The following is a 56,766-nucleotide window of genomic DNA, read 5'->3' as shown; positions in this document are numbered from 1 at the left end:
ACCAGATCGTGATGCTGCCGCTGCAGCATGGCGTCGATTCCTTTGCCTTTTTGCCGGCCGCCCTCAAGGAATGGCCAGAAGGCACGCCCCATAGCTGGGGCTGGATGCTCGACAAGCGTCTGCATGGCCGGGTCGCGATCATGAGCGAACCCGTGCTGGGCATGATCGAGGCAGCCCTTGCCGTGGAGGCTTCCGAGGGGATGAGCTTTGCCGATGTCGGCAATCTCTCCATCGAGGAGATCGACATCGTCGCGGACATCCTGCTGCGCAAAAAGAAACTGGGTCACTTCAAGACTATCTGGAACAACCACTACGAGGCTGCCCGTTCCATGCACCGCGGGGCCGTGCTGCAATCGATGTTCTCGCCCGCCCTTGCCACCCTGCGCAGCCAGGGCGTGCCGGTGGTTTCGGCCGTGCCGCAGGAGGGCTTTCGCGGCTGGCATGTGGATCTGTGCATTTCGGCAGCCGCGCAAGGCGAGCAGCTGGAAGCGGCCTATGCCTATCTCAACTGGTGGATGAACGGCAAAGGCGGCGCCATCACCACCCGCCAGGGCTATTACTTCGTGCTGCCCGATCTGGTGCGGCCCCATCTGAGCGGGCCGGAATGGGATTACTGGTATGCCGGCAAGCCGGCCGAGACCGTGCTGACCAATCCGGCGGGAGAGCCCAGCATCGCACCCGGCGACCTCCGGGAAGGCGGCTCGTATCTTGAACGCATGGCGCGGGTGCGGGTCTGGAACGCCTTTATGGACGAGCACACCTATCTGGTGCGCCGCTGGCGGGAGTTTCTGGAGGCATAAAAAAGAGGCAACAGCCGGCCCTGGGTGCCGAACTGCCGCCTCAGATTCCGGGGGCCAGCACGAATGCTGGCCCCGGGTCGGGAACGCTTTGGGCGCTAGGCCGAGCGCAGCTGCTCGGTGCGCGCCCCATCCACGGCATTGCCGGAGATGGCGACGCCGTAATGCTGTTCGGCGGCCTCGGCAGAAACCAGCCCTTCCAACACGTCGAACAACACCGCCTGCGGATCGCGCTCGAAGGGATTGCCGTAACCGCCGCCGCTGGGGCCGCGCGAGATCAAGTGATCGCCGGCCTTGATCTTGTGATAGGGCACCTTGGAAACGAGGTCGGTTTCGCCGCCCGCCTGGTGGATCAGCTTGAGCGAAGCGGTATAGCCGTCCTCGCCGCCCTCATAACCCCAGGGCCGGTATTTGTGGCCATCCCCTTCCACCGAAAATGCGCCATCGGCGAGGAAGGTGAACTCGCGCACCGTGCCAATGCCGCCACGGGTGCGGCCGGCAGCGGTGGCGTCGTTGCGCAGCTCATAGCGATCAACCCGGATCGGCAGATGCGACTCGATATCTTCAATCGGATTGTTGCGGGTGTTCGCAAAGAGCGTATCCACCGCGTCCATGCCATCCGAGCCATATCGGCCGCCGTAGCTGCCTTCCAAAATCTCCATATGAACCCACTGCTTGCCGTCTTCCATGCCCGAAAAGGCGACCACGCGCAGATTGCCAATGCCGGCCGATACCTGTTGGGGCACGGCTTGGGCCAGCGCCTTCATCACGGTGTCGGCCAAGGCATTGCCGGGGCAAAAACGGGCGATCACCGGAGCTGGGAAAATCGGATTGGCGAGGGTGCCGCGGGGGGCGACAATGGTGATGGGGCGGGTGAGGCCCTCGTTCTGCGGAATGCTGCCATAGGTGACGCTGTCCAGAAGGATGGAGCGGAGCGTCAGCCAGATGGAAATATCCACGGTTCCGACCAGCGGCATGTTGATGGGCTTGTCGGGTAGTTGCGGTGCGGTACCGGTGAGATCAACGGTGATGCTGTCGCCCCGCACCTTGAGCGTGACGGCTATGGGCAGGTCCTTGCGCGAGGGATCGGCGTCGTCAAGGAAGCCATCGATGAAGGTTTTGGCGGAATAGTCTCCGTCTGGCAGCGCGGCGATGGCCGAGCGCATCAGCCGCTCGGAATAATCGAGCAGGTCCTCAAAGGCGTCCATGACGGTCTTGAGGCTGTATTTGTTGACGAGGTCGAGGAACCGTTCGGCGCCGATCTGCGCCGTTTGCACCTGGGCTTCCATGTCCCCGACAACGAGGGCGGAAGCACGGATATTGTCGCGCAGGATCGACCAGACAGCTTCATTGCGCTTGCCGGCATCCACCACCTTGATGGCCTTGAACTGCAGGCCCTCGGCATAAGTATCGACGGCATCCACAATGCCGGTGCTGCCCGGAGTTAGCGCGCCGATATCGAGATGGTGCGCTGTGGTGACCGAAAAGCCGATCAGCTGTTCGCCCAGAAACACCGGGACAGCAAAGCCGACATCGGGGCCGTGGCTGGCGCCGCCATAGGGATCGTTGTGCATGATGACGTCGCCCGGGCGCAGCGTTTCACCCCGTGCTTCCATCTGCTTGAGAATGCCGCGCACATAGCCCGGGATCGGGCCTGACTGCAGGGGGGTCGACATCTTGCATTCGCACATCTGCCGGCCGGTGGCGTCGGTCAGCGCGGTGCCGAAATCTTCACTCTCGCGGATAATGGAGGAATAGCTCATCCGCATGAGCTTGTGACCCATTTCGATGGCGATGTTCTCGAGCGCGCCCTGGATCACGGCGCCGGTGACAGGATCAACGCGGGTGGGTGCGGCCACGAGAGTTTCGGTGAGGTTCTGGCTCATTTGGCCTCTCCCAGGGTGATGATGATGCTGCCTGAAGCCTCCACAACGGCGCTGGTCGCGGGCGGCATGACGGTGGTGGAATCTTTTTGCAGGATAATGGCGGGACCTTCGAAAGCCTGGCCGACCGGCAAGGCGGTGCGCCGATAAACTGGCGTGTCAAAGGTCTTGAGCTCGCCTCCAACACGGAAAACGCTTGGCACGGTGCGCACCAGCGCTTCCTCGAGGCTGCCGCTGGCGGGGGCGCGCAGCTTGTCGATCTTGGGCATGCGGCCAATGCCGCTCACCCGCAGATTGACGATCTCAATGGGGCTTGCCTTGAACGCGTGCCCATATTCTGCCGCATGGGCGCGGTGGAAGGCTTCAAAGGTCTCGTTGAGCCCTGCTTCGGTGATGGCGCCAGCCGGGAAGGCGATCTTGAGTTCATAGCCCTGCCCCACATAGCGCAGGTCACCAATGCGCTGGAACGACACGTCTTCGCTGGTGATCTTGTCGGCGACGAACTGTGCCGAGAGCTCAGCTTCCATAGCGGAGATATCGCTGTTGATGCGCTCGAGATCGACCGCGCCCGAGACCTGGAACTGCGTGCGCGTCAGGTCATATTTGAGGTCGGTCGTCAGCAGGCCCATGGCCGAGGTGATGCCGGGGAATGGCGGCACGATCACTTCGGGGATGTCGAGCATGCGCGCCACTTCCACGCCATGCAGCGGGCCGGCGCCGCCAAAGGCGACCAGCGCGAAGCTGCGGGGGTCGATGCCCTTTTGCACGGTGCGCGAGCGGATGGCATTGGCCATATTGGAATTGATGATGGTGAGGATGCCTTCGGCCGTCTCGTTGATCGACATGCCCAGGCGCTCGGAAAGCTCGCCTACCACTTTGCGCGAGGCCGCTTCATCGAGCGTCATGCCACCGCCAAGGAAATCCTGCGCGGCAAGGCGACCCAGCACCAGATTGGCGTCGGTCACGGTGGGCTCGGTGCCGCCCCGTCCATAGGCTGCGGGACCCGGCACGGCGCCAGCCGATTGCGGACCGACACGGAAGGCGCCGCCCCGATCGATATGGGCGATGGAGCCACCACCCGCACCAATGGTGTGGATGTCGATCATCGGGGTCAGCAGCGGAAAACCGGCAATGGAGGTGGAGCGCGCATCGGTTTCCGAGAACACGCCATCGACGATAATGCCGATATCGGCGCTGGTGCCACCGATATCGAAGGTGATCAGGCGATCATGGCTGGTGAGATCGCCGATCCACTTGCCCCCCAGCACACCGGCGGCAAGGCCGGACAGCAGGGTCAGGGTTGGCTTTTCCACCACCATCTTGGGGGTGGCGACCCCGCCATTGGAAGCCATGATGCGCAGATCTCCCTGCACACCGATGGCGCGCAGCGCCTTGTCGAGATTGTCGATATAGCGGTCGACCTTGGGGCCGATAAAGGCGGCGAGCGCAGCGGTGGTGAAGCGCTCGAACTCGCGGAACTGGGGGGAGATGAACGACGAAGTGGTGACAAACGCCCCAGGCATCACCTCTTCGACGATGGCCTTGGCTTCCAGCTCATGGGCGGGATTGAGATAGGAAAACAGGAAGCAGATCGCGACCGATTCGACGCCCTCCGCCTTTAGCTCCTGGGCCGCACGGCGCACGCCCTCACGATCCAGCGGCTCCAGCTCGGCGCCGGTCGGGGGCACCAGGCGCCCACCGACGGTCTTGCGATGCTGCCGGCGCACCAGCGGGCGGTGCTGCCAGGGCAGTTCCTGGATAATGGAATAATGCTCCACGCGCTGGTGGCGCCCGATATGGATGATGTCGCGAAAGCCTTCATTGGTGATGAGGCCGGCCTTAGCGCCCTTGTTTTCCAACACCGAATTGGTGGCGGTGGTGGTGCCATGGAACACATAGTCGATACTGGAAGGCTCGACATTGTTCGCCGCACAAAGCTCGGTAATCCCCGTCATCACGCCGCGCGAGGGGTCGTCAGGCGTGGTGGAGACCTTGTGGATGGCGATGTCTCCGCTGGTCATGTCGCAATAAACCAGGTCGGTAAAGGTGCCGCCGACATCGACGCCGATCGTTTTCATCATATTCTCCGGAAGGCTATTCGTCCTTAGCGTTACGGTACTGTGGATGCATAGTCCATAATCTCTTGGTTGATTTTGCACCGCTGATCAGAAGCCGCCCAACTCTCGGAAAGACAGCACTGGCGCCTGGCAGAACACGCAGAACTTTGCTCGCCGCGAAGGCAATCGGTGCCGCATTGTTGTTCAGCGGGCGCAACACTTGGGCGAGCTGCTAATTTTCAGCGGCAACCGAACCAAAAACACCGGAAACGCAGTTGACGAGCGCCGCGAAAGCGGTTGTCAATCATGGACTATGTATACCCGTGGCGACATGTTGCGGGCGTCTTGGAGAAGGGGACGTGAGGATCATGGCAACAACAACGAGATTAGTGGCGGCCACGCTGGCGCTTGGCTTGCTTTCGGCGGGAGCGACGCAGGCGCAGGACGCCCTGGCAGCAGCGCAGGCGGACCTGGACAAATATACCGGTGTTCCCACGTTCACCGCGCCCGGCGAGCCTTTCGACGCCAAGGCCTGCATGGCCGAAAAGAGCATCCTGTCGGTGCCCGCTTCGAGCGCCGTTCCCTTCGTTGCCACCATTGCCGAAGCCATGGGCGAAATCGCCAAGGAAATCGGCTTTGAATACCAGATCTGGGAAAACCAGGGCCAGCCGACCCAGTGGGTGCAGGGCATCGAATATGGGGTCACCAACCAGTTCGACCTCATCGATCTCCTGGCCGGGGCCGATCCTCGCGTGCTCACGACGCAGATCAAGGCGGCCCGCGATGCTGGCGCCATCGTCACCGCATCCCACCTCACGGGCTTCGAGCAGGAAGTGCCCGGCGGGCTCACTGCCTCCATCCCGATCGACTACAAGCAGGCCGGCAAGCTGCTGGCTGAATGGGCCATCACCAAGACCCAGGGCAAGGCCAATGCGCTGGTGCTGATCACCAATGAAGTGCTGTCCACCGAGTCCATGATGGCGGGCATCGAGGAGGTCTTTGCTGCCCATCCCGAGAGCAAATTCACAACGGTGAATGTGTCGATCCCCGATTGGGCCAGCAAGATCCAGTCCAATGTGCAGTCTGCGATCATCGCCGACCCGACCATCAACTATATCCTGCCCATCTATGACGGCATGAACCAGTTCGTGGTACCGGCCCTGACCATCACCGGCGCCACCGACCGGGTGAAGATCGCGACCTTCAACGGCACGCCTTTCGTGCTCGACATGATCCAGAACGGCCAAGTCGAGATGGATATTGGCGAGAACCTCGACTGGATCGCCTATGGCATGCTCGACGCCCAGATGCGCCTTGTTTGCGGCCTCGATCCCGTTACGGACCCTAAGATCCCGCTGGTGATCTTTGACGCCAACAATGCCGCCAGCGCCGGAACACCCGCCGAAGTCTCCAAGGGCTATGGCGACGCCTATGTGCAAGGCTACAAGGAGCTCTGGCAGCTTTGACGCTTCCTCTTACTGCCCCAGCCGGCTCGCCCCAGGGCGGCCCGGCCAGCGCGCTGCGGGTTGAGGCCCTGTCCAAGCATTTCGGCACGACGCGCGTGTTGTCCGACGTGACGCTTGAAATCGCGCCCGGCGAAGTGCACGGGCTGTTGGGCCAGAACGGCTCGGGCAAATCGACCTTCATCAAGATCCTGGCGGGCTTTCACACCCCTGACCAGGGCGCGCGTCTGTTGGTGGGCGGCCAGGAGGTGCCCCTTCCCTTGCCGCCGGGCGAATTTCGCAAGCTCGGCATTGCCTTTGTGCATCAGCATCTGGGCCTCATCGCCTCCATGTCCGTGCTGGAAAATCTGCTGATCGGGGAGCACGCCACAGAGCCACGCTGGCGCATCAACTGGAGCGCTCAGGCACGCCGCGCCAGGGAATTGTTCGCGCGCTTCGGCCTCGCCCTCGACCCTTATGCCGAGGTGGAGAGCCTCAGTTCGGTTGAGCGGGCGCTGCTCGCCATCGTGCGCGCCTTTGATCAGCTCGAGCAAGCCAAGGGCACGCTTACCAAGCTCTTGATCCTTGACGAGCCGACGCCCTTTCTGCCGGCCAAAGATGTCGGCAAGCTGTTTGACCTGGTGCGCGCCATCGTGGCGCAAGGCGCGAGCGTGATCTTTGTTTCGCACGATATCGACGAGGTCAGCGAGATCACCGATCGCATCAGCGTGCTGCGCGATGGGCAGCTGGCCGGCTCCCTCATCACCAAATCCGCCAGCAAGGCCCAGATCGTTGAACTCATCATCGGCCGCTCGGTTGATCTGGCCACTATGCGCCCGCCTGAGCGTGAGTTTGGTTCCGAAGTCGCGATCATTGCGGGCCTGCGAGGCGGCGCGGTCGAGGATTTCTCCTTGCGCGTGCGGGGCGGAGAAGTGGTGGGGATCACCGGGTTGATCGGCTCGGGCTATGACGATGTGGTTAGCCTGTGCTTTGGCGCCACCCGGGCGGACGCGGGATTCCTGACGCTTGAGGGCACCGAGAGCGACTTGAGCCAAGCCACGCCGCACCAGTCGGTGCGCAATGGCATTGCCTTTATCCCCGGTGACCGGCTTGCGGCCGGCGTGGTGCCCACACTCAGCGTCACCGACAACGCGACCCTGCCCATCCTGCGACGCTTTGGAGGCGGCTGGTTGCTCTCGCGCAGCGCCATGCGCGCCGAAGCGGCGCGCCTCAACGCCGCCTTTGACGTGCGCCCGGCCGATCCCGAGGCGCTGATGAGCGCCCTGTCGGGCGGCAACCAGCAGAAGGTGGTGCTGGCGAAGTGGTTCCAGCTGCAGCCCAAGCTGGTGCTGCTGGACGAGCCGACGCAGGGCGTCGATATCGGGGCGCGCGAACAGGTGTTCGGCGAAATCCGCCGCATGGCTGACGCTGGTGCAGCGATCATCTGCGCCAGCTCGGATCATGAGCAATTGGCCGCGATCTGCAATCGGGTGGTCGTGCTGGGCCGAGGCCGCCAGGTGGCGGAACTCGAAGGCGCCGCCATCTCCAAATCGGCCATTGCCGAAAGCTGTTACATTACCGAAGAGACTGGAGCCAAGCTGTCATGACCCAAATCAATGCGGCTCAAGGCACAACCCGGAACTGGAACTGGGTAGTGTGGGGCGAGCGCTATGGCCTCGTTCTGGCCTGGGTGGCGGTGATCATCGTCTTTAGCCTATTGCGGCCGACGACCTTTTTCAGCTGGGCCAATTTCTCCACCATCTTCGGCTCGCAAGCGGTCCTGGTCGTCATGACGCTGGGCCTGATCGTGCCGTTGACGGCCGGCGACTACGATCTTTCCATCGCGGGCAATCTGACGCTCAGTGCCATGGTGATCGCGGTCCTCAATGTTTACTTCGACTGGCCCATCGTGGCGGCAGTGCTGGCGGCGGTAGCCACCGGTCTCGTGATCGGGGCGGTGAACGCCTTTCTCGTCCTTTATTTCCGCATCAACTCGCTGATCGTGACCCTGGGCATGGGCACGTTCCTCCATGGCATCACGCTGTGGATCTCGAACTCCAACACCATCAGCGGCATCGATTTTGCCATCACCAATGCGGTTATTGTCACCCGCTTGTTCGGCATTCCCATGGCCTTCTATTACGCGCTGATCGTTGCGGCGATCATCTGGTATATCTTCACCTTCACCGCCGCCGGTCAGCGCCTGCTGTTTGTGGGCCGCGGGCGTGAAGTCGCCCGGCTCTCGGGCATTCGCGTTGATCAGGTTCGCGCGGTCACTTTCCTGGTTTCGGGAGCTCTGGGCGGCCTGGCCGGCGTGCTGTTTGTCGGCTCGCTGGGCGCGGCTGACCCCAATTCGGGCCTCACTTACCTCCTGCCTGCCTTTGCCGCGGCATTCCTGGGTGCTACCAGCATCACGCCCGGTCGCTTCAACCCCATCGGCTCGGTGATCGCCGTTTATTTTCTCGTCACCGGCATCACGGGCCTGTCGATCTTGGGCATCAGCACTTTTGTGCAGGATCTGTTTTATGGCGGCGCCCTGGTCATCGCGGTTTGCCTGTCTCAACTCGTCCGCGGCCGCCAGGAGCGTTTGTCTTGACCCCCATCACCATCGACCCCGCGCTGGTTGAAGCCATGATCATGGAAATGGGAGCCATTGGCGCCCATAGCGGCACCGGCGTGTGGCGCACCGTTTATTCGCCCGAATGGGTGGCGGCCAATGACCTCTTTGCCCGCTGGGCCGCGGAAGCCGGCCTCAGCGTCAGCCGCGACGCGGTGGGCAATGTCTGGGGCAAGCTCGAGGGCAGCCAGGGCGGACGATCCATCGTTTCGGGCTCGCACATCGACACCCAATGTCCGGGCGGGCGCTATGACGGCACGCTGGGAGCCCTGAGCGCCCTCATCGCCCTGCGGGCACTCAAGGCGCAATACGGCCAGCCCAAGCGGACACTGGAAGCCGTTTCGTTATGCGAAGAGGAAGGCAGCCGCTTTCCCACCGCCAATTTCTGGGGTTCGCGCGCCATCACCGGCGCCATCCAGCAAGGCGACGCCGACAACACCCATGACTTCGATGGCATGAGCATTGCCGATGCCATGCGCGCAGTGGGCCTTGATCCCAGCCGGATCGCCACGGCGCAGCGGGACGATATCGAGAGCTTTGTGGAACTCCATATCGAGCAGGGCCCGATCCTCGAACATGCCGACCTGCCGGTGGCCATCGTTGATGCCATCACCGGCCTGCGGCACTACCGGGTGACGTTGCGGGGCGAGCAGAACCATGCCGGCGCCTTCCCCATGGATCTGCGCCGTGATCCCATGGCCGGTTTCCTTGAAATCGGCAGTGGCGTGATCAACACCGCCCACCGGCTCGGACGCCCTGCCGTGACCACGATCGGCCGAGTGGAGGTCAATCCCAATGGCGCCGCCGTGGTGCCGCGTGAAATCCGCTTCACCATCGATGTGCGCCACCCCCACCCCGCCAAAGGCGAGGAGCTTTACCGCCTCCATGAGCAATTGATGCTGGAAGTAGCCGCACGGCGCGGGCTCGAGATCGAATGGGATATCGGCACTGAAAAGGCGCCTTGCCTCAGCGACCCAGACCTTGTGGCCACCTTCCGCCAGGCAGCGGCAGATCAGGGCGTGCCCACCCTGACCATGGCGAGCGGCGCCGGGCACGACACCCAGCAAATGGCCAAGATCGCCAAAACCGTGATGATCTTTGTGCGCTCCGAAAAAGGGCGCAGCCACACGCCTGAGGAATTTTCAACCATCGCCGACATTGTCGCGGGCATCCAGGTGCTGGCCGCCGGGCTATATACAATTGCTTACTGATCGTGGGATTTCGCCCATCGCCAAGAGCTGACGAGGCGCCGGATGGCAGCTTGTGCTGGTGGGCCCCAGGTCGCCTTCCCGCCGGGTCGACCGTGAACACCATCATCGCCGATAATCAGGCACACGAGAGCCTTGCCGAGTGCCCAACCGCGGGCACGGCGCAGGGTTGCTGCGTCAATTGCCGGGCGATAGCTGTCCCAGAAGCGACTGATTGCGCCATCAGGCAGCAGCAGCCACGCGGCACCCAGGTCGCAGGCAGGATCGCCTGCACACATGTCCCCAAAGTCAACGACGCCGCAAAAATCACCCCCTCTGGTCAGCAGATTGGCCGGGTGTAGGTCCGCATGAAGCCACATGGCTTGGCCCGTCCACGCAGGGGCGGTCACGGCGTCAGCCCAGATGTCCCGCAGATCATCCGGATCGGCGATCAGCCGACGATCGGTTGCGTCTTTCAGGAACCGGGCAACTCCTTCGCTGGATGTGGCCAGGGATCCGCCTCTGCCGTGTCGCCCGATTGGTGCAGCAGGAGGCGCGGGGTGGTGAAGCGCTGCCAGGAAAGCCGCAAGGCTTTCTGCGGCTTGAAGGCCAAGAGTCGCAGGGGCGCGGTCCGCAGGCTCGCCAGGAACCCAGGTCGTCACGATCCATGTGCGCGGGAACAGCTCGGAAGGTTGCCCAAGTCTTTTGGGAACAGGTATCGGCAGCGGAAGACGCGGGGCCATGGCAGGCAAGAAAGCGTACTCCTTGAGGAGGAGTTCATCCGCATCTTGGGTCGACCAGGGCAAACGAACTGCGAGGTTGTCCCCCAGCCGCCACATCTGATTGTCCCAACCCAAAGCCCCCAAAACCAGCGGCAACTCGGCCAAGTCCGGGTGCTGTTCGCCAAGCAGCTTCGCGATCAGGTCCGCGTCGAGTGCCGCCTTGGTATCGCTCATTCGGTCGCCCTTGTTGGATGATGCTCGCCGCGCCAAGTGGTGCCGCTGCTGGTAGGCAGCAGACCAAACAGCACAAATTGTGGCCACGCCGGGGACGCGCCAAGCAGGCGGCCGAGATGTCTGCCCTTTTCCTCCTGTTTCACCCTCGACAGCTGAAATGGCGTCGTAGCGTTCGGGGCAGTGAGTGCGCCCCAGTCGGTCGTTCTCTGCGGGGTATACGGTTTGGACGCTGCCCCAGCCGGTTGCCAGCCGATCGACCCCGCTCGCCCGAGTGCCGTGTTCAATGGAGGACCCGCTGCAAGCGGTCAAAATGTATTGACCCCGTTGATGCAACGGGAAGGAAGGTCGGGGATTGCTCCAACCAGGTGGTCGTTGCCGGTCGCCCGGAAAACGCCGCCTTCCTGCAGTTATCACAATGGGAGTTCTCGATGCCTCGCCTTTCCCTTTTGCTTGTCGGGACCGTACTCTCCACGGCGGCACTGATGCCCCCTGTATTGGCGCAAGCGCCCACCGTGCAGACGCAAGCCCCAAATGCGCCTGATCAGGAGCCGGCCTTCGCCCAGCAGACGCGAGCACCACTGCCGGAAAACCCCGCTGCTGTTGAAACGGAAGTGGTGGCAAGTGATCTGCCGCAACTTTGGGCGCTGGAATTTCTTCCGGACAACCGCATGTTGGTGACGGCCAAAGCCGGGGCGCTGCACATCATCAGCGAAGATGGCGAAGTGAGCGCGCCGGTCGAGGGTGTTCCCGCTGTCGACAGCGAAGGACAGGGGGGGCTGCTCGATGTGGCGCTGGCGCCGGACTTCGAGAGCTCGGGCCTGATTTTCTTTTCGTTCTCCGAACCGCGCGAGGGCGGCAATGGCACATCCGTGGCCAAAGCCCGACTGGTGATGAACGATGATGGCGGCGCCAGCCTCGAGGATATGGAGGTGATCTTCCAGCAGATGCCCACCTATGACGGCACCAAGCACTTCGGCTCTCGCCTCGTGTTCGGCACGGATGGATCCTTGTTTGTTACCGTGGGCGAGCGTTCCGACGTGGAGCCGCGGGTGCAGGCACAGGATCTGGGCTCTGGCTTGGGCAAGATCTTCCGCATCGACCAGAATGGCGATCCGCTTCCCGACAATCCTTTTGTGGATGTGGAGGGCGCCCTGCCCGAGATTTGGAGCCTTGGGCACCGCAACATGCAGTCGGCGGCGCTGGACGGGCAAGGCCGTTTATGGGCAGTGGAACATGGGCCCAAGGGCGGTGACGAACTCAATCGTCCCGAGCCTGGCACCAATTATGGCTGGCCTGAAGTCACCTACGGGATCGACTATAGTGGCAAGCCGATCGGTGAGGGCATTACCCAGGACGCTGAAACCACCCAGCCGGTCTATTATTGGGATCCGGTGATCGCCCCATCAGGCATGGCCTATTACGAGGGGGATGAATTCCCGCAATGGCAGGGTGCGTTTCTGGTCGGTGGGCTGGTGGCGCAATCCATTGTTGTCCTGCACCTCAACGACAAAGATCAGGTCGAAACCGAGGAATGGGTGCCGCTCCAAGCCCGGGTGCGAGATGTCAAGGTCGGGCCCGACGGCGCGGTCTATGCGGTAACCGAAGATGCCGAACGGGGCACCTCCGAGATCGTCCGCATCACCAACGCGTCGTAAGCTCGACCGGAGCTTGCATTGGCGCGGCCTGATAAACCCGAGGTGCCGGCATTTCCTTTGCGGCCGGCACCTCGAGAACCGCGCTCTTGCCGGCCGCCAGCCCTCTACTCTGCGCCCGTTTCGGTTGTGCGCGCTCATTTGAGGGCTGTCTCAAGACCTGCCCGGTCGGCCGACGCATAGTCGGAATCGAATCGCCAAGCAGCTCGCCGAACGCCGTGATGCGAGATGAGAGAATTCACCCTCGAGCTTATCCTGCAGCTAGCCGCTCCCGAGAGCTTTGGGCACTTACGAACACTGCGGTATCGGCATGGCGTTTCGGACAACCATCAAACGCGTGCAAACCCGAGGAACCGGGCCGTGTCTGGATCGATGGGCACGCCGTTCGACCTACGGGTTTCCGCCTCTCGCCATTCCCGGTCGCCCGGAGCCATGACGGGGCCACCGCCGGATCGGGCAGCGGCGCTGCGCAGGGAGGCCAGATAGCTGCCGATGGCGAGACCGAACAACTCGGCACCAACAAACTTGCTGGGATCAATGACCATCACGAAGTGCCCCATATTGCGCGGCTCGTGGATGTTGTCGGTGTCGTACATGGGAATAAAATCGGGATCGAGGGTCGTTCCGGTCAAAAGCGCTGAAAACAGGGTAGCGACTCCGGCAAGCCCCGCACCTTTGTAGCCATATTCCTCGCCCCCGAGCGGCAGCAGCATTTGAGCCTGGTGCGGATCGCGCGTGGCGCCCCCCTCAGTATCGGCGGCCACCCCCGCAGGCAGTTGGGCTCCCAGCGAGCGGTGCAGCAGCACCCGGTTCATGGGGATTGATGAGGTCGCCATGTCAAGCAGCCATGGGCGGCTATTGGGAACGGGTGCGGCGAAGGCAAGGGGATTGGTGCCGTGAAAGCGCTGCGCTCCGTCAAACAGCGCGACCATGGCATCGGTATTGGTCGTGGCAAAGGTGACAAAGCCCTGCTCGGCACCAGCAACGGCATAGGCACCGGCGGCCCCCAGATGGGAGGAGTGCTCGATGCCCACTGCCGCGATGCCGCTTTCCCCGGCAATCTCGATCCCCACCTGTACGGCCTGGTAGGCGGCGTAATGGCCGAGCCCATCGTCGGCATCAACCATGGCGCTGGCCGCCGCAGTGCGCCGCACACTGATCTGAGGGTTCTTGTTGATGCGTCCACCAGCCATCATCTTGCAATAATGCTCGGCGAGCCGCACGCCATGGCTATCCACGCCAACCATGGAGGCGTGCATCAGGGCGCGCAGGGCGGCCTCGGCCGAGGCCGGGCTCGCGCCTGCCTCAATCAGTGCTGCCAGCACCCGCTGTTCGAGTTCCTTGGCGGGGACCCGAATTTGATTGTCGCTCTGCATTGTCTACTCACATGGTTACGCCACCATCGGCGATATAAACCGCGCCGGTGGTGTAGGCTGATTCATCGGAAGCAAGGTGCACGGCAAGCGCTGCGATTTCTTCAGGGCGCCCCAAGCGGCCCAGCGGCTGTCGGGCGACAAAGGCGGCACGGGCCGCTTCATAGTCGCCGGTGGCGCGGGCCCGCTCGTTAAGCGAGGGGCTATCGGTGGTGCCTGGGGCGATCAGATTTGCGCGGATGCCGCGGCCGACAAAGTCGGCGGCAAGGCCCTTGGTCAGGCCCACCAACGCCGCCTTGCTGGCCCCATAGGCAAAGCGGTTGGGCGTGCCTTTGATGGCGCCTGCAATCGAGCCCACATTGATGATGTTGCCGCGTCCGCGCTGCAGCATGGCGGGCAACAATGCCTTGATCAGGCGAAAAGGCGCGGTGACATTGACATCGAGCGATGCTGTCCATTCTTCCTCATCGCAATCCAGGATGGTGCCGGCATGAACATAGCCGGCGACATTAACCAGCACATCGATGGCGCCCACGTCGCGGGCGAACTCGGCGATCCCCGCGCTGTCGGTCACATCGAGCAGCCGCGTGGCAATGGGCGCGGGCAGCTCAAAGGGCGAGCGGCTGGTCGCCAGAACAGCCGCACCCTCCTGGGCAAAGGCAATGGCGATGGCGCGGCCGATGCCGGCTCCCGCCCCGGTAACCACGGCCGATTTGCCGGCCAGACGCGTCGCGCTCAATCGACAGCCCCCGACTGAAAGGCAGTGCCTTCGCCAATCACCTGCAGATAGGCCATCTTGGTTTCCTCGATATGGGTGGCGAGCAGCTCGCGCAGCCCCGCGATGTCTCGCCGCCGCACTAGCTCCAGCATTCTGCGGTGCTCGGCCACGGAGCGGGAATTGAGATCGGCAATATTGGACAGGCGTGAGCGTAGCGCCTGGATGCGAAAGCCGATCTGGCTGAACGCCTCCCCCAGAAACGGATTGCCACACAGCTCGATGAAGGCCTGGTGGAAGCGCCCGTCCAGCTTTTGGTAGGCCACGGTGTCATTGCGGTCATAGGCCTGCTGCATCTCGTCCATCAGGCTTGTCATGGTAGCGAGCAGCGCTTCGTGGTTGTGCTCAATGGCGAGGCCACACGCGGCAAGCTCGAGAATGCTGCGCAACTCGCTGATCTGGACCACCTGCTCAGCCTCGATGCGGAATACATAAGTGCCTTTTTGGGGCAGCACCTCGACCAGCCCTTCAAGACGCAGCTGCTGCAAGGCCTCGCGAACCGGGGTCTTGGACATGCCCAGATCGGCGGCCAGCGCGTTTTCGGATAAGGACGCGCCCAATTGGATGCGGTTGTCGATGATCCGATTGCGCAACTCGTCGACCACCAGTTCTTTGAGCGATCTTGGCCGTTCGATCTTCATGTAAGCCCCCTCAGCTGCCCTGGCGATCAGACAATTGTTGCCGTGAGCACCCAATTGTCCGAGCCAGGGGCTCGCTTTGGTCTCACCCGAAGATGAGGTTGGGAACAAACAGCACGATCTCTGGAACAAAGATCAGCAGCATAGTGACCAAGCAAATCGCCAGCAGCAATGGCCAACCTTCCCTGACATAGTCTTTCACCGAGACTTTGAGGATCGAGCAGACGGTGTACATCGCGGCGCCTACCGGTGGGGTGAAGTTGCCCAGCGTTGCGGCAATAACAAAGACGATGCCGAAATGGACGGGGTCGCCGCCCAGCTTGGTCACAACGGGCAGCACGATGGGCGTCATCATGATGATGAGCACAGTGGCATCGATGAAGCAGCCGGCGACGATCACCAGCAGGACGATCAGCACCATCACCATCTGCACGTTGTCGGTGACGCTGCCCAGGCCGGAGGCCACCAGTTCGGGCAGCCGCTCAAAAACGATCCCGTAGCCAAAAATGGCCGAAAGGCTGATCAGGAACATCACCGAGCCGACATCGCCCAGGCTCGTTTCCAGGGCTTCGAGAAAGCTCTTCACCTTCATCTGGCGATACACGAAAAAGCCGATGAACACGGCGTAGACCACCGCAAAGGCACCGATCTCGGATGGCGTGAAGATGCCGGCCCGAAGGCCCAACAGCAGGATAACGGGGAACAGCAAGGCCCAGATGCCCCCGCGGAACGCCGTCGTGGTCTCCTTGAGCGTTGGCCGCGTGCTCCTTTCAGGCGGATAGCCGCGCTTGGTAGCGGTGATCCAGACCGACAGGCTCATGGCGAGCCCGAGCAAGACCGCGGGAATGATGCCGCCGGCAAACAGCCGGCCGATGGAAACCGAGCCGATGGTTCCGAACAGGATCATGCCGATGCCGGGCGGAATGATGGGCGTAAGGAGCGAGGAAAACGACAGCACCCCGGCCGCAAAGCCCTTGCTCATGCCGCGGTCGATCATCTGCTGGCCGAGAATCCGCGACTGCATGGCGGCATCGGCGATGGCCGAGCCCGAAACGCCCCCCATCAGCGCGGACAGCACAATCGATACTTGGGCGAGGCCACCGCGCAGGCGCCCCGTCAGCACCGAGGCCAGATTGAGCAGGCCCTCGGTGATGCCCGAGCGGTTCATCAGATTGCCCGCCACGATAAACAGCGGCACCGCCAGAAGGGAGAAGTTCTGCGTTGTCGAAACGGTGATCTGTAACGGGATCGAGATCGGCAGCTCGGGGTGCTGCAGGAAAAACATCATGCCCGAGATCCCGATGGCAAATGCCACGGGCATGCCGATCACCAGCAGAACGGCAAAAACAATCGTAACGAGTAGCATCGGGGTTTCTCAGCTCAAGGAGGCCGTTGCAGGAGCATGGCCCATGCGCATGTTCCGCAGTTTGATGAGAGTGGTCAGCAGCATCAGGGCGCAGCCCGCCGCAATCGAGCTCGTCACCCAGGAATAAGAGACGCCCGGAATGCCATTAAAGGCCCGCGCGCGGCTCGCCCATGCCAGAGAAATGCCGTACCAAACGCCGTAAGCCAGAAACACGGCAATGATCACGAGATTGATTGCGTCAAGCACGCGCCTGGTCTTTTCCGAGAGCTTCTCGGTGAACAGGTCGAGCGCCATCAGCGTATTGCTGCGCCAGGCGATATCGGCGCACAGGAACACGGCCCAGGCAAAAAAGCAGGTGGAAAGATCAATGGTCCAGTTGAGCGGGGAGCGCGCCATGCGCGCCACCCCGCCCAGCAGCACCATCAAGATCATGGCAACAAGAAAGAACCCGGCAAGGACTGTTTCAATGCGGATCAGTGAACGGTAGAGCGTTTGCATGGCGGTCCTTGCCGGCTAGATGTTACTGGCGTCTCAGTTCCTGGTAGAGCGCATCGCGCACTTCGAGGAGACCCAACGCTTCGTAGGCTTTGACGCTGGCGGCGCGGAAAGCTTCGATGTCGACATCCTCGACCACGGTCATGCCTGCTTCGATCAACGCCGCCTTTTCGCTGACCGCCTGCTCCTGCAGCACTTTGGTGGTTTCCTGGCCGGCAACGCGACATTCTTCCACCAGCGCGGTCTGGTAATCGGGCGGCAGGGAATCAAACCAGGTGGAGGAAACCACCTCGAAGTTCAGCAGCAGGATATGGCCGGTCTCGCTGACATGGGTCAGCACTTCCTGCAGGTTATTGGGGCGGATATTGGCGTAAGTGACCTCAGCGCCATCGATGGCGCGCTGCTGCAGGCCGGGATAGATCTCGCCGAAGGCCATTGCGGTCGGTGCAGCGCCCAAGGACCGGGTGGCTTCCTGCCAGATCGGGGCTGGCGGGGTGCGGATGCGCAGGCCGGAGAGTTCCTCGGGGTTGCGCACGGCCTGGTTGGTGAAAACGTGCCGCAAGCCCTGCGAGAAATCAAAGCACACAACCTTGAGGCCGTGCTGGGTGGCCAGCTCATCAACCCAGCCCTGCACCACCGGCAACTCGGCCAGCTTAAACGCCTCCTCAAAGGAGTTCACGAGGTAGGGGCCGTTGAGCACGGCGATGTTGGGCACATAATTGCCCAGGCGGGCAGAGTCGGTGTTGAGGCCGAGATTAGCGCCCATGCGGACCTGCTCGATGATGTCTTCTTCCACGCCCAACTGGCCGGAGTGAAACACCTCGATCTTCAAGCCGCCATTGGTGCGCTCAAACACCCGGTCGGCCCAGTTCTGGAAGCCCTGGTTGTAGGCCTCGGCGGGCGTATGCACATGGCTGAACCGCAAGGTGTAGTCCTGCGCGGCAACGGAACCGGCGGCAAGCACGGCCAGGCCCGTGGCGCCCAGAAGGGCGGCGATGCGCTGCTTGATGGTCATTTTCAACTCCCAAAGACACCACCTTGCACCCGCAAGGCGGCGGAAAACTTCAATGAAGGGCAAACCCTTCTCCCGTGGAACAGCACCGCTGGGGTGCTACGCCGCCTTGCTGGCGGTCTGTCATAGCCGGCAGTTGCTCGGCGACTTGATCTTGCACACTGGCATATCAGATGCAAGACATCAGATATCACTTGAACGGGGCGCGAGACCTGTTCCAAAACTGGTGCAAAGGAGAACACCGCATGAGCCAACGCGCAGTACACGCCTATACCTGGGCCCCGATGTGGACCAACGAGCATGGAGCCGAGGCCGTCAGCCGTGCCGCAGCCTTGGGGTTCGACTATGTCGTGGTGCCGATCCGCAACCACGAGAACATCGACCCCAAAACCATCGCCGCCATGTTTGCCGATGCAGGTATCAAGCCGGTGACCACCTCGCCCTTGCAGGCCGAGAACGACATTTCAAGCACCGACCGCGCGGTCTGGCAGCGCGGGGTTGATCGCCATAAGGCGGCGCTGGACTTGGCCGCCGCCATGGGTGCTGACCGGATGGGCGGCATTCTTTACTCCGCCTTTGGCAAGGCCGCGCGAGTAGCAAACGAGGACAACTTCAAGGCGGCAACCGACGGACTAGCCCTGGTTGCGGAAAAGGCGTGCGGGATGGACATGATCCTCTCCCTCGAAGTGGTCAATCGCTACGAGACCAACCTCATCAACACTGCAGCCGTTGCCGTGCGTATGGTGGAGGCGATCGGGGCGGAGAATGTGAAGATCCATCTCGACACCTTTCATATGAACATCGAGGAAGACGACATGATGGGGGCGCTTGAGCTCGCCCTGCCCCATCTCGCCTATTTCGAGATCGACCAGAACCATCGCGGCCTCCTCAGCCGTGGCACGATCGATTTCTCGCCGTTTCTGCAGCGCCTCAAACAGGCCAACTATTCCGGGCTGATCGGGGTGGAGGCCTTCTCCTCGGCCATCTCCCACCCCGACATCACCGCCGGCGTTGGCGCCTGGCGCAACATGTTCGAGAACGGCGACGATGTAGGCCGCGAGGCCATCGAACTGCTGGCCCGCCACGGCTTCTGATCGAGCCGAGCCATCAGGACCCCAGCGCCCCGGCATTGCTGCTTACTCCTGGGCCACAGCCACCAGCTCTGGAGCGGCGCCGGCGACAGCCGGCGACAGGAGACAGGCCGTTACGGCTACCTTGAACCCGAGATGGTGCCGCAGGATGCGGGCGGACACCGAGTGAAAGGTAGCCATCCATGGCACGTCGTGGGGCCCATCCACGGGCATGGTGTGAAGCCTTAGTTCCGTCTTCTCGATCACCGCATAGAGCAACTGCTGCCCCACTCCGCCGATGGAGGCTGGCGGAAATCGGTACTAATCCAATTGGTCGAGAACCCATTGCCGGAAAGCCATCACACGCGGCAGTCCGGCTTTTGTTTGGGGTGTGATGAGGTAGTAGGCGCCCGGCCCGGCAACTCGCTGGGCGAAAGGCGACACAAGTTGAGCTTGAAGCAACTCTTGCTCGATCAGGAATGTGGGCAGCAGCGCCATGCCGAGCCCCGCCTTTGCCGCCTCGATGATCATAAAGAAATGCTCCAGTCGTGGGCCCCAGTTCATGGCCGGCACATCCGAGCCAATGGAGCGAAACCAGTACTCCCAGCTGTCCGGGCGTGTGGAGTGATCGATCAATCGATAGCTGCTTAGCTGGGCCGGTGATGTGAGATCAGGGCGGCCATCGAGCAGCATAGGCGAGCAGACGACCTGGATCTCTTCGCTCATGAGCGGGTCGACCAGCGCGTCAGGCCACTGGCCGTGGCCAAAACGGATGGCAATGTCGATTCGCTCGTTGATGAAATCGAGCTCGCCATCGCTGGAGACGACGTTCACCAAAATGTCGGGGTAGAGCTTTTGGAAGGAGGGCAGACGCGGCAGGAGCCAGCGGGTGCCGAAAGTGGGAAGCATGCCGACCGAGAGCGTACCCTGCCCTGCCTTCGATGACATTAGTTCAACCGTGCCTGCTTCCAACAGGTCAAGCGATCGGCTCACGAGACGACTGTAATAGTGACCTTGGTCGGTCAACTCGATGCGTCGGCTGCGTCGCGTGAACAGCGCCACTTCGAGGTACTCTTCAAGGCTGTGCACAAGGCGGCTCGCCGCGCTCTGCGTCACGTTCAGCTCCTCGGCCGCCCGCGTGAATGAGTTGTGTCGCGCCACGGCTTCGAAGGTTCTTAATGCGTTGAGGGAGGGGAGAACGCGTCGTTTCACTAGTTACCATTCCATGAGGTCATGCAAGAGCGATCTTTATGCGCCTTGCGGCTCGCCGCCAAGCCGCTAGCTTTTTGCTTGGGGCGCAATAAAGCGCCGATCCATTTCCCACGGCCGGACCTGCCCAAAATGATCCCATTCCATATGGCCTTCGCTGTGAAGGACAAAGAAAGCACCCGGAACTTTTATGGTGGGATCATCGGATGCAATGTCGGTCGGGAAGCGGAAAACTGGATCGATTTCGACTTCTTCGGGCACCAGCTTTCTGCCCACGTCAACAGCGATCCCAAGCCTGAGGCCAAGTCGAAAGTCGGCACCGATATTGTGCCGCTGCATCATTTCGGCGCGGTGCTGCCCTGGCAGACCTGGCATGAACTGATCGAACGGCTGCGCGGCGCGGCCTACCGCTTTGTTATGGAGCCCAAGATCCGGTTTGAAAACCAGCCGGGCGAGCAAGGCACGTTCTTTATTCTCGATCCATCAGGCAATGCTTTGGAATTCAAGTCCTTCCGCAATCCTGACGCCATCTTCGAACACTGAGTTTTAGCGCAATGAATTCCTTCGAAATCGGTCGCGACCTCACTTCCATTACCATGGGCATCGATGCCTTCGAACGGCGTCAGCCCGCCGACCGCAGCTTGTTGGGTGGCGAGGGGCTGGTGCCAATTTATCTTGGTGCCGACAGCGTCAATCCGCGCACCTATGATGATGTAGAAACCATCAAGGCCGATCTCGACAGGCTGGCGATGGAAGCCGCAGCCCTCAAGGCGGGGCCGCGCAAGGTATTCCTTGAAGGCATGATCCGGTCCGTGCGCACCGCCACCAAGATGCTGGCCGGTGCGAGCCCGAGCTTTGAGGAAAAGGTCACCCAGCTGGTCGGCGCTCCCGCCGGCCGCGAAGATGAAGCCGTGATCGAAGATGCGCGCGCCAAGCTCGATGCGGTGCTCAAGCGCTCCGGCTTTGTCAACGGCACTCTGGGCCAGCGCGTCGCGGCTTGGGAGGAGGCTCGCGCCGTCCCGGCCGAGCAGGTCGAAACCGTGTTCCGCGAACTCATGGCCAAGGCCAAGGCCAAGACCGATGCGATGATCTTCGACACCGGCGATTATGACATGGTGCTCAACCCTGTGCGCGGCATGTTCTACACCGCGCGCTGCTCCTTCAACGAAGGCAAGATGGACCTCAATTTTGACCTGAGCTTCACGCGCGCTGCGCTCAAGCATCTGGTCTGCCACGAAGTCTATCCCGGGCACTCAACTCAGCTTCTGTCCACCAAAGCAGCCGTTGATGCGGGCGAGGCGCCTGCCGACGCACTGTTAATCACCACCGATGCAATCACCGGCTGCGTGCAGGAGGGCATCGGCGATCAGGGCGTGCACCTGATCGATTTCGTGGAGGACGACGATGACGCGATCCATATCGAGCTGCGCCGCGTCCGCTCCGCTGCCCAGACCAGCGCTGCCTGGATGCTGATGGTCGAAGGCGTGCCGCGCGAGGACGTGGCCGACTATTTGCGCACTACGGCGATGGGGCAGGAAGCCTGGGTGCAAGGTCGCCTGCGTATGGCCGCCCATCCGTTCCGCGGCCCGTTCATCTCCTCGTACTGGGCCGGCAACGAGGTCGTCCGCAAAGTGCGCGAACGGGTCAGCGACGCGGAGCGCCCCGCTTTCATCAAGGCGCTCTACTCATACGCGAACTCGCCCGAAAGCCTGTCGATGTTCCCCCAGGTCGCAAACTAAGAGAAGGTCAGGGCTCCACCCATGAAGTTCACGATAATCGGTGCCGGTGCCATCGGCGGCCTTGCGGGCGCTTACATGACCAAGGCGGGCCACGACGTCCTGCTCGTTGATCGCTGGAAAGAGCATGTCGATGCCCTCAACGAAAAGGGGATGAGCATCGACGGCGTTCGGGGCGACATGAACATCCCCGTCAAGGCTGCAACGCCCGACCAGCTCTCGGGCGATCTCGGCGTCGTGCTCATCGCCACCAAGTCCCAGCACACGCTTGAAGCGCTCGGGCAAATTGCCCCGCTGCTGACTCCCGATAGCGCCATCGTTTCCTATCAGAATGGGTTCAACGAGCCCGACATGGTGGCACTGCTCGACAAGGCAGGGCTGCCCGGCAAGGACATGGTCATCGGCTCGATCCCCAACTACGGCGGCGCGCTGGTTGACCCCGGCTACGTCGAGTTCGTCCATGAAGGCCCCATCCAGCTGGGCGAAATGAACGGCGAGATGACGCCGCGCCTCAAGGAAATCGGCGATGCGCTTTCTGCCCTGACCGAGGTGCAGTATTCCGACCGCATCTGGGGCCAGATCTGGGCCAAGGAAGTCTATTCCGCCCAAGTGGTGTTTTCCGCGCTGGCGGACGCCAAGATCCGCGACACGCTTGGGGTTGAGCGCTATGCCCGCCTCGCCGGCGCGGTGGTCAAGGAGGCACTCGAGATCGCCGATGCCAATGGCATCGAGGTGCAGGCGTTCGACTTCTTCGATCCGGCCAACTACCGGGTCAAGACGGCCGATGATACCAAAAAGCTGATCGACAACGTCAATCACGCCATCTGGCTCCTCAAAAAGGACCAGGACAACAAGCCCACCCACAACTTCAAGAAGAAGGGCTCGGGCATCTGGTGGGACATCGTTTATCGCAAACGCCCATCTGAAACGCGCGCCTTTGCTGGCAAGCTCATCGAGTTCGGCAAGAAGGCCGGTGCCGATACCCGCCTGAATGAAAAGATGGTGGGCATGATCTACGAGATCGAGGATGGCAAGCGCCAGCTCGGCTTTCATAACTATGATGAACTCGAAGCCTATGCGGCCCAGATCGGAAAGACCCTGCCATGACCAGCAAACTCGGCGTCGGCCTTATCGGCGCGCATACCTGGGCCGACAAGGCGCACCTGCCGGGCTACAAGGCCCATGAACGGGTGGAACTGGTCGCGGTTTGCGATCTCGATCCTGATCGTGCCCGGGCGATGGGCGAGAAATATGGGGCGAAAAAGGTTTATACCGACCCCGAAAAGCTGATCGCTGATCCAGACGTGCAGATGGTCGATGTCTGCACGCCAACCCATACCCACCTGCCGTTAAGCCTGCTGGCGATTGAAGGCGGCAAGCATGTGCTGTCGGAAAAGCCGCTTCACACCGAAGCGGCGCCTGCCTTTGCTGCTGCCGCCAAAGCTGACGCCAAGGGGGTGCGCACCAAGCTCGGCTTTACCTTCCGCTATTCGCCCGCCATCCGTCAGATCAAGAAGTGGATCGATGATGGCACGCTTGGCGAAGTGTTCCACATCCATGGCTTTGAGCAGAATTCGCAATGGCTCGATCCGCAAGAACCGCTGCGCCAGATCACCCCGGGTGTCGATCGCAATTCGCTGATCCCCGCCTCCATCGTCGGCTATGGCTCGCACCTCATCGACCTGATGCGCTGGCTCGGCGGCGAGTTTGGCTCGGTCGCCTCCACCATGAAGAACTTCATCCCCGAGCGTATCGTGCGCGGTGAAGCGGGGCTGCAAAAGATCAAGGTCGAAGACGGCGCCGTGGCACTGGTCGAATACGCCAACGGCGCGCAGGGCCTGTTACAGACATCATACGTCGCTGTCGGCAATTACCCCGGCGTTGAAATCCGGGTCTATGGCTCCAAGGGTGCGGCCGTTGCGCGCCTGATCTCCGAATTCGGCACGGCCGAAACGCTCAAGATCGCCAAGGCCGAAGCGGTCGAGTTCATCCCCTATGACGTGGGTCCCGAGGCGCTGCCGCCGGGCACGACGCTCAACACGCCCTGGCCCGAGCTCTACTACCGCAACCTCGTGCGCCATTTCGTCGATGAAATCCTCGAAGACCGGCCGCAGGAATGCACCTTCTACGATGGCGCCAAGAGCCAGGAGATCGTCGACGCGATCATCAAGGCCCATTTCGAGCGCCGCTGGGTTGATTTGCCGGGCAAGAGCCCATGAGCGTTTCTTACGATCCGGCTGTTGTCGATGACTTCCTTGCCCATCACTGGCGCTATCGCCCGGTGGACGCAACCTTCATGGGTGACAAAGCTCACGACGCGGCTCTGCCGCCTGCCGCACCCGATACGCTGGCCCAGGAGATCGCCGCAATCGACGATCTCCTCGCCCGCCTCGAAGCAACTGACGAACCGGACGATCTCGGCGACCGGCTCGACCGACGCATGATGATGGCCGAACTGCGGATGCAGCGTTTATCGGCGCAGACCCGGCCGCGTTTGCACAACCCGGCCTGGTATTCGGGCGAAGCGGCATTCTCCATCATCTCGCTGCTTCTGCCGCAATCCATGCCGATCCGCCACGCGGCGTTGATTGCCCGCCTTGGCGGCATTTCGGACTTTCTTGCGGCTGCCGCAGCGCGGCTCCAGGACGTGGCGGCGCCACAGGGCTGGGTCAAGCGCGCGCAAAAGGAGGCCACCGCGATGGCCGGCTTCTTGCGCACCGACATCAAGCTGCATGAGGAATTTGCCGATGACTGGGCTGAGCCTGCCCGCCAGGCCGCCGATGCGTTCGAGGCTTTTGCGGCGGCCATCGAAGGCAGGCCCGATGCCGATCCGGCGTGTGGCGAAGCCTATCTCACCCAGCTTATGGCCGGCATCCACGGCCTCACCATGTCGCCGCGCGAAGCGGTGGACATGGCCGAAGCCGCCTACAAGCGTATGGGCGAGGAAATGGCCGAGATGGCCCGGGCCATCGACCCCACCCGCACGGCCGACCAGATCCTTGCCGGTCTTGCCGAGATCCATCCCGCTGATGCAGAGGCTGTCTTTGATAGTTACATGGATTGGGATGTGCAGGCCGTTGCGCGAGGGGCCGCGCTCGTCACTCCGGCGCAGGAATATGATCTCGATTATCGCTGGATGGCACCGTGCTTTCGCAAGATCAGCCAGCCCCTGTATTTCCTGTTCTATCGCTCTCCCCCTGCCCTTAATCCAGGGGCGGGTAGCGTTTACTGGGTAACTCCGCCTGGCGAGGACCAAGCTGCATTTCTGCGTGGCAACAACACAGCGATGGTCAAGACCATCCATTCGGTCCACCACGGCAGCGTCGGCCACCACACGCAAAACACCCGCGCTCGCGCGGCCGCCTCGCGCCTCGCCCGCCTTGCCGGTACCGATTGCGCCCTGGGTCTCGCCTTCCTCGGCGCTGGCACGCTGATCGAAGGCTGGGCCTGCTATGTGGAAGACCTGCTCATGGAAGCGCCGGGCTTTTACACGCCTGAGGAAATCCTGCTTCTCAAGCAGTTCGAGCGCAGAAATGCCGCGAGCGTCCTTGTCGATATCAAGCTCCATCTTGGAGACTGGAGCCTAGAGGACGCCATGGCCTTTTATCGCGAGGCGGGCTTTGCCGCCGCCCGTGTCGAGGGCGAAGTGGTGCGCAATTCCATGCTGCCGGGCTCGCGCCTCATGTATTGGCTAGGCGTCGAAGGCATCAAGGCCTTGCGCAGGCGCTGGAAGAGCGACACGCTGAGCTTCCACGACAGCCTGCTCAGCTATGGTCATATGCCGCTGGCCTGGATTGCCGAGGAAATGGAAAGGGCAGGACAACTCAACCCATGACGTCGCACAACACAGTGCCTTTGCTCGACATCAAGGGGCTCGTCACCGAGTTCAGCACGGAATCCGGCTTGGTTCGCGCCGTCAAAGGCGTGGACCTAACCATTGGCCAGGGCGAAACCGTAGCTCTTGTGGGCGAGAGCGGGTCGGGCAAGTCCGTCACCAGTCTTTCCGTCATGCGCTTGATCCCCAAGGGGGTCGGTGCCATCGCCGGCGGCGAAATGCTGTTCCGTACCCGCGCCGGTCAGGTTATCGATCTGGTCAAGCAGCCTGAACATGCCATGCGTGCCATTCGCGGCAATGAAATCGGCATGATCTTCCAGGAGCCCATGACTTCGCTCAACCCGACCCAGAAGGTTGGGGCCCAGATTGCCGAAGCGGCCCGTCTCCATCAGGATCTCACGCGCAAGCAGGCCTGGAACCGCGCGGTGGAAATGCTGGCACTGGTCGAAATTCCTGATCCAGCCCGTCGCGCCGATATCTATCCGCACCAGATGTCGGGCGGCATGCGCCAGCGCGTCATGATCGCGATGGCTCTGGCCTGCAATCCCGCACTCCTGATCGCCGATGAGCCCACCACGGCCCTCGACGTCACGGTGCAACTGCAGATCCTCGAACTCATGCGCCGCCTGCAGCGCGAGATCGGCATGGGCATCCTATTCATCACCCACAATCTTGGGGTCGTCGCCGAGGTTGCCGACCGCGTCGCCGTCATGTATGGCGGCCGCATCGTTGAGACCGCCCCAGTGCGCGAACTGTTCGCCCGCCCCAGCCACCCTTATACGCGCGGCCTGCTCAACAGCCTGCCTGTTGTCGATCACGCCGCCCGCAGCCGTGGCGAAGAGCTGCGGCTGCGCGCCATTCCGGGCAGCGTCGTTGATCCGCGCAATCCCCCACAAGGCTGCGATTTCAATCCACGCTGCGCCTGGGTTATCCCCGAATGCCGTGCTGCGGTGCCGCCCCTCCTGCCTGTCGTTCCCGAGCATCGGGCGCGCTGCATCCGCTGGAACGAAGTCCATGGCTGATCCGCTCCTGGTCGTTGACGACCTCAAGGTTCACTATCCCATTGGCAAGACACTCTTCAAAGAAGGTGTCACGCTGCGGGCGCTCGACGGCGTCTCGTTCACCGTTGGGAAAGGCGAAGTCGTCGGTCTCGTCGGTGAATCCGGCTCGGGCAAGACCACGCTCGGCCGTGCCGTGCTGCGCCTTGTCGAGCCCACTTCGGGCAAGGTGCGGCTAGGCGACAAGGAGGTCACGGCGCTGTTGCCGCCCGACCTCAAAGCCCTGCGCAGCAAGATGCAAATCATCTTCCAGGATCCCTATGCGAGCCTTAACCCACGCATGAGCGTCGGCCAGACGCTGGGCGAAGCATTGATGCTGCACAAGATTGGTACGCGGAAGGATCGCGACCAGCGCATCGGCGACCTTCTCGAAAAGGTCGGCCTGCCGCGCAGCGCCGCGGCGCGCTTTCCGCATGAGTTTTCCGGCGGGCAACGCCAGCGCATCGGCATCGCCCGGGCATTGGCGGTCAATCCCCAGTTCATCGTCGCAGACGAGCCGGTCTCGGCCTTGGACGTTTCGATCCAGGCGCAGATCATCAACCTGCTGCAGGATCTTCGGCGCGAGTTGGGCCTGTCGCTGCTCTTTATCGGTCACGATCTCTCCGTCATCGAGTTCCTTTGTGACCGCGTCATTGTGCTCTATCTCGGCCGTGTCATGGAAATGGGCACGGCTGCCGAGCTATATGCCAGGCCGCGCCATCCCTATACCCGCGCGCTGCTCGATGCAGCCCCAGTGCCTGACCCTACCATTCGGCGCGAACGCATTACCCTGAAGGGCGACTTGCCCAGCCCGGTGAACCCGCCCTCGGGATGCGTTTTCCGAACCCGGTGCCCCTATGCGATTGAAGCCTGTGCGCAAATTGTTCCACCGCTTGAAGCCACGCAGAACGGTCACAGCGTCGCCTGCATCCGCAGCCACGAACTCGATTTGACCAACCCATTAGCCTAGAAGGCGTGGCAACTTTCGTGGCACCCTGTTCAGACTTGCGCCAGTAGCGGAACAAGCCGTGTTCCTTTCGGCTAAAATCATAGTTCACATGAGCTAATGTACGGGGAATTTAGATTTTTTCGGCCATTGCATGACCCAAGCATCGCGCACCATGCTCGCTGACATGAAACGGTTATTTATTGCCTCGCGAGGCAACCCTGAACATCTGGCCCAACTATTCCGTGCCGAGTTGCCGGACTTCGATGTGCTGACCGAGCAGCCCAAGGATGGCGATGCCGATGTGCCATATATTGTTGTCGGGCGCCCACTGCCGGGCGTCGTGCGGGCTGTTCCTGGCCTGAAGCTCGTCCTCAGCCTGAATGCCGGCATCGAGCATCTGCTCGCGAGCGGCGAAGTGCCCGAGGAACTGCCGATCGTGCGATTGGTCGATGATGGGCTCGCCTTGGGCATGGCCGAGTGGGTCTTGGCCCAGGCTTTGGCCTGGCACCGTAACCTGTTCCTTTACGCGGAGCTGCAGAGCAAGGGGGAATGGGCCCCACAGCCGGAAAAGCTCGCCAATGAGCGTAAGGTGACCGTTCTTGGGGCGGGCGCACTTGGCCGCCCAGTCGCCGAACACTTCGTGCGCTTGGGCTTCCACACCAATGTCTGGGCTCGCTCCAGGCACAGCATTCCGGGCGCGAGCACATTTTCCGGGATGGATCAGTTGCCGGAGGCCGCGCGAGGCGCCGACATTCTCGTCAATCTTTTGCCGCTGACGGCAGAGACCGCCGACCTGATCGATACGGACCTGCTCGCAGTTCTTGCCGATGGCGCGTTCTTCATCAACGCAGCCAGAGGCGGCCATGTGGTCGATGCCGATCTGATTGCGGCGCTCGACAGCGGCAAGCTCAGCGGGGCTGCACTCGACGTGTTCCGAACCGAGCCGTTGCCGATCGAAGATCGGCTCTGGAAGCACCCCCGGGTGCGCCTTTCTCCCCATGTCGCCGCCCCCACCCACCAGCATATGGCGGTCAAGGAAATGGCGGCCAATATCCGGCGCTTCGAACAAGGAGAGCCGGTGCGCAACGTCGTCGATCGAAGCCTGGGTTACTGAGCAAGACCGGCAAAACCGGCGAAACAAGCAATTGCATCAAGGAAGGGACATCATGAAGACTAAGCTTACGCGCCGCGTCGTGCTCCAGGGCATTCTCGCCGGTACTACCGCCTTCGCCACCATGCGCGTGCTGCCCGCAATGGCCCAGCAGGCTGGCGGCACCCTCAATGTCGGCCTCACCTACGAGCTCGACACCATGAATACCTATTCCACCGGCTTCCTCGCCGATGCCCAGCACACCGTGATCGAGGGCCTGATCGCTCCGGACAAGGATGCCCGCTATGTGCCGGTGCTGGCCAAGGAAGTGCCAACGCTTGAGAATGGCGGCATTGTCTTGTCCGAAGACGGCTCCAAGATGACGATCACCTATAAGCTCCATGAGAATGTGAAGTGGCATGACGGCGAGCCCCTCACCTCGGCCGACGTCAAGTTCACCTGGGAAGCGGTCAAGGACCCCGCCTTCATCGCTGAATCCAAGGACGGCACGCAGGACATCGACAGCATCGACCTGCCCGACGACTATACCGTCGTGTGCAACTACAACACGGTGAAGCCGAACTTCGCTTCGACCCTCTTTACCTTCGGCATCATGCCCAAGCACCTGCTGGAAGGTACCGACCTCAACACCTCGTCCTATAACGAAACCCCGGTTGGCACCGGGCCCTTCAAGGTGGCTGAATTCGTGCGTGGCCAATATGTCGTGCTCGACAAGAACACCGATTACTGGCGCACTGCCGAGAACGGGGACGCACTGCCCTATCTCGATCGCCTGGTGTTCCGCATCGTCACCGATAGCAACACCTTGATCACTCAGCTGCAGAGCGGCGAACTCGACATGGCCGTCTCGGTGCCCTATGGCCGCGCTTCGCAGCTTGAAGGCGCCAATGGGCTTGAGATCGTCGTTGGCCAGCAGCTGAGCTGGGGCCATCTCGACTTCAACTTCCGCAACGAACTGCTTGCCGATATCGCCGTTCGCAAGGCGGTGGCGCATGCCATCAACCGCGAAACCCTGATCCGCGTGCAGGGTGGATTCCCCACGCCGATCAAGTCCCTCGTCCTGCCCATCTTCGACCTCTACGATGATGCGACACCGGAATACGTCTATGACGTTGCTGCCGCCAATGCGCTGCTCGACGAGGCAGGCTATGCCCGTGGCGGTGACGGCATCCGCGAAAAGGACGGCCAGCGCCTGAGCTTTGCCTTCGTGGTGCAGTCGGGCCGTGCTGACGACGAGAATGTCCAGCAGGTGATCATCGCCCAGCTCAAGGAAATCGGCATCGAGGCGAGCGCTGACAACAAGACCGGCGTTGCCTATCGCGAGGCCCGCTACAGCGGGGGTTACGACCTGATCTATGGCCGCTGGATCACTTCGGCCGACCCTGTCTACTCGACGTTCTACGGCTCGGAAGGCGAGAACAACGGCCAGGGCTATTCCAACCCTGAACTCGACGCGGTGTTTGCACGTCTCGAGAACACGCTCGATCAGCAAGAGCGCAAAGCCGCTGCGTCCGAGATGCAGCGCATCATCGCCGAAGATTTGCCAGCTCTTGCACTAACCCAGGGCGTTTCCGTTATTGCCAAGCCGGTGGAACTCAAGAACTTCGTTCCCAATCCCACCAACATGACCAATTTCGTGGACACCAAGGAATGGTATCTTGAGGCTTGAGGCCTCAAGCGCGACACTTGAACTGCATGCCGGCCCTGCTTTAGCAGGGTCGGTGGCTCCGTAGCCCCAGGGAGCAAGATGAGCCTAAGCTATATTATCCGACGCATTCTGGGCGCCATCCCACTGCTTTTGGGCATTTCGGTCATCCTCTTCGTCATCATCCAGCTGGCGCCCGGTGGCCCGCTCGATATCTATGCCGAGAACCCGTCCGTCAGTAAGGAAGCGCTGGCCCAGATTGCGGCGCGCTATGGGCTGGACCAGCCGGTTCCCGTTCAATATTTCCTGTGGCTAAAAGCCATTCTCGTGGGCGATTGGGGCTATTCCATTCGCACGGGCCGCCCCGTGCTCGACGAAATTGTCCTGCGCCTCGGGCCGACACTGCAATTGGGCGGGCTAGCCATGCTCGTTTCGCTGCTGATCGCCGTTCCGGTTGGCATCATCAGCGCCGCCCGCCGCGGCTCCAAGCTCGACGGTACCGTGACCGTCCTGAGCTTTGCCGGGATCTCCACTCCGGTGTTCTGGCTCGCCCTGCTGCTTCAGCTTCTGTTCAGCGTTCAGCTCGGCTGGCTTCCGTCCGCCGGCTACCAGTCCATCGGCGATGGGTCCTTCATCGACCGGCTCCGGCACATCATCATGCCGGCCGCCGTTCTCTCGCTTGCCACGGTCGCCAGCTGGAGCCGATTCATTCGCTCGGGCATGATCGATGTGCTCAACCAGGATTATATCCGCACCGCCTATGCCAAAGGGCGCGGCGAAAAGGCAGTCCTGTTCTACCATGCCTTGCGTAACGCCATGATCCCCGCGGTAACGGTCATTGCCGTGGACTTCGTGACCATCATTTCAGGCGCCGTCATCACTGAAACAGTGTTCGCCTGGCCCGGCATTGGCCGGCTGTTCATGGAAAGCATGGACGGGCGCGATTATCCGATGCTGATGGGTCTGATGATGATGGGTTCACTTGCAATTGTCGTCGCCAATATCGTCGCTGACCTTTGTTACGCTGCGCTCGATCCCAGGATCCGCTATGACTGAAGCAACGATTGCCGGCGCCATTAACCCGGCCGCGCCGCCCCAGAGCTACTGGCGGCGCGTCATCCGGCGCTTCCTCAAGCGCCGCCTCGCCGTTGTCGGTGCGGTGTTCCTGGTGTTGCTCGGGCTCGCCGTCACCTTCGGGCCGATGGTTTCACCCTATAGCTATGACTACCAGGACTTCGAGCTCCTTGGCATGCCCGGGCCAATGTCGGCCGAACACTGGCTGGGCACTGACGAGCTAGGGCGCGACGCGCTGACGCGCCTGCTGCATGGCGGCCGCGTCTCGCTCGCTGTCGGTCTGGCCGGCGCCATGATCGCCGGCATTGTCGGGACGCTGGTCGGAGCCGTCTCCGGCTTTTATCGCTGGATTCCCGATGTCCTCCTCATGCGCTTCACCGATGTCATGATGTCGATCCCAACCCTCCCCCTAGTGCTGCTTTTATCCGGGCTATTTCGCCCCAGCCCGCCGCTTCTGGTTGCCATTGTCGGCATCCTGATCTGGATGGGTACGGCACGTTTGGTCCGCAGCCAGTTTCTCGCCTTGCGCGAGCGTGAATTCGTCGAAGCAGCCCGGGCGCTTGGGGCGAGCGGACCCCGGCTGATGTTCCGGCACATCCTTCCGAACGCCATCGGCCCCATCACCGTCGCCTCAACCCTGGCCGTGGGCAGCGCCATCATGATGGAATCGGCGCTGTCCTTCCTTGGCTTCGGCATCCAGCCGCCAGTGCCGACCTGGGGCAACCTGCTGAACAGCGCCTCGTCCTGGCTGTCGCAGGCCCCTTGGCTCGCCATCCCACCGGGACTTCTCATCCTCTTCACGGTACTCGCCGTGAACTTCCTCGGCGACGGGTTACGGGACGCCATGGAGCCGCGGGAGTAAACAAGAGCGCGCTTGAGATCTATATCGCGAACTGCGCATCAGGAATGGCGCAGCGGATCCTGCCGCCACGCCATTCGCCGCGCCCGCCCGGACCCGACTGTCCGTCATTTGGCCTTCGACTTGGGCAACTCTGTACGGACCGGCTCTCCCAAGTCCGTACAGCCGTTGTAAGTGTGGACGCGCCTGCTTGCCGTCCGGAGTCGTGCGGACCGAAACACAGCCCTCGGGCAACATGCCCGCCTGTCCTCGGTCTACTTGGTCGTGAGATTATAGTAGGTGACGTCTGGCGAGGAGCCCTGCACGAAGCCTTCCACATTCTCCCGATCGGCCCGCTGCGAGGTGGCCTGGAACATGATGACGTACGGACCTTCATCCAACAGCCGTTTCTGCAGGTCGATATAGGCCTGCATGCGCGCCTCGGTGTCGCTCTCCTCGGCGGCGGCCCTGGTGGCCGCGGTTAGCTCAGGCGAGTCCCAGGCATTGCGCCAGGCCAGCGGCTTGGCCGTGGCTTCGTCGGAATTGTCGTTGTTGGTGATGAAGCCATCGGCATTGGTGTGCGGGTCCATGTAGTCGGGGCCCCAATATACCATCAGCGCCTCGTGCTCGCGCGCGCGATACTTGGTCAGCATGGGCGCCATTTCCGAGGACACGATGTTCACGGTGACACCGGCTTGCGCAAAGGTTGACTGCACCGATTGGGCCATGTTGACAAAGGGCGAGAAGTTGGGCGCATCGAGGTCAAGGGTGAACCCGTCGGGCAGGCCCGCTTCCGCCAGCAGCGCCTTGGCTTTTTCCGGATCGAAGTCATAGGGGTTCTCGTTATAGGAAGCCCAGAAGCCCTCCGCCCAGAATGACTGGTGGACCTGCGCGGCTCCCTTGAGGAACGAATTGGCTATGCCCTCGTAATCGATGAGGTGTCGCAGCGCCTGGCGAACTTTGGGATCCTGCAGCTCCGGAGTCTTTTGGTTGAGGCCGATATAATAAAGCAGCGCCTGCGGGACCGTGGTGACCTCGATGTCAGCATTGCCTTCAATGGAGGCAATCTGGTCCGGGCTCAGGTTCATTGCAATGTCGACATCGCCCTTCTCCAGCGCGAGCCGCTGGGCCGAGGCTTCTGGAATGTGCTGCACCACGACGCGCTTGAGATTGGCCTCGCCGCCGCGATAGTTCGGATTGGACGCCAGAACAACGGCCTCATTGGGCGTCCAGGAGCGGATCACATACGCCCCCGACCCGGCCGAAGTGGTCTTGAGCCACGCATTGCCCAGGTCGCCATCAACTTCATTTTCCAGGGCGAGCTTGCTGTCCACCACGGAGCCGACCACTGAACCAAGCAGCGCATAAACCAGCGAGGGCGCGAAATCGACGCCGATCTGGACCACCAGGGTCGACTCGTCTGGTGCAGTCACCATCGTGTCGACATTCTCCTTGGTCCAGCCCAGTTGCGAGAGCAGAAACACCGGCGACTTTTCGAGCTTGATCACCCGTTGCAGCGACCATGCGGCGTCGCCTGCAGTCACGGGGTTGCCCGAAGCAAAGGTCTGGCCCGGCCGCATCTTGAACGTAAAGGTTCTGCCGTCTTCGCTGACTTCAACGCTCTCGGCGGCGCCGGGGACCAGACTGTTCACGTCCGTCGGCTCGAACCGCATGATGCGGTCATAGGCATTGGCGAGCACCTCGATGCCGGAGAGCTCATACGCCTCGGCGGGATCAAGCGAGATCAGATCGTCGATCTGTTTGGCGATCACCAGCGTATCGGCCGGTGTCGCGGCAAACGCGTGAGGCATGAGCGCCAACAGCGCCCCCGTAACTAGACTATATTTCAGGCCGTTCCACATGCACGTCTCCCTATGGAAGTCCTTCGCGGTCGTTTGCGAGCGAGGATCTTACCGCAACCACGTCATGTGAAGTGCTTTTGCCTAAAAAGACAAGAGACTTGCTAGGCCCCTGCCCGCGTAAAGCCGCGGCTTGCTTGAACCAGGTTGCGCGTGTACTCGACCTTCATCTTGCCTGCCCGCAGGTCCTCGGCGCTGATCACTTCAACCACCCGGCCGAGCTGCATGATGGCAATGCGGCTGCAAAGATGCGCCACCACCGCAAGGTCGTGGCTCACCAGGATGGATGTGAGGCTGTAGCTGCGCCCGAGCCGCCCCAGCAGATTGAGGATTTCGGCCTGGATGGATACGTCCAGCGCCGATGTCGGCTCATCGAGCAGCAGGATTGGCGGCTTCAGCATCAGGGCGCGGGCAATGGCTACCCGCTGGCGCTGGCCGCCGGAGAGCTGGTGGGGATAGCGGAAGCGCTGCATGGGTTGAAGTCCGACATCGGCAATCGCTTGCGAGACCTTTGCGTCGATATCGCTTTCCCGGTGGATCTCAAGCGGCTCCCTGAGGGTGTCGTCGACGGTCTTGCGCGGATGCAGGGAGCCGTAGGGATCCTGGAACACATATTGCAGCAAGCGCCGATCGGAGCGTCGCCGACTGCCAGCGGGCCGGCCGTTGACCTCGATGGCTCCGTCGCTGGGGGGAACCAGACCCGCGATCGCCCGCAGCACGGTGGACTTACCCGACCCGGACTCGCCAACAATGCCAAAGCTTTCACCTGGCGTCACCGCAAAGGAAACGCCCTGCACGGCGCGGATTTCCCGGCTGCCCACACGAAAAATGACGTCGAGATTGTTGACCGAGATCACGTGAGCCACTCGGGGTCACGGACCATGGTCGCAAGTTCAGCCTGTTGGGCATCGAGTGATGGGGTCGCCGCCACCAGCGCCCTTGTATAGGGGTGGCGCGCATTGTGAAGGTCCCTGGCCGCGCATTGCTCGACAATGCGGCCGCCATACATGATCAGCACGCGGTCGCAGAAGCTCGCCACCATGGTCAGATTGTGGCTGATCATGATGAGCCCCATGCCGCGGTCACGCACAAGATCATCCAGGATGCGCAGGACTTCATTCTGCACGGTGACGTCAAGCGCCGAAGTCGGCTCGTCGGCGATCAGCAGGTCAGGTTCGGCCACCAACATCATGGCAATCATCACGCGCTGGCCCATGCCACCCGAGAGCTGGTGGGGGTGCAGCCCATGAACCAGTTCGGGGTCACGGATCTGCACCGCCTCGAGCATCGCCAGCGTCCGCTGCCGGGCGTCGGCGCGGGATGTCTTGATGTGCAGCAACAAAGTTTCCTCGATCTGCTTGCCGACGGTCTGTACTGGGTTGAGCGAATATTTTGGATCCTGCATCACCATTGACATGCGGCGGCCGCGCAGTTCGCCCCATTCACGCTCGGTGCAACCCAGCAGGTTCTTGCCAGCGTAGGTCATTGTTTGCGCTGTGACAGTGGCCGAGCGCGGCAGCAGGCCGAGAAGCGCGCGTCCCATTGTGCTTTTGCCTGATCCGGACTCCCCGACGACACCGAGGCGCTCCCGGCCCAGGGTGAAGCTGGCGTCCCGGACCGCGCGCGTCACGCCGGACCGTGTTGGAAAGCTAACCTCGAGGCCTTCGACGACAAGAAGATTATCGGTCATTGGATTTGGGATCAAACACGTCACGCAGCCCATCGCCCAGCAGATTGAACCCCAAGCTGACGATGAAGATGGCGAGCCCAGGAATGGTGGCCACCCACCACTGGTCAAGAATAACTTCGCGCCCCGCCGAAACCATTGCCCCCCATTCAGGAGTCGGCGGCTGAGCGCCAAGGCCAAGAAAGCCGAGACCGGCGGCGGTGAGAATAATTCCAGCCATGTCGAGGGTGAGGCGGACGATCACCGAGGACAGGCAAAGCGGCACCACGTGTCGAAACAAGATCCGCCCGGTCGAGGCGCCCTGAAGGACGGCCGCCTGAATGAAGTCGCTATGGGCGATCGCCATGGTTTCCGAGCGCGCCAAGCGGGCATAGGCAGGCCAGGACGTCAGAGCAATGGCGAGCACTGCGTTTTCAATGCCCGGCCCGAGCGCCGCAGCAAAGGCAAGTGCCAAAATCAGGCGAGGGAAGGCCAGGAATATGTCGGTGATGCGCATCAACACCACGTCCACCCAGCCACCCGCATAGCCTGCCGCGGTGCCCAGCGCGAGGCCAATCGGCACAACCACAACCGAAACGAGAAGCACGATGGCCAGGGTCGCCCGTGCCCCGTACAGCGTTCGAGTGAAGATGTCGCGGCCCAACTCGTCGGCACCAAACCAGTAAGTGGCGGAGGGCGGTGCAAGCCGGTCACTGAGCACTGAATCGAACGGTGACTTGCCCATGGTCAACAAGGGCGCGAACACCGCCAGCAGAACCAACACTGTGACAATCACCAACCCGATCAGCGCCGTTGGATTGGCGACAACGGCGCGGAAACTGCGGTAAACGCTGCCGAATATGGCCTGACGCCGGGACTGGGGCGCGTCGCTTGCCAGCCACTGTCCAATGGTGTCGCTCATGAGCGCCTCAGCCGCGGATCGAACAACTTGTAGAGCATGTCGGACACGACGTTGATCGTGATAAAGACCGCGCCAACCAGCACCGTCCCGCCCAGCACGGCGTTCATGTCGCTGTTGAACAAGGCGCGGGTGATGTAGAGACCCAGCCCCGGCCAAGCGAACACTGTTTCCGTAAGCACAGCTCCTTCCAGCAGCGAGGCATAGCTCAGCCCGATCACGGTGATCAGCGGCACCATGATGTTGGGGAATGCGTGCCGCCAAACTGCACCCCAATAGGAGTTGCCCTTGATGCGCGCCGCGATGACATATTCCTGGCTTAACTGGTCGATCATGAAGCTGCGCGTCATTCGGGCGATATAGGCAAGCGAGAAGTAGCCCAGCAAGCTCGCGGGCAGGATCAGGTGACTGAAAGCATTCGAGAAGATCTCCCAGTTTCCTTCCAGCGCTGCGTCGATCAGGATCACGCCGGTGCGGTGCTCAAGGACGCCCTGGTAGAACACATCCAACCGACCGGTTCCTGCCACCCAGCCGAGCTTGCCATAAAACAGGAAAAGTCCGACCAGACCAAGCCAGAAGATCGGGACGGAATAGCCGAGAAGACCCACCACCCGGATCACTTGATCCGGCCAACGGCCCTTGGCTGCAGCTGCAACAACCCCCATTGGAATGCCAAGCACCACCCCGATGATGATGGCGATGGTTGCAAGTTCAAACGTGGCCGGAAATACGCGCAACAGGTCGCTCAGCACCGGGCGCGAGGTCAGCACCGAAACCCCGAAATCGCCGGACACGAGGCGCTTGAGGTAGATGCCGTACTGAACAAACACCGGTTGGTCGAGCCCGAGCTCCTTGTAGACCGCATCATAAGTTGCCGCGCCCACCCGGTCGCCCGTCACAGCGAGCACCGGATCGATATTGGTCAGGCGGCTGATCAGAAAGGTTACCGCGGTCAGGCCAACAAAAGTGATCGCGAGGGTAAGTACAAGTGAGGCAATCCGGCCTAGAACAGCCACCGGCCGCTTGCCGCTGACGCCTCGCGCAGCACTTGGCCCGGTTTGGACCTGAACTTCGGCCCTCACGCTACGGCGTCCACGCGCATAATACCCCGAAGGCGAGTTGGGCTGCAAAGGCTAGCCGAGATTGCAAACCAGTCCCCAAACCTATCCCAGCGCGGCTGGTGGTTCACAGGCGGGAGTGGGCGATTACCATTGGTACGCAGCATAAAACCAATAGCCATGTCGACGGCCGTAACCCTGAAAAGCATGGCATCTACCATTGGCGTAGGCGAAACTTTCGCGTCCGCCGACAAGATCCGGGGCTCCGCTTTGAGACGGTCGCGGTTACGAATGCGCCTGCCGCCAACATAGTTTGCCCCCTGATTGACCAATACTTGCCACCCATTCAAACTCGGCGCAAGGTAAGCCCGATAGACAGTTCACCTTTATATACAGGAGGCGCACTCAGCCCATGTGCACGTCCGCAGCCAATCCGCGACCCACAGTAGCAATGGGGCACGATGCTCAAGCTTTATGTCTATGGCTCCTTGCACCGGCCTTTTCTGGGGCAGGAAGCTAGACGCAACATTGATCCGATGTTGGCTGACCGGCAGCTGGTGCGGGCTTCAACACCAATTGGACTGCACTCAACGGGTCGCGCCGGGCGTCAGCCCAACGTTGCGCAATATCGCGAATGCTTCCTCGACCAGCAAGATCAGTGCCCACGCTCCTGGCCGGGCCACCCGGTCCTTGCACGTGCGCAATGACCGCCGGATGTCCGAACTGCCAAGACGATCAATCAGGTCGACAGGCATCGATTTGCGGAACCAGTGAACCGAACCTCGCCGGTGCCCCAAGGGTGCAATGGACTTAAGCTATGAACAAACGCTCCCGTCACATGCGACGGGATGCTATGAGAGAATCCGCCTTTTTGGGACTCTGCTTCTGCAACTTCAATGGCTAGGAATGGCTGACATATGACCGCTTGCATACCGTAATCGAGGCCGGCGGAACCGGTCCGCAGACGGGCAGGCCCATCGTGTCCTATATCTTCCGCATCCGCAGGAAACTCAAAACCCTGTGCAGCGATACCGCCGAGCGCATCGTGCCCTTGCGGGGCATCAAGGGCTACATGTTCGCTTCTGAACCCACGTTCGTGGAAGGCGTGCAGGAGGAGCTTGCGCTCGTGCCGCCCCCACTGGCCCCGAATCAAGCCACGCCTTTGGTGCAGTCCCTGGTTGACGCGTTGCGAAAGACCTCGACGTTCCGGAATCGGCCGGCGGACTTGAATTTCTTGTTGGGAAACGGCGAAAGTCGACGGGAATTTCTCTCTCCCTTGAAGCGCTACATCAAGGAAGTGAACGCGGCAATTTCGCATATCTATCCTGACGCCCGAAATCCACTCTACGTCCTATCCAGAGCGAAGACCCATCGCGAAGGCGGTGTCGTGCATATCCGCTATGTTCCGACACCGCTCGGCAGGAGGGTGAGACAAGCTCTGGGAATCGATGAGGACGGCATCGCTGGGTCGGTAGGCGATCCGAGCTGCGTCGCTTAAGCGGCCGCCTCGACGAGGCGCCGCACCACGCTCGGTCTTGTAGAGATCATACTCGTAACGGCACGCTATCCTCGCGCCTTATGAGCATCGTCGTGGGTCCTGCGTTAGTCCACGCGAGCATGGGCCTATGCCGCCTAAAGGACAACAGGTTCGACCCGGGCTTCGTCGTGGATATCGGCCCATCGACTTACCAGATCTGGCCCGCATGGCCGCGCTACGTCTTCGATTTGCAAACAGGGGCCATCGTCGGCAGTCAACATCAACGGCAATATTGGGGTGGTATGCTGTCAGTCTGCTTTAAGAAGACGTCTGGGAAAATTGACATTGCGGCCCAGTAATGCGGTCGCGGAGGAATCTGCCGACCTTGGATGACCGCATCATGTCCCGCGCCGGATGTAGCTCACGTCGTGCGACGTTCAGAACTTCCATTGGCGAACATGGATCGCGGCAACATTGCGGAAGCCGCGATCTAAGGTTATCGACTACTTATAGGCAGCAACGCCGGCAAGTGCACAAGACTGCGCGGTCTGAATGTAATTGGCCACCTTCTCTACGCCGATCACCCATGGGTTGGATGAGCTCGTCTCGCTTAAGGCATGCTTTTCGTAAGTGTTGTCGAGGCCCGGGTGGTTGGCAATCATCACGTCCGCGCCTTGATCCCGCACGAGAGATTCAAAACGTTCTGCGGACGCTGCGTAGGTGCGGAACCATTCGATCTTTTCATCCCCTTCAGCACCGCCGAAGCCAAAGCCCGTACCGCCCCACTGAGCAACAACGTGTTCGCCATCGTCACCCTGGACGTTGAAAATGGTCGACACCGTGCCCGGTGTATGACCAGGGGTGATGTAGAAGCGGAACGTCGTGTTGCCCAAGGTCAGTTCTTGGCCGTCTTCAATGACCTGGTCCTTGACGGGCTTGGTGTCAGGCTCCCCGCGACCGTTACTCATAAACTCCCACTCGGGCTCCGCCATCAAAACCTCAGCGCCGTACTTGTCCTGCAGCTCGCGCGCAGCGCCGTAATGGTCGGCGTGACCATGGCCGATGACGATGTATTTGATGTCCTTGGGATCGAGGCCAAGCGTCTCTAGGCCGCTTTCAATCAAGTGCCCCGAGTCCGGATAGAGCGCATCGATAAGGACAAGCCCTTCGCCCGTATCCACCACCCAGGCCGATGCTGAGCTTTCCCAAAAAGAATATTCGCCAACGTAATAGAGGTTGTCAAAAACCTGCATCGGAATGGCGCGCTCGATAGACTCCGAACGTGCATTTTCAGGCGTTGCAATCTTGCCCGCGCTCGAGTTTTCGATCCGGGGACAGATCATGTTGAAAAGGTTGTAGTGGTCAGTTCCTGCCGCTGCATAAGCGTCGCGGAAATGGTCTGCAACGTTGCCCTCATCTTGCGCGAACACCGCACCTGAAGCCATGAAGGCCAGCGAGGCAGCCGCAAAGACTGATAGGGTCGATATCGATTTCAATTTCGTCTCCTCAGGAAATCCAGCGGGCCGTTTCTTTGCTCTTCATAGTTCATTGAGCTCTTAGCGACACTGGTGAGCGATGCAGAGGATCTGACCGCACTCGAATGTACGAACTAGTTAGTTTATGTCAACCTGCTCTTGTGCTTCTTGGTGACCTCGGAGGTCCACCCGAAGCACTGCACCAGAGAGAGGTCTTCCAGCCTCTGGTCCGGCCCACCGATACCGCTCGATTGGACATCACAAGGACTGACCGGAACCCTCATTGACTTAACTAACCAGTTCGTACACCATTTACGTTAAGGAGCGGCTTTGGGCTGCGACGGCCACTTGACGAATGAAGCAAATACTCAACGCTGACACTTCCTATGTAAGCCCCCACTGGGAGGAGGAACCTCTGCCTGATCGTCATTCAGATTTGGGGGCGGACCCGATGCAAAATATATTCAACCTAACGGGAAGAGAATTCACCTTATGAATAGGATGCTGAAATTAGTCGCGGCGGGCCTGTCGTCCCTAGTTGTTCTGTCACTTGGCGTTTTCCCGAGTGCGGCTCAGACCAAACCGACAGTTCAAAGCTCGAGCGTAGAGCGTCCAGAGTCGATAATTTATATCGGCAACAGCTTTTTCTACTTCAACAATGGAATAAGCGGGATGATCTCGCGGATCATGGCATCCGCAGATCCTGATTTTAAGTTGCGATCGTCACTTGTTACAATCAGCGGCTCCGGATTCGACTGGCATGACGTCGAGTCTTACTTCCGTCCTGATGCGATCGGCCGGTACACAATCGGTGGCGACAACGTCGTGACTTTCAACGAACCGGGCCGTCTGTTCGACTTGGCGGTCATGATGGATTGTAGCCAGTGTGCGGTTCATCCGCAGCTAAAGGACATATTCTACGAGTACGCGAAAAAACACTCCGAAACGGTTCGAGAAAACGACGCTGAACCCGTCTTTTTTATGTCATGGGCCTATCTAGACAAGCCGGAGATGACAGAACAACTTGCCGAAGCCTACACCCGCATAGGGAACGAAAATAACGCGCTAGTCATCCCGGCGGGGTTGGCATTTGCCAGGTCGGTTGCAGAGCGACCCGACATAACGCTGTACACTGCTGACAACCGCCACCCAACAATGGAAGGAACCTATCTAGCAGCCCTCACTACCTACGCGGCAATTTTTAAGAAGAATCCAGTTGGCGTGACTTACACCGCTGGTTTCGAGCCGGACGTTGCGGAGTTCCTGCAGACGGTGGCGTGGGAGACGGTCAACGAATACCTCGCACCCTGATTGCAATCGTTCTGGTCGCAAGTGAAAGATAGTTGCGCCCTGTCGTAGAGAAAGCCCCGTTGCTCTTTGAGCACACGTGGCTTTCTTTAGTGGAACTGCCCGCCGACCTAGGCCGGCTTATGGGCCCCTGCGAGAGAACACAGGCCCGTTTGATGGTACTCTGTTCAGACCCGGAGACATGTATGCTGTCTGGGAGCGCTCCGTCGATGTTATGCGTCGTCACCGGCAGAAACCAGCATTTTGACGAGTCAAAGTCCCATACCAGCGATTGACGCACCGACCGCCTGAGTAGCTGATCGTGCGTTGCACTAGCCTACTCACCAGCTGAATTGCTGGGAGGGAACGTCCGCTTCCAACGAATAATGTCAGGCCGTCGAACGACCGAGATGGGGTCGGCTCCGGTCCGGCACCTTTGGGGTGGTTTGCGGACTGGCGGCTTTTAACACAGCTGATGGAAAAGCAAGCCCGCTGCCGGTTTCCTCCGCCAGTGCCGCGAGACTGGCACCAATTCTCAACATGGCGGAGGCTACTGATGCCTGCAACGCTTCAACTATCCCCAGCTGACCGGGACAAGCTAGTAAAGCTTGCCGCCACCGAGGTTGACCATGCTTTGGCAAGGTCAAACCCTGTCCAGTATGAGCGCCAGCTGCAAGGCGTGCTGGACACTGTCTTGAACAGGTTGGCCAGTCCGCAATACCCCGACACCATCGACGCCATCGCGGAACAGAGAAACCAGTTCAGCGCCATCAACGGCCCACGCCGCCCCGGGACAAAGGTCTATGGCAGCATCGACAATGTTCCCAGCAGCCTGGTGCCGAAAGGTTTCCGCGAGCGGGTAGATGGTTACGTTGAGCAGCGCATCGGGGGAACACCCTCGAGCGTCGGTGGTGGCCTACATTATGCTAATCCCAAGGTGTCGGACGAGTCTAACCTCGGCTGGATCAACGCCTTGGATGGCCCACGCTTCGGTGCCGGAGATAGGATCCACCAGCACGGCACGACACCCGACAAGCGGCCCATCGAGGCACGGCTCGCCGCACATCCAGCAGACACCGCGGTAACCCCTCGCCCAAGAGGCGATATGGTCATAGCAACCACCCGGGGCCGGCAGGCGACGGATGCAGGTATGCAAACGGCTTTGCTGGGGTGGCTTAACGGGCCCTCGGCAGCAACAGGGGCACTCGATGCCATAGCCGCAGCCACTGGGACGGATACGGGCTTGCCGCCCAGCCTCAGTGCTTATGGACCACGCCGGCCCCCAGATCCGCCGCGCCAACCTTTGCTGACCCAGGGCCGAGAGGTGGACCGTTCGGTTCGGGGTTCCAATGCTACCGTCCGGCCTTCGCTGCAGGACGCCTTGAACCGGCTTGTCGCGCCACCCTCGCTTCCTGGCCCAACCCGGAAGGGTATACCAGGCGGACTTGGTGCACGTGAAATCGAGCGGGAGCGCGCCAAGCAGCCACCGAAGCCGCCGAGCCGCCCCATTGCTCAGATGGCGCAGATCTATAATCAAGGCGGGCCAACTCGGCCGGGAACGCGGGTGGCGGCTCCCTCGCTCATCAGCGACATGTTTGGCAGCCTGCCTACGGCCTCTGCGGACCTGCAGGGGGCACTGAACAGCAGGGCTGCACAGGCAACCCGGCCCACGCCGGCGGTGCAGAGCCGCGACCTGGCGCTGGTGCGCAATCCGGTCATGAGCCCTACTGCCCGAACGGCCCAGGTGACGCCCGCCACGCCCAGGGTGGATCTGGGCCTGCTGGCTGCTCTTGCTGCACAGCCCACTCGGGCAGCCCCGCAGCCTCCCCGCTCGGTCACCGAAATGGCGAGGGTTTACGCTGATGGCGGTCCCACTCGCCCGGGCACCACCCCACCCGCTCGGCAGCTATCCTCTCCGCAGCGACTGTCAGCGGCTCTCGCCCCGGCTCTTGCTCCGAGTGCCAACGATGCAATGCTGGCGCGCGGGGCCGCACCGCGGCCAAGTGCTCCTGCCGCCAGACCCGCACCTACATCAACCCCACGGATCGATGTGGGGCTGCAGCAGGCGCTCGTGGCCAACCTGACGAACCCCACGCCCGGCCCTTACCCCAATGCCAATACGACGCGGCTGCCGACGCTCGGCCCATCATCGCCGTTAGCACCGCCCCGCGCCCCAACCCCGCCGGCAGCCCCAAGGGCTGCCATGCGGGAACCCATGAACCCAGGCCCGGCCGGCACTGCCGGTTGGCAGACCACCGCCAGCATACCGACAAAGGCGGCAGCCCCAAGCGTTCCCCGGATCGATGTGGGTCTGCAGCGCGCATTGGTGCCCCAAGCCGATGTGGCGCGGCCTTCAAAGCCATCTGCAGCAGAAGATCGGCTTAGCCCGACGCCCCCGATACCCCCTGCCACAGCATTCATCGGCCCCATGCTTCCGGCCAATCCCTTCCAGGTCGATGGTGTTCCCGGCGGCAAAAACACAGCATTTCAGCTGGACGGAAGTGTGCGCCCGAATGGCCAGCCTAACTTGGTGCCGGCGAACCCGACTTTCCTAACAGCATCAGCTACGCCTCCCCCACCAAGACCGCGGCCCGAACCACCGGCACCGCCACTACCGCGGCCACGTCCGGCGCCTCCTGCAGCCCCCTCTACCAAGACGGTAATGAGAACCACGCAGGTGGAGAACCCTGATTTTAAGACATGGCAGGCAAACCAGACCGGCAAGGCGCAAACCGTGCCGGCAGCATGAAGATAAACTTGGGCAGCCGGGACAGTGTCGCGGCGGCTGCAAAGGCCCAAGCGGAGCTGGCGGCGGCGCCGCCAGACCGTTGGATCACTCGGCAGGTGCCGGTGACGATTAAAGTGCCAGCTCCACCAGTTAAGGCGGTGGTGGCAGCCCCGCGTCCCCCGGTGTTCACCCCACCTCAGCCTCCGCAACAACGCGCCGCTCTCGGGCCGGCCCTCACGGCTCCTGCTGCACCTATTCGCCGCTCCATCTTCGGAGCGCCCGTCATGCCTCGCGCCATGGTCCCTCCGGCCCGGCCGCCGCTCGAAATCACCGTGCAGGGTGCGGGCACGATCCAGCCGCTTGGCATGCTCTCCGGCTCCGGCGGCGGATCGTCGGCACCCGCCAGCTTCCGCGGCACTTCCACCGGCAACACCTATACCGCCGGCCAGACCTATTCGAACGACAACGGCACGTTTGTCGCCAACTCCGACGGCAGCTTCACCGACATCACGACTGGCCGTCGCCTCGCTGGCTCGAGCGGCAGCAAGTCGGGCGGATCATCCCCGCGCGATTACTCGCCCGCCCAATCCATTGCAGGGTGACATGGTGGTCAAAGCGCACGTCAGAATTGCCGCTGATGCCTCCCTGCAGAAAGGCGACATGCTTGTTCATGCCGGGGATGGCACCGCACGGCCCCTAAGCGAGTCGTCAGCGGCAGAAGCGGCCTTTGCACGGGTGATTGACCCAACACCGGGCGAGCGGGCGCCAGATGGCAGCTACAGGGTCCGCTGCGAAATGCTCATCACCAGACCATTCCGAGGAAACCATGCAGACCATTGAAAACAACCGGCGCATTTTCCTTTTCACCATCGAAGGGCTCCCCACCCATGAGCTTGCTCGGCCCCTCTATCATTGGATGGCAAAGCTATCCCGGGCTGAAATTGACCCTGTATGGGGTGAAGATCCGATTGCCGAGTTCAGATGGCGAGTGAAATTTTCGACCAACTCGTCGGGCGGCTGGAGTTTGAAGGGTACGCCCGGCCAGAAGTCCGAGACTTGAACGCTGACGTCATCGGGTATGCCATGGATGCGTTCCGATGGCTCTGGCGCATCCTTCCTGATGTTGAAAATCAGGAAGGGCCAGCACACCAGATGTTCTTGGCCGATGTGGTGGGGCGGAACTAACCATGCGCGGCACGAAAGACAACGCTGGAACACTCCCCGCAAGGCAGGCCCAGCACGTTCCGGGGCCGAAGGAAACGGACGCACTCGCCAAGCAGAAGGAGCGGAAAGCCGCCCGCGGGCCCCGGCCCAGGTTCAATGTGAGTCCTGGCAACACGCTAGACATAGACCACCCGGTCGCTGAAAACGGCTGGATGATGCTCATGGAAAGCCTGGGCACTTCCGACCCGAAGGTCGCCAGCATGATTGCCCAACAACTGGGGGAGATTACCCAGTCAGCGGGCTCCCTCGTATCTGACCCGCTCAACCGCGCTCTTGCTCTGGTGCAAGGCGTTGGGCCCCGGGACGAAATTGAGCTGATGCTCGCAACTCAAATGGCCGCCGTCCACCTGGCCACGATGGTACAGGCCAGACGCCTGCATGGCGCAGACAACCTGGATCAGCAGAACAGCAGCAGCAATAGCCTCAATAAGCTTGCCCGCACCTTTGGCGGTCAGGTCGAAACACTTAAACGCTACCGCACCGGCGGGGTGCAAAAGGTCATTGTTCAGCATGTGCAGGTGAACGAAGGCGGCCAAGCCGTAGTAGCCGGTGAGCTTGCGACGGGAGGGGGCAAACAAGAAAAGGACAGTCAACCCCATGAACGAAACGACATGCGTGTTCCCGAGGGCCAAGCAGTGCTCAGCACGCTCGAAGCGCTCGGGGTGCCAATGCAGGGCGCCAGCAGTGAAGGGCTGGAAGGTTTGCAGGTTCCACGGAGCCAGGGGCGGCCAGCCCTCCGGGCCGTCGAATAGCCGATATGTGCACGGGCTCTACACGCAGGAAGCCATCGAGGAGCGGCAGGCCGTCAGCACCCTGAACCGCATCAGTCGGCAGCACTTGGCAGCGCTGGCATAGGCAGGCACAGGGAACTTCTAATGAGCTCCGCTTTCACCGCCCCCGTCAGTATCCGAAAGCAGGAGAGGCAACGTTTCGATGATTGAACGTAACTGGACCACCGCCAAGGGTTGGAGGCGCAGATGAGCAACGATGGCCCTGGCGGTAACCGCCCCGCCGCCCGCCTCCACCAGATCAACCTCAGCTGTCAGGGTGATGCGGAGAATGTCGCCTGCGACCGTGTAAGTGCCGACCTGATCCGCAAAGATTATGGGTGCGTTTGCATTGAGAACCGCTGGCTCCACATCTGCGGCGGGCCCGTCATCCCTATTGCCCCCGGCATTCAGCGTAGCTCCCTTGTCGTCCGCAGACCCCGAAGATTTACCTGACACTTGCTTTCCTCCCGAACGCTATACGATTGCCCCCGTGCGTAACGAGAGTCACCGGGAACGAAACGGGATTTCGCCGTACTCCATGCTTCCCTTCCATCAGCAGCACAGATGCGTCGCCAGGGAGATGAACGGCTGGCGATTTTACGTAATGTTCAGGGCTAGCAGGCATGGATAGGGGTCCATGTGAGGCCCGGCTTGTGCGGCAGGCAAAGTTTGTTTCCTTGATACGTGATGCCGAATGGCTGGACCGGGCGCGGGTGCGCGCCTACATGCTCATCCTTTTCGGAATAACGGCGGCGCTGGTCGCGGTCTGGATCGTGCTGGCACGCGAGTTCGTAGATTGGGCGGGGCATCCGCTGGGAACCGACTTCATCAGTTTCTACGCCGCCGGGCAGCTGGCCTTGGCAGGCGCGGCGGCCGATGCCTGGGTAGTGACGCAACATGCGACGGCGCAGAACGCTATTTTCGGGCGGGATCTAGGGTATTGGGCGTTTTTCTATCCGCCGCCTTACCTATTGATCTGCTTGCCGTTCGCCCTGCTGCCCTATGGGGCGGCGGTCAGCTTATGGCTGGTGGGGACCACAGGGGCGGCTATCGTTCTGGCACGGCGGTGGGTGGCTTCGCTGCGCGGGGAACCATTCGGCTTGTTGCCGCTGCTGGCGTTCCCGGCGATATGGATCAATGTCGGCAACGGGCAGAATGCGGCGCTGACAACGGCAATCCTGATCGCCGGCTTCATGGCTCTTCCAAAGCGGCCGCTGCTGGGGGGCGCTATCCTCGGGCTGATGGTGATCAAACCGCATCTGGCCCTTGTGCTGCCGTTTGCGCTGGCGGCGTCGGGCCGGTGGCAGGCGTTTTTAGCGACGGGATGCAGCGCGCTGACCTACAGTGTGCTGTCCTATGGGCTGGTTGGCACTGACGGCTGGCTCGGGTTTATTGCGGGAACGGCGTTGGCGCGGCAGACGCTGGAAATGGGCCTGGTTGATATCGCCAAGATGCAGAGCCTTTTTGCTGCTGCACGGTTGTGGGGCGCGCCGCTGTGGCTGGCCTATGGCATGCAGGCCATGGGTGCCGTTACTGCAATTGGCACTTTAGTTTGGTCAGTGCGGCGTTATCCGCCCGATGCGGCAGGCTTGGCAGCCCTGACCGGGGCGGCAACGCTACTGGTGACACCATTCCTGTTCGATTACGACCTGCTAATCCTGGCGCTGCCGCTGTTGTGGCTGGCGGCGCAGGGCATGCGAACCGGGTTTCTGCCATGGGAAAAGTCAGTCCTGTTCGGGGCGTTTGTATTGCCGCTGCTGGCACGGACGCTGGCGATGGCATTGTACCTGCCGACGACGCCTCTAGTGACGGCGCTAGTGATGGTGCTGGTTATCCGGCGAATGCGCACTTGAAGTGCTTTCGCTGACCCATGCCACCAGCCGGCAGCAGCGAGAACCTTGCGCGCCGCGCGGGTCACTGACACCCGGTGCTTTTTCTCCACCCGATTGACCCTGGGGTAAACGAGCTGCGCAAGTTCCTCAGTCGTGAAGGCTCCAGACGGGTTTGCCTTAAACGCGGCTGCGATTGCCTGCTCGATCCTGCCAGGACCTTTGCTCATAAGTGTTTCCTCTTCACAGGGGCTTGTGAGTTGGAAACACTTAAAGCGAGCAAGCCCCCAGCACCCTTTGCGCCCAAGAACCGCACCTACCGGGCCTCGCTCAAGAAACCGTCGCGGAAGTAGTATTCAACGCTCTCTGTGCTCTTGGGCACATGGTCCATCAGCTTGAAAATGCCGTCACCGTCCGCATCTTCGACGTAGGGCACGCCCAAAGGCAGGATCGAGAGCGACCACCAGTTGGGGTTACTCGACCAAGCTAGAATGCCGGTTATGGCCCCATAGGTTGACCCCATGTCGTATGCCGGAATGAAATAGGCCGGTTCGCAGGTGGCGCAGAACTTCACCAGCTGAATGTGGTCGCGCTCGATGCCGGCATTACCTACGCCGACGCTCAGCAGCTCAGCTCCGAACTCCACAAGGGATACCCGCACAGTTTGGGGTCGCTGCTCTTTTCGACAACCAGCGTGGTCTGACCGGACGATAACTCGATGCGCGCCAGCTCCTCCGCCTTCGCATTGCTAATCAGTGCAAAGAAGGCAGCAGCAGTAATGATCGAAGCTCTCATTCCGCTGCTCCGATTGGCTTCGCCAAGCGCACGCCTGGCTGCCCGTGGTTCAAGAACTCAACGCCCAAGCCTTCCAACGCGGCCATCACGGCTTTGACCTTATCCAGCCCGCTGGTGAGCGTTTCAGCCCCGCGCTTTTCCATGGCCCCGATGGTGTTGACGTTCACGCCTGCCAAGTCGGCCAGCTTGTTCTGATCTATGCCGGCCAGCGCTCTCGCGGCCTTTAGTTGATTGCCCGTGGTCAGCATTCTGCGCCCCTATCCCTATCTCGCTAGGTTTTATCCCCATTTGGCTGTTGACCGCAACTAAAAGGTATGGTCTATAGCTTACTAGGGATAAAAACTAGCCAGGTAGGGAATAAAGCAGATTCTCGACCGCTCTGACATCTTAAAAGCAGCCTGGACCACCTACCGCGCCAACTCTGCCTTACTCGGTGAAAAGGGCCTGACTTTCAGCCGCCGTCGCTTCGCTCTTGCCCTGCGCCTTGCATGGTCCAACGCCAAGCTTGTCGCTTTCTATGCCCAGCAGGAAGCTGTGCGCGCCGCCCAGATTGTTGCCGCTCCTGCTGTCGCCGCGGTTCGCAACGAACTGCTGGACCTGCAGACCAAGGACCGCTGGACCGCTCGCGATTTCGCCCGCCAGTCCGAACTGCACGCCGCACTGGCAGCCTAAGCCAAGGAACCCTGAGCCATGGCACTCGCACCCTTCCACCCCACAAAGCTTGCGGTACTTGCGTACCGCCCGAAGGCGTACTGCGCCGCAAGCGCCTACGGCGGCGGTTATCGCGTCGTCTTTGAGGGCAATCAGATTTCCGAAACCTGCCGCACGGCGGGAGGGGCATGGCGGTCAGCGCTGGCCCGGCTGAACAAGGCCAAGGCGGCATAGCCCGCCCAACCCGAGTGGACCCAGCGGAGAGTGCAATCCCCGCTGGGTCCTGACCATCAACCGACCCTGGAGAACCGATCAATGACCCAAGACAGCAATAACCGGGCGGCGCCGCCCTTACAACTCGAGCGCGGCGCCTGCCGCCCGGTCGAGCCCGGAACCCGCCGCGCCTTATTACGCGCAGCTCCGGCCGTCGCCATCATTGCGGCGGCCCCTACCGCAGTTCGGGCGGCCATGCCTGCTTCGGGGCCAGTCATTGCCGAGCTCCAGCCGTTGCAGCAGGTCGAGCACCATCTTGAGCAGTACCGCCGCGCCATGGTGGCCGCGGACCAGACTATCATCGGCTGGACCATCACCCGCGACATCGAGACGGGCTTACCCCATTCCCTGAACTCGCGCCGCGACGCCGAACATACCGATGTGGCACGTGCCATTCGGGCGTTTGAAGTCAGCCTCAAGGCCTCTGACAAGGCCATGGACCAGCAGGAGCTCATCGAGCGCCAATTGGCTGAAAACCCCAAATATGAGCGCACACCAAAGGTGCAATACTGCAAGCGCATTCAGTTCAGCTATGGCTAGGGAGGGACACGGGACGCCACCGTTCCCTTGTACGCGTCCAGCATCGATCAGCTTGATGAGTTATGCGAAAGGGACTGCCACTCAGCCCGCGCCATGTTCGGTGACAAAGGGGCTGACCGGACCGTCTCCCGCTACGCACCTTTAAAGGTCGAGCTTGCCCGGAAGATCCGCCGCAAGAAGCGCCTGGAGCGGGCGGCCGGACTCCCGAAGGCAATTGCGGAGACGCGCGCCGCCCTGCGGGCGGAAGAGCAGGCCGCGGTAGCGGTGCTTCTGGCGCGCCCGGCCAACCAAGGCGAGCTGGATATGAAGCGGCGCTTCCTTCGCAGCCGGGACCATTTCACAGCCGAGTGGTGGGATGCGGAGAACCTTTTAACCGCGCTCACCGCGAACCTGGTGGGGGCACTCTGATGGCACACACTCTCCTCTCTTTGTCCCGCCGCTCGCTGCTCCGGGCCTCGCCCTTCCTCGCCGCGGCTGTTGTTGTTTCTGCCCATGTTGCCGCCGCCGAGACCGTTCCGGATGTGCTTCTGGCCCTTCTGGCCGAATATGATGCGGCAGCGGATCAGACGAAAAGCACCCGTGAGAACTGCCAGAATGTGCGCCGGGCGTGCTCTCAAGCCATCGAGAAGGCCTGTCTGTTCGGGCCGGCTGCTGATGGCTCCATGGTTCGCCTGGGTGACTACGGCCCTCGCTGCCACCCTGAAACCCTCGCCAATTTGAACCGGAAAGCGCGCGACAAGGAGCTTATGGCTGCATTCCGCGATCCGGTGGCCGTGGCAGAAATCAAACGACGCTTCCGTGCCATGGGACGGCGATTAAACCGTCAGGCTCGCCGTTACCGGGCCATCGAAGTGCAATTTGGGGTTGATCAAGCGTCCCATGCCGAAAGCGATGCTTACCGGCGCTATGAGAACGCGCATGACGCCCTAAAGGCGTTCCGCCCTCTCTCGCTGCCGGAGGTTGCTGCAATCACTCGCTCGATGCGGCGGGTCGGCGCCTTTGTGGGCTATGGTCATGGGCTGAACGCCTCAGACCTCGCCATCATGCTCAACCCAGATCTGGCGGGGGCATGATGACCACGCACGACTTGTTCGCCCCTCCTGCCCTCTCCCGTGAAACTTTCACCTCACGGCATTTGTCGGTGGTTCCTGTCACCAGCGACGGCATGAACCCCACCCTTCGCGGTGGTTGGGATTATGTCCTGGCCGCACCCGTCAACGGGTTCATCTACGACACCCTCTATGTGGTGGACTTCGCCGGCTGCCCGACCATCTACCGGTGCCAGAACTGCTTTGACGGCAGCATCCGCCTGGCTCGCGATAACCCCCTTTATTCCGACCTGACCATGACTGCCGAACGGTTCAGCGAGGTGGTGTTGGGCATCGTGGTTTGCGACCTCAAGGTGAGGGATGCGGATCGCATGGCAGCGGCATGGGAGGCGAGGCAATGAGCCGGCTTCACCGAGCTATCCGCCGAGCCGTGGAGCCAAGGGAAAGTGACACCGAGAATATGGCCCGCGCCAGAGCACTGCTCGATGGCTTCCTTACTGCGCTCCCCTTCACCACTGCGGTCACCCTTCTTTTCATGCTGGGGCTGGGGTGGTGCTCGCCATGAACCGCCGCGAACTGCGCGCACGCGCCGAGGCCACGATTGAGGAGCTAATCAGCATCCTCGACGCTCTGGACGGCGACCCAGACCAAGAGGCCGAAACCGACCTCGACATCAACCCCACCAGTTTGCAGGCCGTGAACCGTGTTCCGGCCAAGCACATCACCCGCCGGAGGGCAGCGTGAAGCCTATTCTTGTCCCCACCTTAGCAGAGCTAGCAATTGAACTGGAAAAGGCTGTTGCAGCCTATCGGGCAGCGGAAGCTGCTTGGGGTGCCTATCCGCACCCAGGACCCAGCCGGGATGACCCGGTAAACGTGCGGCTCGACGCTGCAGCAGGGAACTGCCTCGACGTGGCAGCGCAAATAGGGAGCTGCCAGCACAATCGCTTACGGACCTTCGGATCAAAGCGCGGGCTTTGAGCTTCGGCGGCGATTACCTGATCAGCGCAGGCAAGGTGATGGACGATAAGCTTATCGCCCAGCTTGTCTCCGGCCTCCTAGACGAGAGGATCCGCTGATGAAGCTCATTGAGAACGGACTGACGCTCACCAAGCGAGACCTCTTAAATCGACTCAACCAGATGGAGAAAGCGCTGGGCACTCAGGCGCAGCGTGCTGACGCGGCCGAGCGAGCCAACAGCGCCTTGATTGCCGAAGTGGTGCGTTTGCGCGCTCCCGCTCCCACAGAAACGCCGCCCCGGTTGACCCTGTCAACCTCGCCACCACGCGATTTGATCAAGCAGACAGCCACTCTATCGGTTGCGCATGACTCGGTGCCGGTCGATATCTCCCCCCGCATCGAGACCGCAGATGAACGAACACAGTGAACCAGCCATAGCCGACGCAATTTTGCGTGCTCGCATCTCGGGGCTCCAAACACCTCGCGCCGCGTATGAGTACATGGTCCGGCGTCCAGTGAGCGACGAGGAATGGGCAGAAGAGGGGCCGGCCTGGACTATGCATTCGGCGCGGTCTGATGCCGATCTGCTCGCTGCCAGCAGATCGTTTCGAAACCGAAGGCGCTGACCCCAGCTCTAACGGTTCGAGATCTGCTTACTTACTTAATTGCCTGAATGGCAAAGCTCAGGGCCAGTTGCAAAACAGGCTCTCCATCTTCGTTGCGCACCCACATGGTGAGGTTTTTTTGCGGGGCGCCGCCGGGGATAAAAGACCTTGCGAACTCGGCAATAGTCATTGCCCCTTCGTCACGGGCGGCCTGATCGTCTGCTAGGTCGGAGCCTATGTCGTCCCGAAATAGATCTGTGCCATCGTCGGTCGCCGCTAACTCGATTCCCGCCGGTCAGGTCCTGATAAAGGACGAGATCCGGCACGGCGGTGTCAGACATATCTCCCCGCGGCTGAGCAGCTTCAAGCATACTGAGGAGTCCGCCTGCGCCTCGCCCCCCTCGGCCAACTTTGGAGAAGTTCTCAAGGAGGGTGCGCGGCGGGGCTGCCCGGCTTGTGCGAGCCAAGCAGCCTGTGCAAATTCACTCATCGTCGCTTTCAATCAGCGACTGAGGCGTGCCGTGCGTGAGCCGCTGCGGCCGCGGAATGGGTGGGACGCCCGCATTGAGCTCGGTTCCGACCACCTGCGTTTCCGTGAGAGGACGCAGACTATCCTCGTCTACCAGCAGCAAGCTGTGACCGCTTGTATTCCTAACCTCAACGCGTAGTACCCCGTCCCCCCACTGCTCCACTGCCGTCGCCTTGATACCGCGCGCGGATAGGGTGGCGATGATCGACGCGACAGGGCGACCATTGATCTCATTGTCATCTGCCAGGCTCTGTGCCGACAGTGCAGGAGAAGTGAGCAGCAAAGCCAGAGCAGTGCTGGCGGTTATCTTGAGCGACATCGAATTTCCTTTGTGTTTGGTGTGGCCCTCATCCGGGGCGGCGTTCCGCAGGCGCTTCTGCTCCACACGTGAGCACGACCGCTTCCAGGTGCCGTTTCTAAGCGCTAGCGGAATCTGCCGCGTCGTAAGAACTGCTGTTTAAGTGCCGATCTTGCGGGTCATCATGGTCGCGCCACCGATCGGGCACCGGCAGCTGACCGCTAGCGCCATGCTTGCGATATCGCAGGGCACAGCTCCGTTCCGCCGGCAAGAAGGCCGCCAGCGCCGGCCGACCGAAATCCGGTGGCGATGCCGGGCGAATACTACATCAGCCTAGGCTTCAACCAGGCGACAAGGCAGGGCGCTGGCGACTGGTGGGCTGACTAACGCCTGCGAGTCCGCAAGATCGGCACTTAAGCAGCACATTCTGCGCCGCACGACCCGGTCGTGACGCTAACATCCTCATCCTAAGCTGCGCCGCTCTCGTATCGAGCGGAACTTGTGCACAGGGACCACGCGGGTCGCTGGCGTATATCAACCAAGCCAAGAGGAAGGATTACCTGCAATGGCAACCATAACAGCGGGCGACGGTACCACTATCTTCTACAAGGATTGGGGACCGGAAGATGCCCAGCCCGTGATGTTTCACCACGGCTGGCCGCTTAGCGCCGATGACTGGGACAGTCAAATGCTGTTCTTTCTGTCTCATGGCTATCGGGTGATAGCGCATGACCGTCGTGGTCATGGCCGATCCGATCAGACCGATGCTGGCAACGACATGGATACCTACGCCTCCGACGTGGCGTTGATCGCCCAAACTCTGGATCTGCGCCACGCTATCAACATCGGGCATTCGACAGGTGGAGGCGAGGTCGCGCGTTATGCCGCCCGCGCGGAGCCCGGCCGCATCGGCGGCGCTGTCCTGATCGGCGCTGTGCCGCCAGTCATGGTCCAGTCGAGCACCAATCCAGGTGGTATTCCCATGCAGGTGTTCGACGAGTTCCGCGCGGCCCTTTCCAGGAACCGCGCCCAGTTCTACCTGGATGTACCGAGTGGACCTTTTTACGGTTTTAACCGCGACGGCGTCGAGGTCAATCAAGGGCTCATCGACAATTGGTGGCGCCAAGCCATGAGCGGTGGCGCCAAGGCGCATTTCGACTGTATCGCCGCGTTTTCCGAGACGGATTTCACCGAGGATCTGAAGGCCATCTCCGTCCCGGTCCTGTTTCTGCACGGTGAGGATGATCAGATCGTTCCGTTCGAAAACTCGACTAAGAATGCAATAAAGTTGGTCCGCAACACTACCTTGAAAACATACCCCGGCCTGTCTCACGGCCTGTTTGCCACCCATCCTGAGCTAGTCAACGCCGATCTGCTCGCGTTTATTCGCGACCTCTAAGTACATAACCAACGACCTCATGGTTCTGTGCCGCCACGGGCGCACCGCCCTCCAGCTTGATCACCCACGAAGCAGGTGGGGAAGTGGCCAAACTGCTGTGCGTCGTGCGGCGCAGCCTTCATCGGTCGTGAGGATATGAGGCTTAGAGCCCCCATTCCGGAGCTGAAGAGTTATCGCCCATCCATACCCGCCATGACGTACCGCCGTCACCTCGGACGATCAGCAGATCGGTCTGGATAGATCCCAGCTTAACCGCAGCAACCTCCTATTTCACGACAATGCCGTGATGTCGGCTTTCAGGCCGCGGTACGAAGAGCGTGAACGGCAGCAACGGGGTCGCTTGCCCCTGGTGACATCGCCACAACCGTTTCTCTCACGGCCGCTTCGGCCGAAGGAGAAATGTAATGGGTATCTCACAATATGATCCTGCTGCTGCAGGTAGGCCCGCCTGGAATGCGGGCAGGCAAGTTGGCGCCAAGCACGCCTTGAAGGTCAGGCAGATTTGGTCAATCCGGTTCTTTCTTGACCGAGAAGGTCGGATGAGAGACCGGGCACTGTTTGACCTCGCGATCGACAGCAAGCTTCGAGGCTGCGACCTGGTGAAGATCAAGATCGGCACCCT

Annotated in this window: 55 protein-coding genes and 1 pseudogene (1 of these 56 only partly in view); 34 read left to right on the top strand and 22 right to left on the bottom strand. The window is 61.5% G+C overall.

The features are described from left to right. Nucleotides 1–800: the 3' portion of an ABC transporter substrate-binding protein gene (locus tag AC3YMN_RS16015; RefSeq protein ID WP_127754432.1), read on the top strand. Its footprint begins 358 nt before the window's first position; only the last 800 of its 1,158 coding nucleotides appear in the window; its start codon lies off the left edge, out of view; it ends in the stop codon at nt 798–800. 95 nt (nt 801–895) lie between these two features. Here the strand turns inward: AC3YMN_RS16015 and AC3YMN_RS16010 are convergent, their stop codons facing one another. Both AC3YMN_RS16010 and AC3YMN_RS16005 read right to left on the bottom strand, forming a co-directional pair. Next, nucleotides 896–2,683 (bottom strand): hydantoinase B/oxoprolinase family protein, encoded by a 1,788-nt coding sequence (locus AC3YMN_RS16010; protein ID WP_489890772.1) that lies wholly within the window; start codon nt 2,681–2,683, stop codon nt 896–898. Next, entirely contained in the window at nt 2,680–4,758 is a 2,079-nt protein-coding gene (locus AC3YMN_RS16005) for a hydantoinase/oxoprolinase family protein (protein WP_489890771.1), read from the bottom strand. The genes AC3YMN_RS16010 and AC3YMN_RS16005 overlap by 4 nt, the downstream gene beginning before the upstream one ends. Before the next feature lie 347 nt (nt 4,759–5,105). Between AC3YMN_RS16005 and AC3YMN_RS16000 the strand changes: the two genes are divergently transcribed. The 4 genes from AC3YMN_RS16000 to AC3YMN_RS15985 are packed head-to-tail and all read left to right on the top strand — an operon-like array spanning nt 5,106 to nt 10,007. After that, nucleotides 5,106–6,203 carry a sugar ABC transporter substrate-binding protein gene (locus AC3YMN_RS16000; RefSeq protein ID WP_172125773.1) on the top strand — a complete coding sequence of 366 codons (1,098 nt, stop codon included), beginning with the start codon at nt 5,106–5,108 and terminating at the stop codon, nt 6,201–6,203. Beyond that, on the top strand, nt 6,200–7,786 hold the full coding sequence (locus AC3YMN_RS15995) for a sugar ABC transporter ATP-binding protein (RefSeq protein WP_489890770.1): 1,587 nt from the start codon (nt 6,200–6,202) through the stop codon (nt 7,784–7,786). The genes AC3YMN_RS16000 and AC3YMN_RS15995 overlap by 4 nt, the downstream gene beginning before the upstream one ends. After that, nucleotides 7,783–8,775 carry an ABC transporter permease gene (locus tag AC3YMN_RS15990; RefSeq protein WP_489890769.1) on the top strand — a complete coding sequence of 331 codons (993 nt, stop codon included), beginning with the start codon at nt 7,783–7,785 and terminating at the stop codon, nt 8,773–8,775. Before AC3YMN_RS15995 ends, AC3YMN_RS15990 begins: the two co-directional genes overlap by 4 nt. After that, a complete protein-coding gene (locus tag AC3YMN_RS15985) occupies nt 8,772–10,007 on the top strand; it encodes a Zn-dependent hydrolase (protein WP_489890768.1) in 1,236 nt (411 codons plus the stop codon). The genes AC3YMN_RS15990 and AC3YMN_RS15985 overlap by 4 nt, the downstream gene beginning before the upstream one ends. Here the strand turns inward: AC3YMN_RS15985 and AC3YMN_RS15980 are convergent. Next, nucleotides 10,001–10,939, bottom strand: coding sequence for an aminoglycoside phosphotransferase family protein (locus AC3YMN_RS15980; RefSeq protein WP_489890767.1), 939 nt, complete (start codon nt 10,937–10,939; stop codon nt 10,001–10,003). The genes AC3YMN_RS15985 and AC3YMN_RS15980 overlap by 7 nt on opposite strands. Before the next feature lie 428 nt (nt 10,940–11,367). Here AC3YMN_RS15980 and AC3YMN_RS15975 point away from each other — a divergent pair, with 428 nt between their 5' ends. Further along, nucleotides 11,368–12,594, top strand: coding sequence for a PQQ-dependent sugar dehydrogenase (locus AC3YMN_RS15975; RefSeq protein ID WP_489890766.1), 1,227 nt, complete (start codon nt 11,368–11,370; stop codon nt 12,592–12,594). 326 nt (nt 12,595–12,920) lie between these two features. Here AC3YMN_RS15975 and AC3YMN_RS15970 read toward each other — a convergent pair whose 3' ends face one another. The 6 genes from AC3YMN_RS15970 to AC3YMN_RS15945 all read right to left on the bottom strand — a co-directional run bounded on the left by AC3YMN_RS15970 (nt 12,921) and on the right by AC3YMN_RS15945 (nt 18,253). Then, the gene (locus AC3YMN_RS15970) at nt 12,921–13,967 is read right to left on the bottom strand and encodes an Ldh family oxidoreductase (protein WP_489890765.1); all 1,047 of its coding nucleotides are present in this window, start codon (nt 13,965–13,967) and stop codon (nt 12,921–12,923) included. A 7-nt stretch (nt 13,968–13,974) separates the two neighbouring features. Beyond that, on the bottom strand, nt 13,975–14,703 hold the full coding sequence (locus tag AC3YMN_RS15965; RefSeq protein WP_489890764.1) for an SDR family oxidoreductase: 729 nt from the start codon (nt 14,701–14,703) through the stop codon (nt 13,975–13,977). After that, nucleotides 14,700–15,380 carry a GntR family transcriptional regulator gene (locus AC3YMN_RS15960; RefSeq protein WP_489890763.1) on the bottom strand — a complete coding sequence of 227 codons (681 nt, stop codon included), beginning with the start codon at nt 15,378–15,380 and terminating at the stop codon, nt 14,700–14,702. Before AC3YMN_RS15960 ends, AC3YMN_RS15965 begins: the two co-directional genes overlap by 4 nt. Before the next feature lie 82 nt (nt 15,381–15,462). Next, entirely contained in the window at nt 15,463–16,743 is a 1,281-nt protein-coding gene (locus AC3YMN_RS15955; RefSeq protein ID WP_489890762.1) for a TRAP transporter large permease, read from the bottom strand. A gap of 9 nt (nt 16,744–16,752) precedes the next feature. Next, nucleotides 16,753–17,241 carry a TRAP transporter small permease gene (locus tag AC3YMN_RS15950; RefSeq protein WP_489890761.1) on the bottom strand — a complete coding sequence of 163 codons (489 nt, stop codon included), beginning with the start codon at nt 17,239–17,241 and terminating at the stop codon, nt 16,753–16,755. A gap of 22 nt (nt 17,242–17,263) precedes the next feature. After that, on the bottom strand, nt 17,264–18,253 hold the full coding sequence (locus AC3YMN_RS15945; RefSeq protein ID WP_489890760.1) for a C4-dicarboxylate TRAP transporter substrate-binding protein: 990 nt from the start codon (nt 18,251–18,253) through the stop codon (nt 17,264–17,266). 242 nt (nt 18,254–18,495) lie between these two features. On the opposite strand from AC3YMN_RS15945, the gene AC3YMN_RS15940 reads away from it, so the two are divergent. After that, nucleotides 18,496–19,344 (top strand): sugar phosphate isomerase/epimerase family protein, encoded by an 849-nt coding sequence (locus tag AC3YMN_RS15940; protein WP_489890759.1) that lies wholly within the window; start codon nt 18,496–18,498, stop codon nt 19,342–19,344. Nucleotides 19,345–19,386: 42 nt separating this feature from the next. Here AC3YMN_RS15940 and AC3YMN_RS15935 read toward each other — a convergent pair whose 3' ends face one another. After that, entirely contained in the window at nt 19,387–19,521 is a 135-nt protein-coding gene (locus AC3YMN_RS15935) for a hypothetical protein (RefSeq protein ID WP_489890758.1), read from the bottom strand. 120 nt (nt 19,522–19,641) lie between these two features. Beyond that, nucleotides 19,642–20,532, bottom strand: a complete 891-nt coding sequence (gcvA, locus tag AC3YMN_RS15930) for a transcriptional regulator GcvA (RefSeq protein WP_489890757.1) — start codon at nt 20,530–20,532, stop codon at nt 19,642–19,644. A gap of 45 nt (nt 20,533–20,577) precedes the next feature. On the opposite strand from gcvA, the gene AC3YMN_RS15925 reads away from it, so the two are divergent. From AC3YMN_RS15925 to AC3YMN_RS15875, 11 genes are all read left to right on the top strand, one after another. After that, nucleotides 20,578–21,072 carry a VOC family protein gene (locus tag AC3YMN_RS15925; protein WP_489890756.1) on the top strand — a complete coding sequence of 165 codons (495 nt, stop codon included), beginning with the start codon at nt 20,578–20,580 and terminating at the stop codon, nt 21,070–21,072. An 11-nt stretch (nt 21,073–21,083) separates the two neighbouring features. Continuing rightward, on the top strand, nt 21,084–22,268 hold the full coding sequence (locus tag AC3YMN_RS15920) for a hypothetical protein (RefSeq protein WP_489890755.1): 1,185 nt from the start codon (nt 21,084–21,086) through the stop codon (nt 22,266–22,268). 21 nt (nt 22,269–22,289) lie between these two features. Continuing rightward, on the top strand, nt 22,290–23,372 hold the full coding sequence (locus tag AC3YMN_RS15915; RefSeq protein WP_489890754.1) for a ketopantoate reductase family protein: 1,083 nt from the start codon (nt 22,290–22,292) through the stop codon (nt 23,370–23,372). Then, complete coding sequence (locus tag AC3YMN_RS15910; RefSeq protein WP_489890753.1) at nt 23,369–24,484, top strand: Gfo/Idh/MocA family protein; 1,116 nt, start codon at nt 23,369–23,371, stop codon at nt 24,482–24,484. The genes AC3YMN_RS15915 and AC3YMN_RS15910 overlap by 4 nt, the downstream gene beginning before the upstream one ends. Beyond that, entirely contained in the window at nt 24,481–26,100 is a 1,620-nt protein-coding gene (locus tag AC3YMN_RS15905) for a DUF885 family protein (RefSeq protein WP_489890752.1), read from the top strand. The genes AC3YMN_RS15910 and AC3YMN_RS15905 overlap by 4 nt, the downstream gene beginning before the upstream one ends. Next, entirely contained in the window at nt 26,097–27,122 is a 1,026-nt protein-coding gene (locus AC3YMN_RS15900) for an ABC transporter ATP-binding protein (protein WP_489890751.1), read from the top strand. Before AC3YMN_RS15905 ends, AC3YMN_RS15900 begins: the two co-directional genes overlap by 4 nt. After that, on the top strand, nt 27,115–28,107 hold the full coding sequence (locus AC3YMN_RS15895) for an ABC transporter ATP-binding protein (protein ID WP_489890750.1): 993 nt from the start codon (nt 27,115–27,117) through the stop codon (nt 28,105–28,107). The genes AC3YMN_RS15900 and AC3YMN_RS15895 overlap by 8 nt, the downstream gene beginning before the upstream one ends. Nucleotides 28,108–28,237: 130 nt before the next feature. Continuing rightward, nucleotides 28,238–29,200: a 2-hydroxyacid dehydrogenase gene (locus AC3YMN_RS15890; protein ID WP_489890749.1), complete on the top strand. Its 963-nt coding sequence runs from the start codon at nt 28,238–28,240 to the stop codon at nt 29,198–29,200. A gap of 52 nt (nt 29,201–29,252) precedes the next feature. Next, nucleotides 29,253–30,866: a peptide ABC transporter substrate-binding protein gene (locus tag AC3YMN_RS15885; protein WP_489890748.1), complete on the top strand. Its 1,614-nt coding sequence runs from the start codon at nt 29,253–29,255 to the stop codon at nt 30,864–30,866. A gap of 78 nt (nt 30,867–30,944) precedes the next feature. Next, nucleotides 30,945–31,898, top strand: coding sequence for an ABC transporter permease (locus tag AC3YMN_RS15880; RefSeq protein WP_489890747.1), 954 nt, complete (start codon nt 30,945–30,947; stop codon nt 31,896–31,898). Further along, nucleotides 31,891–32,778 (top strand): ABC transporter permease, encoded by an 888-nt coding sequence (locus AC3YMN_RS15875; RefSeq protein WP_489890746.1) that lies wholly within the window; start codon nt 31,891–31,893, stop codon nt 32,776–32,778. The genes AC3YMN_RS15880 and AC3YMN_RS15875 overlap by 8 nt, the downstream gene beginning before the upstream one ends. A 251-nt stretch (nt 32,779–33,029) precedes the next feature. On the opposite strand, the gene AC3YMN_RS15870 is transcribed toward AC3YMN_RS15875, so the two are convergent. The 6 genes from AC3YMN_RS15870 to AC3YMN_RS15845 all read right to left on the bottom strand — a co-directional run bounded on the left by AC3YMN_RS15870 (nt 33,030) and on the right by AC3YMN_RS15845 (nt 39,053). Further along, on the bottom strand, nt 33,030–34,616 hold the full coding sequence (locus tag AC3YMN_RS15870) for an ABC transporter substrate-binding protein (RefSeq protein WP_489890745.1): 1,587 nt from the start codon (nt 34,614–34,616) through the stop codon (nt 33,030–33,032). 101 nt (nt 34,617–34,717) lie between these two features. Next, nucleotides 34,718–35,479 (bottom strand): ABC transporter ATP-binding protein, encoded by a 762-nt coding sequence (locus tag AC3YMN_RS15865; protein WP_489890744.1) that lies wholly within the window; start codon nt 35,477–35,479, stop codon nt 34,718–34,720. Next, complete coding sequence (locus tag AC3YMN_RS15860) at nt 35,467–36,303, bottom strand: ABC transporter ATP-binding protein (protein ID WP_489890743.1); 837 nt, start codon at nt 36,301–36,303, stop codon at nt 35,467–35,469. The genes AC3YMN_RS15865 and AC3YMN_RS15860 overlap by 13 nt, the downstream gene beginning before the upstream one ends. Further along, nucleotides 36,293–37,201 (bottom strand): nickel transporter permease, encoded by a 909-nt coding sequence (nikC, locus tag AC3YMN_RS15855; protein WP_489890742.1) that lies wholly within the window; start codon nt 37,199–37,201, stop codon nt 36,293–36,295. Before nikC ends, AC3YMN_RS15860 begins: the two co-directional genes overlap by 11 nt. Then, nucleotides 37,198–38,280: an ABC transporter permease gene (locus AC3YMN_RS15850; RefSeq protein ID WP_489890741.1), complete on the bottom strand. Its 1,083-nt coding sequence runs from the start codon at nt 38,278–38,280 to the stop codon at nt 37,198–37,200. Before AC3YMN_RS15850 ends, nikC begins: the two co-directional genes overlap by 4 nt. Before the next feature lie 563 nt (nt 38,281–38,843). Further along, on the bottom strand, nt 38,844–39,053 hold the full coding sequence (locus AC3YMN_RS15845) for a DUF6538 domain-containing protein (RefSeq protein WP_489890740.1): 210 nt from the start codon (nt 39,051–39,053) through the stop codon (nt 38,844–38,846). A 182-nt stretch (nt 39,054–39,235) separates the two neighbouring features. Between AC3YMN_RS15845 and AC3YMN_RS15840 the strand changes: the two genes are divergently transcribed. Further along, entirely contained in the window at nt 39,236–39,754 is a 519-nt protein-coding gene (locus tag AC3YMN_RS15840) for a hypothetical protein (RefSeq protein ID WP_489890739.1), read from the top strand. 482 nt (nt 39,755–40,236) lie between these two features. Here the strand turns inward: AC3YMN_RS15840 and AC3YMN_RS15835 are convergent, their stop codons facing one another. Continuing rightward, nucleotides 40,237–41,229, bottom strand: coding sequence for an MBL fold metallo-hydrolase (locus tag AC3YMN_RS15835; RefSeq protein WP_489890738.1), 993 nt, complete (start codon nt 41,227–41,229; stop codon nt 40,237–40,239). A gap of 471 nt (nt 41,230–41,700) precedes the next feature. Here AC3YMN_RS15835 and AC3YMN_RS15830 point away from each other — a divergent pair, with 471 nt between their 5' ends. The 5 genes from AC3YMN_RS15830 to AC3YMN_RS15810 all read left to right on the top strand — a co-directional run bounded on the left by AC3YMN_RS15830 (nt 41,701) and on the right by AC3YMN_RS15810 (nt 49,070). Further along, entirely contained in the window at nt 41,701–42,519 is an 819-nt protein-coding gene (locus tag AC3YMN_RS15830; RefSeq protein WP_489890737.1) for a hypothetical protein, read from the top strand. Between the two features lie 2,988 nt (nt 42,520–45,507). Continuing rightward, on the top strand, nt 45,508–45,825 hold the full coding sequence (locus tag AC3YMN_RS15825; RefSeq protein WP_489890736.1) for a hypothetical protein: 318 nt from the start codon (nt 45,508–45,510) through the stop codon (nt 45,823–45,825). A 224-nt stretch (nt 45,826–46,049) separates the two neighbouring features. Next, nucleotides 46,050–46,283 carry a hypothetical protein gene (locus AC3YMN_RS15820; RefSeq protein WP_489890735.1) on the top strand — a complete coding sequence of 78 codons (234 nt, stop codon included), beginning with the start codon at nt 46,050–46,052 and terminating at the stop codon, nt 46,281–46,283. A gap of 127 nt (nt 46,284–46,410) precedes the next feature. Next, entirely contained in the window at nt 46,411–47,199 is a 789-nt protein-coding gene (locus AC3YMN_RS15815) for a hypothetical protein (protein WP_489890734.1), read from the top strand. Between the two features lie 695 nt (nt 47,200–47,894). Continuing rightward, a complete protein-coding gene (locus AC3YMN_RS15810; RefSeq protein ID WP_489890733.1) occupies nt 47,895–49,070 on the top strand; it encodes a glycosyltransferase family 87 protein in 1,176 nt (391 codons plus the stop codon). A 292-nt stretch (nt 49,071–49,362) separates the two neighbouring features. Here the strand turns inward: AC3YMN_RS15810 and AC3YMN_RS15805 are convergent, their stop codons facing one another. After that, nucleotides 49,363–49,707 (bottom strand): hypothetical protein, encoded by a 345-nt coding sequence (locus AC3YMN_RS15805; protein ID WP_489890732.1) that lies wholly within the window; start codon nt 49,705–49,707, stop codon nt 49,363–49,365. Nucleotides 49,708–49,837: 130 nt separating this feature from the next. Then, the gene (locus AC3YMN_RS15800) at nt 49,838–50,089 is read right to left on the bottom strand and encodes a helix-turn-helix transcriptional regulator (protein ID WP_489890731.1); all 252 of its coding nucleotides are present in this window, start codon (nt 50,087–50,089) and stop codon (nt 49,838–49,840) included. A gap of 286 nt (nt 50,090–50,375) precedes the next feature. On the opposite strand from AC3YMN_RS15800, the gene AC3YMN_RS15795 reads away from it, so the two are divergent. From AC3YMN_RS15795 to AC3YMN_RS15760, 8 genes are all read left to right on the top strand, one after another. After that, complete coding sequence (locus tag AC3YMN_RS15795) at nt 50,376–50,513, top strand: hypothetical protein (protein WP_489890730.1); 138 nt, start codon at nt 50,376–50,378, stop codon at nt 50,511–50,513. An 18-nt stretch (nt 50,514–50,531) separates the two neighbouring features. Next, nucleotides 50,532–50,726 (top strand): hypothetical protein, encoded by a 195-nt coding sequence (locus AC3YMN_RS15790; RefSeq protein WP_489890729.1) that lies wholly within the window; start codon nt 50,532–50,534, stop codon nt 50,724–50,726. 81 nt (nt 50,727–50,807) lie between these two features. Continuing rightward, complete coding sequence (locus tag AC3YMN_RS15785; protein ID WP_489890728.1) at nt 50,808–51,305, top strand: hypothetical protein; 498 nt, start codon at nt 50,808–50,810, stop codon at nt 51,303–51,305. 93 nt (nt 51,306–51,398) lie between these two features. Next, nucleotides 51,399–51,713 carry a hypothetical protein gene (locus AC3YMN_RS15780; RefSeq protein ID WP_489890727.1) on the top strand — a complete coding sequence of 105 codons (315 nt, stop codon included), beginning with the start codon at nt 51,399–51,401 and terminating at the stop codon, nt 51,711–51,713. Nucleotides 51,714–51,733: 20 nt separating this feature from the next. Beyond that, the gene (locus tag AC3YMN_RS15775) at nt 51,734–52,378 is read left to right on the top strand and encodes a hypothetical protein (RefSeq protein ID WP_489890726.1); all 645 of its coding nucleotides are present in this window, start codon (nt 51,734–51,736) and stop codon (nt 52,376–52,378) included. After that, nucleotides 52,378–52,755 (top strand): S24 family peptidase, encoded by a 378-nt coding sequence (locus AC3YMN_RS15770; RefSeq protein ID WP_489890725.1) that lies wholly within the window; start codon nt 52,378–52,380, stop codon nt 52,753–52,755. The genes AC3YMN_RS15775 and AC3YMN_RS15770 overlap by 1 nt, the downstream gene beginning before the upstream one ends. 160 nt (nt 52,756–52,915) lie before the next feature. Continuing rightward, nucleotides 52,916–53,098, top strand: a complete 183-nt coding sequence (locus AC3YMN_RS15765) for a hypothetical protein (protein WP_489890724.1) — start codon at nt 52,916–52,918, stop codon at nt 53,096–53,098. Between the two features lie 333 nt (nt 53,099–53,431). Continuing rightward, a complete protein-coding gene (locus tag AC3YMN_RS15760) occupies nt 53,432–53,740 on the top strand; it encodes a hypothetical protein (protein ID WP_489890723.1) in 309 nt (102 codons plus the stop codon). 230 nt (nt 53,741–53,970) lie between these two features. On the opposite strand, the gene AC3YMN_RS15755 is transcribed toward AC3YMN_RS15760, so the two are convergent. Both AC3YMN_RS15755 and AC3YMN_RS15750 read right to left on the bottom strand, forming a co-directional pair. Further along, nucleotides 53,971–54,204 (bottom strand): DUF6894 family protein, encoded by a 234-nt coding sequence (locus AC3YMN_RS15755; RefSeq protein WP_489890878.1) that lies wholly within the window; start codon nt 54,202–54,204, stop codon nt 53,971–53,973. A 196-nt stretch (nt 54,205–54,400) separates the two neighbouring features. After that, nucleotides 54,401–54,766 (bottom strand): hypothetical protein, encoded by a 366-nt coding sequence (locus AC3YMN_RS15750; RefSeq protein ID WP_172125205.1) that lies wholly within the window; start codon nt 54,764–54,766, stop codon nt 54,401–54,403. A 544-nt stretch (nt 54,767–55,310) separates the two neighbouring features. Between AC3YMN_RS15750 and AC3YMN_RS15745 the strand changes: the two genes are divergently transcribed. Both AC3YMN_RS15745 and AC3YMN_RS15740 read left to right on the top strand, forming a co-directional pair. After that, nucleotides 55,311–56,144 (top strand): alpha/beta fold hydrolase, encoded by an 834-nt coding sequence (locus AC3YMN_RS15745; protein ID WP_489890722.1) that lies wholly within the window; start codon nt 55,311–55,313, stop codon nt 56,142–56,144. 404 nt (nt 56,145–56,548) lie between these two features. Next, nucleotides 56,549–56,766 (top strand): annotated as a pseudogene (locus AC3YMN_RS15740) (integrase); the annotation flags it as partial.

The sequence above is a fragment of the Devosia sp. Z11_6 genome, from assembly GCF_058133665.1.
The sequence above is the reverse complement of the archived record's forward strand: the minus strand, read 5'-3'. Positions and strand labels throughout refer to the sequence as shown.

What these genes read in the sequence shown, in the direction of transcription:
- AC3YMN_RS16010 (WP_489890772.1), bottom strand. Translation starts at nt 2,683, where the DNA reads ATGAGCCAGAACCTCACCGAAACTCTCGTGGCCGCACCCACCCGCGTT.
- AC3YMN_RS16005 (WP_489890771.1), bottom strand. Translation starts at nt 4,758, where the DNA reads ATGAAAACGATCGGCGTCGATGTCGGCGGCACCTTTACCGACCTGGTT.
- AC3YMN_RS16000 (WP_172125773.1), top strand. Translation starts at nt 5,106, where the DNA reads ATGGCAACAACAACGAGATTAGTGGCGGCCACGCTGGCGCTTGGCTTG.
- AC3YMN_RS15990 (WP_489890769.1), top strand. Translation starts at nt 7,783, where the DNA reads ATGACCCAAATCAATGCGGCTCAAGGCACAACCCGGAACTGGAACTGG.
- AC3YMN_RS15980 (WP_489890767.1), bottom strand. Translation starts at nt 10,939, where the DNA reads ATGAGCGATACCAAGGCGGCACTCGACGCGGACCTGATCGCGAAGCTG.
- AC3YMN_RS15975 (WP_489890766.1), top strand. Translation starts at nt 11,368, where the DNA reads ATGCCTCGCCTTTCCCTTTTGCTTGTCGGGACCGTACTCTCCACGGCG.
- AC3YMN_RS15970 (WP_489890765.1), bottom strand. Translation starts at nt 13,967, where the DNA reads ATGCAGAGCGACAATCAAATTCGGGTCCCCGCCAAGGAACTCGAACAG.
- AC3YMN_RS15960 (WP_489890763.1), bottom strand. Translation starts at nt 15,380, where the DNA reads ATGAAGATCGAACGGCCAAGATCGCTCAAAGAACTGGTGGTCGACGAG.
- AC3YMN_RS15955 (WP_489890762.1), bottom strand. Translation starts at nt 16,743, where the DNA reads ATGCTACTCGTTACGATTGTTTTTGCCGTTCTGCTGGTGATCGGCATG.
- AC3YMN_RS15950 (WP_489890761.1), bottom strand. Translation starts at nt 17,241, where the DNA reads ATGCAAACGCTCTACCGTTCACTGATCCGCATTGAAACAGTCCTTGCC.
- AC3YMN_RS15945 (WP_489890760.1), bottom strand. Translation starts at nt 18,253, where the DNA reads ATGACCATCAAGCAGCGCATCGCCGCCCTTCTGGGCGCCACGGGCCTG.
- AC3YMN_RS15940 (WP_489890759.1), top strand. Translation starts at nt 18,496, where the DNA reads ATGAGCCAACGCGCAGTACACGCCTATACCTGGGCCCCGATGTGGACC.
- AC3YMN_RS15935 (WP_489890758.1), bottom strand. Translation starts at nt 19,521, where the DNA reads ATGGCTACCTTTCACTCGGTGTCCGCCCGCATCCTGCGGCACCATCTC.
- AC3YMN_RS15920 (WP_489890755.1), top strand. Translation starts at nt 21,084, where the DNA reads ATGAATTCCTTCGAAATCGGTCGCGACCTCACTTCCATTACCATGGGC.
- AC3YMN_RS15915 (WP_489890754.1), top strand. Translation starts at nt 22,290, where the DNA reads ATGAAGTTCACGATAATCGGTGCCGGTGCCATCGGCGGCCTTGCGGGC.
- AC3YMN_RS15910 (WP_489890753.1), top strand. Translation starts at nt 23,369, where the DNA reads ATGACCAGCAAACTCGGCGTCGGCCTTATCGGCGCGCATACCTGGGCC.
- AC3YMN_RS15905 (WP_489890752.1), top strand. Translation starts at nt 24,481, where the DNA reads ATGAGCGTTTCTTACGATCCGGCTGTTGTCGATGACTTCCTTGCCCAT.
- AC3YMN_RS15900 (WP_489890751.1), top strand. Translation starts at nt 26,097, where the DNA reads ATGACGTCGCACAACACAGTGCCTTTGCTCGACATCAAGGGGCTCGTC.
- AC3YMN_RS15895 (WP_489890750.1), top strand. Translation starts at nt 27,115, where the DNA reads ATGGCTGATCCGCTCCTGGTCGTTGACGACCTCAAGGTTCACTATCCC.
- AC3YMN_RS15890 (WP_489890749.1), top strand. Translation starts at nt 28,238, where the DNA reads ATGACCCAAGCATCGCGCACCATGCTCGCTGACATGAAACGGTTATTT.
- AC3YMN_RS15885 (WP_489890748.1), top strand. Translation starts at nt 29,253, where the DNA reads ATGAAGACTAAGCTTACGCGCCGCGTCGTGCTCCAGGGCATTCTCGCC.
- AC3YMN_RS15880 (WP_489890747.1), top strand. Translation starts at nt 30,945, where the DNA reads ATGAGCCTAAGCTATATTATCCGACGCATTCTGGGCGCCATCCCACTG.
- AC3YMN_RS15875 (WP_489890746.1), top strand. Translation starts at nt 31,891, where the DNA reads ATGACTGAAGCAACGATTGCCGGCGCCATTAACCCGGCCGCGCCGCCC.
- AC3YMN_RS15870 (WP_489890745.1), bottom strand. Translation starts at nt 34,616, where the DNA reads ATGTGGAACGGCCTGAAATATAGTCTAGTTACGGGGGCGCTGTTGGCG.
- AC3YMN_RS15860 (WP_489890743.1), bottom strand. Translation starts at nt 36,303, where the DNA reads ATGACCGATAATCTTCTTGTCGTCGAAGGCCTCGAGGTTAGCTTTCCA.
- nikC (WP_489890742.1), bottom strand. Translation starts at nt 37,201, where the DNA reads ATGAGCGACACCATTGGACAGTGGCTGGCAAGCGACGCGCCCCAGTCC.
- AC3YMN_RS15830 (WP_489890737.1), top strand. Translation starts at nt 41,701, where the DNA reads ATGAATAGGATGCTGAAATTAGTCGCGGCGGGCCTGTCGTCCCTAGTT.
- AC3YMN_RS15825 (WP_489890736.1), top strand. Translation starts at nt 45,508, where the DNA reads ATGCCTCGCGCCATGGTCCCTCCGGCCCGGCCGCCGCTCGAAATCACC.
- AC3YMN_RS15820 (WP_489890735.1), top strand. Translation starts at nt 46,050, where the DNA reads ATGCAGACCATTGAAAACAACCGGCGCATTTTCCTTTTCACCATCGAA.
- AC3YMN_RS15815 (WP_489890734.1), top strand. Translation starts at nt 46,411, where the DNA reads ATGCGCGGCACGAAAGACAACGCTGGAACACTCCCCGCAAGGCAGGCC.
- AC3YMN_RS15800 (WP_489890731.1), bottom strand. Translation starts at nt 50,089, where the DNA reads ATGCTGACCACGGGCAATCAACTAAAGGCCGCGAGAGCGCTGGCCGGC.
- AC3YMN_RS15790 (WP_489890729.1), top strand. Translation starts at nt 50,532, where the DNA reads ATGGCACTCGCACCCTTCCACCCCACAAAGCTTGCGGTACTTGCGTAC.
- AC3YMN_RS15785 (WP_489890728.1), top strand. Translation starts at nt 50,808, where the DNA reads ATGACCCAAGACAGCAATAACCGGGCGGCGCCGCCCTTACAACTCGAG.
- AC3YMN_RS15780 (WP_489890727.1), top strand. Translation starts at nt 51,399, where the DNA reads ATGTTCGGTGACAAAGGGGCTGACCGGACCGTCTCCCGCTACGCACCT.
- AC3YMN_RS15770 (WP_489890725.1), top strand. Translation starts at nt 52,378, where the DNA reads ATGACCACGCACGACTTGTTCGCCCCTCCTGCCCTCTCCCGTGAAACT.
- AC3YMN_RS15765 (WP_489890724.1), top strand. Translation starts at nt 52,916, where the DNA reads ATGAACCGCCGCGAACTGCGCGCACGCGCCGAGGCCACGATTGAGGAG.
- AC3YMN_RS15760 (WP_489890723.1), top strand. Translation starts at nt 53,432, where the DNA reads ATGAAGCTCATTGAGAACGGACTGACGCTCACCAAGCGAGACCTCTTA.
- AC3YMN_RS15750 (WP_172125205.1), bottom strand. Translation starts at nt 54,766, where the DNA reads ATGTCGCTCAAGATAACCGCCAGCACTGCTCTGGCTTTGCTGCTCACT.
- AC3YMN_RS15745 (WP_489890722.1), top strand. Translation starts at nt 55,311, where the DNA reads ATGGCAACCATAACAGCGGGCGACGGTACCACTATCTTCTACAAGGAT.